Genomic DNA, 56,851 nt, shown 5'->3' with positions numbered 1-56,851 from the left:
CTGAAACGGTCCGAGGAAGCCTCGGCCAAGGATGCGGTGCGGCTTGGGGCGGAACTCGGCTCGGCGCTGCGGCGGGACAGCCCGGCGGATCTGTTCGCGTAGGGCCGGGCGGGGCTCGGCCGCATCGGCGCCGCGCGTCTCAGCCGACCTTTCGCGGTTCGCTCGACCATGCCGGGCCGTGCCGGTGAGGCCTACCGGTGGCGGCCGGGGCGCGCGCAAGCCATGAGCACGGCGGCAGCAGCGACGGTTGTCAGGCCAAAAGGGGTTCGTGCTGGATTTCAGTCGTCGTTCCCGATATGTTCTTATCGCCGGCGGCCGCACTACGCCGCGCACCCAGACGACGCCGCGGCGACTTAAAATCCTAAAATCCTAAAACCCTAAAGTAACAGCCGCCGCTCAGGCCGGCAGCGGGTACTTGTCCAGATAGGGCTGGTATTCCGGCTCCACACGGATATCGAGCGAGGCCAGCACCCGCACCACGGCGCAGTAGAAGGCGATCACCATCACCAGGTCGACCAGGCGCTCATGGTCGAAATGCGCCCGCAGCGCCTCGAAGGTCGGCTCGCTCACACCCGGCCCGGCATAGGCCTCGCGCGCCGCCAGCAACACCAGCTTCGCCACCGGCTCCAGCGCAGTGTCCAGGCCGGCGCTTTCGGCGATCAGGGCGCGGATGTCGTCGTCGGTGACGCCGAACTCCATGCCGATCTTCACGTGATGCGACCATTCATAGGCCGAGCGCGCGAGCCACCCCACCTGCAGGATCGCCATCTCGCGCAGCCGCGAATCGAGCACCGATTTGAAGCGGATGAACTGCCCGAGCCCCGAGAAGGCGCGCGCCGCATTCGGGCTGTTGGTCAGCGCGCGATGCAGCGCGATGTTGCGCTTCAACAGGTCCCGATCCGCTTCCTTCAGCGTATCGACGGTCATGTCCGGTACGCGCGCCATGGTGTTTCCCCCGGGTGTTGTCCGGGGCAGGCTACACGCGCCGCGCGCCTTGCGAAGCCCCCGCCCGCGGCAGGCTGACGCGCAGCAGCGCCGCGCGGTCCGTCACGTCGACGCGCCGCCCCTGCAGCCGCAGCAGCCCCGCCGCCTCCAGCCCATGCAGCGCGCGCGACAGGCTTTCGGGCGTCATGCCCAACCGTGCCGCGATGGCGCCGCGCGGTTCCGGGATATCGACCGCGCCGCGCTGCGCCGGCAGCCGGTGCAGCAGGAAACGCGCGGCGCGCTGCGTGGCGTCACGCGTCTTGAGGTCCACCACCTGGTCCATCATCAGCCGCCACTGCCGCGCCATCTGTTCCATCGCCGCACGCATCAGCCCGGCATCGAGGGCGGCGGCGGCGCGGAATTCCTCGGCCGACAGGGCGAGCAGCCGGCATGGCGCGAGCGCGACGGCGGACACCGCATGCGGCACCTGCAGCAGCACCGGGGCGATCGACAGCGCATCACCGGCGGCGATGATCTCGACCATCGTCGCGGTGCCGCCATCCTCGGCATTGCTCAACCCGACCGAGCCCTGCAGCAGCACCAACAGGCGGTCGGCCGGCGTATCCTGCGCCAGGATCGTGGTGCCGCGCGGCACGGTCAGCACCGAGGCATGCGCCAGCAATGCCGCGCGCGTCTCGGGGCTCGCCGCGGCCAGCAATGGGCCGGTCAGCCTCACGCCGGTGGTCGCGCGCATCGCCAACATCCTGGAGCGTCCCGCATGGCAATGATGATCGCAGCGGCGGCCGATGCCGGGATTGATTCAGATCAACGGAGCTGGAGAGACCGTCATTGCCCTCAACTGCAGGAGACTTCGTGCTGCCCTCAAACCCCAGAGCGCGGCGCATCCGTGCGGCTCGACTGCGCACGGGAATGGCGCAGCGGAGACAACGGGTGGCCGCACGCGGTTGCGCTGTGCGCTCGCGGCCCGCGCCTTGGTCCAGTCAGGCCTTCACACCGTAGCCTTCCTCTTCCACCGCCATCGAGACGATGTGGCGCGGCAGGATCGTCTCGGCCTTCACCGTGCCGTCGGCGAGATCCACCACGACCTTCGCTGTCGGGTCCTTCGCCTGGATCGCGGCGGTCACCGCCTTCACGCAATGGCCGCAGGTCATGCCCGTGACGTTCAGGGTGATGATCGGGCCTTCTGGTGTTGTCGTCATCGTCCTAATTCCTTCCGTGCGAGGTCTTCGAGTATCGGGCAATCGGGCCGGTCATCGCCGTGGCAATGATCGGCGAGGTGCCGCAGGCTGGCCGCCATGCTGCGCAGCGAGTCTGCCTTGGTCTCCAGCGCGGCGACATGCGCCAACGCAAGCTGCTTCACTTCCGCGCTGGCGCGGCCACGGTCTCGCCACAGCGCCAGCAGCCTGCGCACATCCTCGAGCGGGAAGCCGAGGTCCCGGGCATGGCGGATGAAGCGCAGCACGGCGATGTCGCGGTCGCCATAGACGCGGTAGCCATTGTTGCTGCGCGCGGCGGCGAGCAGGCCGATCGCCTCATAATGCCGCACCATCTTCGCCGACACGCCCGAGCGGGCGGAAGCCTGCCCGATATTCACGACGCATCCTCCGCGGGCCGCCACCGCGCCAGCAGCAGCGCGCTGGTCAGCACGCTGACCGAGGACGCCGCCATCGCCGCTCCCGCCACCACCGGCGACAGCATCCCGAAGGCCGCCAGCGGCAGCCCGATCAGATTGTAGCCAAAGGCCCAGATCAGGTTCTGCCGGATCTTGGCCCGCGTGCGCCGGGCAACATCGAGCGCGGCCGGCACCAGCGCCGGGTCGCCGCGCAGCAGCGTGATGCCGGCGGCGGCGATTGCCACATCCGTCCCGGTGCCCATGGCGATGCCGAGGTCGGCCTGCGCCAGCGCCGGCGCGTCATTCACGCCATCGCCGATCATGGCGACAAGCTGGCCTTCCTTCTGCCAGGCCTCGACCCGCGTCGCTTTGCCCTCCGGCAGCACGCTGGCCGCGACCTCATCGAGACCCAGCCGCCGCGCCACCGCCTCGGCGGCTTCGGGTATGTCGCCCGACAGCATCGCCGCGCGTACGCCCATCGCCCGCAGCCCGGCGATGGCGGCGGCCGCGCCGGGCTTCTCCGCATCCTCGAAGGTCAGCAGCGCCAGCGCGCGTCCGCCCTGGATCAGCCAGGCCAAGCTGCGCCCCTGCGCGGCCTCGGCCGTCGCCGTCTCGGCCAGCGCGCCGGCCTCAGCCCCACGTTCGGCCAGCAGGCGCGGGCTGCCCAGAGCGACGTGCCGCCCCTCCACCACGCCTTCGACGCCCCGGCCTGGCAGGGCGCGGAATTCGGCGGCGGCGGTGACCGGGCCGCTTGCCGCCAACACGGCGCGGGCCAGCGGATGCTCGCTGCCGGCCTGCAGGGCGGCGGCAAGACGCAGCGCATCCGCCTCCGCCACCCCCGGCGCGGCATACAGCGCGGCGAGGCGCGGCTTGCCCTCCGTCAGCGTGCCGGTCTTGTCGAAGGCGACCAGCGTGATCTCGCGTGCACGTTCGATCGCCTCGACGTCGCGCAGCAGGATGCCGGCGCGCGCCGCCGCCCCGGTGCCCGCCATGATCGCCGCCGGGGTCGCTAGCCCCAGCGCACAGGGGCAGGCGATCACCAGCACCGAGACCGCCGTGATCACCGCCGTTTCGACCCCCGCGCCCGCCAGCAGCCAGCCCAGCAGCGTCAGCGCCGCGATGCCGAGCACCACCGGCACGAAGATCGCGCTCACACGGTCCACCAGCTTCTGCACCGGCGCGCGGGAGGCCTGGGCGGCGGCGACCATCGCCGCGACACGGGCGAGCACGGTCTCGCCCCCCACGGCGCGGACCTCGACGACCAAGCGCCCGTCCAGCGCTACCGTGCCGGTCGCGACAGAGGCGCCGGGCTCCTTCTCGACCGGGCGGCTCTCGCCGGTCAGCGCGCTTTCATCGACGCCGGCGCGGCCCTCGCGCACCTCGCCATCGGCGGGGATTCGCTCGCCCGGCCGGACGACCACCTGGTCGCCGACGGCCAGCGCGGCGGCGGGGACCTCGACCTCCTGCCCATCCTCGATCCGTCGTGCCATGCGGGGGGCGAGGTTCAACAACGCGCGGATCGCCGCCCCGGTCGCGCGCCGCGCCCGGGCTTCCAGCCATTTGCCGAGCAGGATGAAGAAGACGACCACCGCAGCGGCCTCGAAATACAACACATGCGCATGGGCCGGTCCGTGGCGCAGCAGCAGGTAGGCCGACAGCGCCCAGGCCGCCCCGGTGCCCAGCGCCACCAGCTGGTCCATGTTGCCGCTGCGCGCCCGCAGCGCCGACCAGCCGGCCCGCCAGAACCGCGCGCCGAGGCCGAATGTCACCGGCGTCGCCAGGGCGAGCTGCCACCAGGCGCCCGGCATCCAGTCCCGCCCGAAGGCCATGCCGACCATGCCCAGCAGGAAAGGCGCTGTGAGCACGGCGGCGATCAGCAGGTCGCGTGCCTCGCGCGTCGCGCCGGGGTCGGCGGCCGTGGCTTCCTCGGAACCGAGCAGCCGGTAGCCGGCGCGCGCCACTGCGGCACCCAGCGCGGCCTCCTCGGTCCCCGCCACCACGCGCAGATGCGCGCGTTCGGTAGCCAGGTTTACCGAAGCTTCGAGCACCCCCGGCACGGCCGCCAGCGCGCGCTCCACCCGCCCGGCGCAGGAGGCGCAGGTCATGCCGCCGATCGACAGGTCGAACACCGTCTCCGGCACCTGGTAGCCGGCCTTGGCGACGGCGGCACTCAGCGCCGCGCGGTCGGCCGTGCCATTCACCTCTGCCTGGCCGGAGGCGGGGTTCACCTCCGCCTCGACGACGCCGGGCACGGCGAGCAGGGCGCGCCGTACCCGCCCAGCACAGGCGGCGCAGGTCATGCCCTCGACGGGCAGGAAGATGGACGACCGGGACAGTGGCGCTTCAGGCATGGTTTCACCTCACGCCAGGGAAGGTGGGCATTACCACAATGGGAAGGTCAAGCCGTGGCCGATTGAATCCCTCGCGAGGCGGCACGACATGGCTGGCCTGATGATACGTCCCGGATGTTGCCTACTCACCCTGGTTGCCCTGGCCACGCCGGCCCTGGCGCAACAGGACCCCTTCCGCGTGGTCAATGGCGCCAGGCTGCCGGCGATCGCCCTGCATGTGGTACCCAGTGGCCATGAAGGCTGGGGCCCGAACCAATTGACGCGGGGGCCATTGCAACCCGGCGCCACGCTGTCGATGCACCCGCCGGGAAGCGCCGGTTGCCGCTTCGACCTTCGGTTACAGTTGCAGGATGGGCAGGAGGCGGTTCGCCGCGACGCCGATATCTGCAAGGACCGTACCGTCGTTCTCGGCGCCATCGACGCGCCGCCGCGTCCATGAGACCGACCGGCGGCAACCCGATTTCGTGCCGGGCAGAAGCCGCGATTGACGCGGACCCACCCATCGCCGTCATCTAGGACCCGATGAAATCGTTCCGCCTTCTGCCGCTTCTCGCGGCCGCGATGCTCGCCATGGCCGCGCCGCGCGCGCAGGCGCAGAGCGAGCCCTTCCGCATCATCAACCGCACGCCCCTGGTCGCCACCTCGCTGAATGCGGTGCGCAGCGGTCGCGAGGGGTGGGGGGGCAACCTGCTCAACCGCGGGCCTCTCGGCCCTGGCGCGCAATTCTCGCTGCGCCCCGCCGAGGGGACCGGCTGCCGGTTCGACCTGCGCATGGTGCTGCAGGATGGGCAGGAGGTGGTGCGCCGCAACGCCGATATATGCGCCGAGCGCACCGTGATGATGACGCTGCCGCCGGTCGCGCTCGCGCCGCGCGGTGCGCCGGGCGCGGTGCCCGAGGGCAAGCCCGCCCCCGAAGGCGCCCCGACCCCGGCGCCGACCGGCCCCGCCACGCCGCCGGGCGCGCGGCCCAACGCGCGGGCCAGCGCTTCCTCCGGCACCGGTTTCGTCGTCGCGGTCGACCGGGTGATGACCAATCACCACGTCATCGAGGCCTGCTCGCGCATTTTCGTCCGCACCGCCGACAATCGCACCCTGCCGGTGACGCAGGCGCCGCTGGCGGACCCGCGGCGCGACCTGGCGCTGCTGCGGGTGGCGGGCAATCCCGGGCCGGTGCTTGCCTTCCGCGCCAACCCCGTGCGGCGGGGGGAAAGCGTGGTGACCTATGGATTCCCGTTGGCCGGGTTGTTGTCTTCCGGGCCGACGCTGACCACCGGGGAGGTGAGCGCGCTGGCCGGCCTGGCCGACAACCAGCGGCAATTCCAGATCAGCGCGCCGGTGCAGCAGGGCAATTCCGGCGGGCCGCTGCTCGACCGGCAGGGCAATGTGGCCGGGGTAATCGTGTCGAAACTAAACGCGGCGCGCGTCGCGCAACGCACCGGCGACATCCCGCAGAACGTGAACTTCGCGGTGAAGGGGACCGAGGCGGTCGCCTTCCTCCGCCAGCACGGCGTGACGCCGGTGATGCGCGAAAGCACGGGGGCGGAACGCAACGCGGCGGAGATCGGCGAGGAGGTGCATCCCTCGACGGTGTTCATCCGGTGCGAGCGGTAGGGAAGTGAAGGTTGGAGGGGCGTTGCTCCATAGGTGCGAAGGTTGGAACCGGAGAGGGGCTTTGCCCCCTCTCCGGACCTCACCCCACCAAAGGCTTAAGGCCTTTGGAAACCTAACACCTGGCGTTGGGCAGGGGTGGGGCTTCTCGGGGTTAGAGCGCGCGCCTTGCCCGGTACCAGGCGTATTGCCGGGTCTTGTGCCCGGGACGGCCTCTTCCTTCTTGATACGCCCGCTGGACCCGGCGCCAACTCAAGGTGTCCAGAGGCCTTTGGCGGGCTTGGCGGCACCGCCGCCAAGGTGAGGAGAGGGGCGGCGACTCTCTCCGTGCGCCTCACCCGACGGCGAGCCGTTCCGCCGCCTCCGCATGGTCGGCTAGATGCGCCTCCGCCCGGTGTTCCTCGAGATAGGTCGCGAAATCGGTGAAGGAGGCGCGCGCCTGGTCCGGCGGCAGCGCGCCCGTCGCCTGCCAGAAGCGCAGCAGCAGCAGCCAGGTCGCCGCGACATCCGTCTCGCAATATTCGGCAACTTCGGCGCCGCGCCCGGCGGCCATGGCCGGTTCCACCTCCGACCCATGCATGCCGGCCTTGGCGGTCAGGCCGAGCAGCGCGCAGGCCTCGGTCAGCGATGGCATGGGGGAGGCGCGGAAGCCCGAGAGACGATCGGCCAGGTCGATATGGTCCTTGCCGTAGCGATAGCCGTAGTCCCGCCCATTGCCGCCGTGCAGGGAGGGCATCGCCACCCCGGTCGCGATGGCGCGGTAGCGCAGCACCGGCAGGTCGAAGCCGGAGGTGTTGAAGCCGGCCAGCATCGGCGCCGGACGCTGCGCCAGGGTGCGCTCGAACAGCGCGAGGATCTCGGGCTCGCTGGTGTCGCCGAGATGGCGCGCGGCCAGGCGGCGGGTACGCCACGGGCCTTCCATGTCCTCGCGGTCGGCGACCAGCAGCGCGAGGCAGGCGATGGCGTGCAGCGGCGGCTTCAGGAAGGTGGTCGCGGGGTCCTGCCCCTCGCGTGCGTATCGGGCGCCGAGGCGCGTGCGCAGCGCGGCATCATCCAGCCCGTCGGCCTCCTCGCCAAGCATGGCGCGGCCGGCGGTCAAATCGGGGATGGTCTCGATATCGAAGACGACAACGCGCTGCATGGCGCCATGCTGCCCGCGCTATCGCGCGCGGCGCAACAGCAGCGCCGCCAGCAACACGCTGAGCACGACCATCGCTACCCAGAAGCCGGCCAGCGCGGTCGGCGCGCCCAGGGCGTCGACGGCCAGGCCGGTCAACAGCGGCGGCACGCAGAAGCCGGTATGGGCTACCAGGAAGACACCGGCGGCGGCGCGGGCGCGGTCCTCGCCCGAGGCAGCCTCGGACGCCGAGGCCAGCGCGCCGACGAACAGGAAGCCATAGGCCGCGCTGCCGACCAGCGCCCCGCCCACCAGCAGCGGCAGCAGCGCCGCGTGCAGCGTGCCGAAGATCACCAGCCCCGCCCCCGCCACGAGCACCGGCAGGCCGATCAGCGAGGCGCGCCGCGCCGGCAACTTGCCCACCGCCTGCTGCATGAGCGTGCCGACCAGGATCATGAAGCAGATGGCGAGCGGCCCCAGCCGGGGATGCCCGGATGCCGCCAGCGCCGCCGGCACCGAGCTGAGCGTCACCCCCGTCACGCTCCAGGCGGCGAACATGCCGAAGCTGGTGGTCACGGTGCCGCGCGGGAAGGCGGGCACGCGCAACCAGGCGACGCGCGCGGCCGGCGCGCGGTCCGGCAGGCGCGCGACCAGCGGGACCAGCAGTGCGATGGCGGCGAGGTGGATCCAGAAGGTGACCGGCGGTTCGCTCTCCCCCAGCAGCCACAGCGCGGTGAGCGTGGCGAGCCCGCCGGCGGCGAAGGAGCCCGCTGTGGCGAAGGCCGTCACCCGCGCCGCGACACGACCGGCATCCGGCCCGCCCGCGAGTTCCGCCGCCCAGGCGGTGGCGCCGCCGGCGACCAGGCCGATCGCCAGGCCCTGGCAGGTGCGCGCGACGGCCAGCGCCGGTAGGCCCGGGGCGATGGTCAGCGCCGTGGTGGCCAGGAACGCCAGCGCCATCGCGGCGAGCAGGCAGGGCTTGCGGCCGATGCGGTCGGACAGGCCGCCGAGCAGCGGGGCGGTGATGATCAGCGTCGTCGCATAGGCGATGAAGGCGAGCGCGAGGCCACCCGCGCCGCCACCGCTGCGCGCGGCATAGGTGGTGAAGAGCGGCATGGGCAGGGTGGTGGCGGCGCCGATGACGAAGACGGCGGCGCCGATGGTGGCAACGGGGCGGGTGATCATGGCCGGCTGGCGCGGCTCGAAGGGGCGCCGCCCCCTATGCTCGAGGACCGTGCTGTTGTTGGGTTGAACCGGAGAGGGCTTTGCCCCCTCCGGACCTCCCCCACCAAAGGCCTAAGGGCCTCTGGACACCGATACGGGGCGTTAGGCGTGGGGGCTTGTGTGCGGGAACGAAAGCCGCTTTGGGCGGGGTGCGAGACTGGGCGGCGGTCCTGGCTGTCATGCTGGGCACCAAGTAACGGATTCCAAAGGCCTCGGGCCTTTGGTGGGGTGGTCTGGAGGGGCAAAGCCCCTCCGGCCTTTCCTCCGCCCGGCGAAGCCCTCACGCCGCTGCCTTGATGAACGCCGCCGCGCGCTCGGCGACCAGCATCACCGCCGGCTGAATGTTCGGCGACGGGATCAGCGGGAAGGCCGAGGCATCCGCCACGCGCAGCCCGGCGATACCGCGCAGGCGCAATTCCGGATCGAGCACGGCCATCGGGTCGCTGCCCATCTTCGCGGTGCCACAGGGGTGGAAGACGGTCCCGGCCGTGGCGCGGATGTTCTCCAGCAGCGCCTCGTCGGTGGTCGCTCCCGGGCCGGGGCGGAGTTCCTCCTCGATCAGCGCGGCGAGCGGCGCCTGGGCGGCGACCTTGCGGCCGAGATGCGCGGCACCGAGCATCACGCGGATGTCGTTCGGATGGTCGAGGTAGTTGGCGCGGATGCCGGGCTTGTCGGCGGGGTCGGGGGATTTCAGGAAGACCTCGCCGCGGCTGTCGGGGCGGCAGACGCCGTAGTTGAACATGAAACCGGGGAAGTCGTGCAGTCCGGCCTCGTAGGAAAAGGTCGAGAAGTTCACGAAGAGGAACTGGATCTCGGCTTCCTCCGCGCCGGTCGTGACGCGGGCGAAGGCATTGGCCTCGCCGGCGCCGATCGCCAGCGGGCCGGTGCGCGAGAGCAGGTAGTCGAGCCCCATCTTCGCCTGGCGCAGCGGGGATCGCATGATCTCGTTCAGCGTGCCGCAGGGCCTGGTGCGGTAGATGAACTTCGCGACCAGATGGTCCTGCAGGTTGCGGCCGACGCCGGGGCTGTGATGCATCACCGGGATGCCCAGCGCCTGCAGCGCCGCGCCATCGCCGATGCCTGACAGCATGAGCAATTTCGGCGTTTCGACCGCACCCGCCGAGCAGACGATCTCGCGCGTGGCGCGGAAGGTGACGGGCTGGCCATTCTGCCGCGCCTCGACGGCGGTGGCGCGGCCGTTCTCGACGACGATGCGCGTCGCCAGCACGCCGGTCTCCACGCGCAGATTGCCGCGCGCCATGGCGGGGCGGAGGTATTCCTTCGCCGTCGATGACCGCCGGCCGCCATTGACGTTGAGTTGCACCGGGCCAGCGCCGTCGATCGGCTGGCCGTTGTTCCAATCGGCATTGCGCGGCAGGCCGGCGGCGATGCAGGCCTCGACGAAGGCATCGGCCCCTGGCGCCATCCGGCGCGGTTCGCGCACATGGATCGCGCCCTCGGCGCCGCGCGACGGGTCGGGCGTGCCATCCCAATGTTCGATGCGGCGGAAGACCGGTTCGACATCGCGGTACGACCAGCCGGTCGCGCCCGATTGCGCCCAGCGGTCATAGTCGTGCGGGGACCCGCGCAGGAAGACCAGGCCGTTCACGCTGCCGGAGCCACCCAGCACCTTGCCGCGCGGCCAGTGGATGCGACGATCGTTCAGGTTGGGTTCGGCTTCGGTTTCGTAACGCCAATCGTATTTGCCGCTGCCATAGAGCTTGGCATAGCCGGCCGGTAGGCTGATCAAGATGTCGCGGTCGGGCGGCCCGGCCTCGAGCAGCAGCACGCGGCAGCCGGGGTCCTCCGACAGCCGCGCGGCAATGATGCAGCCGGCGGACCCGCCGCCGACCACGATGATGTCGGCTTCAGTCGTGTCGGTCATTCTTCCAGCCGTAGGTTCGTGCGGTTGACGTATTCGCGCCAGGTCGTCTGTTCGGTGGTGAAGAAGGTGCGCGCCGCCTCGGCGGAGTTGTCGGCATCCCACGGGTCGAGCGCGGCGATCAGCATGCGCTCGCGCAGCGTCGCATTGGCGAGCGATTCGCGTATCGATTTGTTGAGCTGTTCGGTCACGGCCGCCGGCATGTTCGGCGGGCCGATGATGGCGTACCAGTTCACCAGATCGAAGCCCGGGACGCCGCTTTCGGCCAGGGTCGGAATTTCCGGGAAGGATGGCGAACGCTGCGCCGAGGTCACCGCGATGCCACGCACGCGCCCGGCACGGATCTGGGTGAAGGCGGATGCCAGCGCCGCGGTGCCCCAGGCGGTCTCGCCACGCGCGATGCTTTCGACCATCTGCCCGCCCGAGCGGTACGGCACATTGGGAAACTTGCCGCCGCGACCGAGGCCGTTGACCAGCAATTCGGCGGCAAAATGCGTGGCATTGGCGACGCCGGAGGTGGCGAAGGGCAGCGTCTCGGGGTCGCTGCTGCGCAACTGCGCCACGAGTTCCTGCGCGGTGCTCGCGGGGAAGTCGTTGCGCGTGATGACGACATAGGGTGTGGTCGCAACCATCGCCACCTGGGTGAAATCGGCCACCGGGTCATACGGCGTGCCGCGTCGCAGCGCGTGTGGCAGCAGCCCGTGCGAGGAGCTTTCGGTCAGCATCAGCGTGTAGCCATCCGCCGGCTGGCGGCGCAGCCAGTCCGAAGCGATGCGCCCCGCCGCACCCGGCCGGTTCTCCACGACGATGCGCGCATCGGGCCCGAGGAAGCCCTGCATCCGGTCGCCGACCAGCCGCGCGGCGACGTCGGTCGACCCGCCCGGCGCATAGCCGCTGACGAGATTGATGGCGCGGGAGGGGAAGGTCTCGGCGCGGACGACGATGGGCGCAGCGAGGATGGGCAGGGCCAGCAGGCTCCGGCGGTCGATCATGGCGTTTCCCTGACGGTTGTGATTATGCCGCCAGGGAAGCGCCGAACCGGGCGCAAGACAAGCCTCCCATCAGCCCGAGGCGCCGCCGGCCAACAGGTTCACCGCCAAGCCGACGATCGCCGCGTTGAAGGCGAAGGCGGCGAGGCCGTGAGCCAATACCAGCCGCCGCATGCCGGGGGAGGAGGTCGTCACATCCGAGACCTGCGCCGTCATGCCGACGGTGAAGGCGAGATAGAGGAACTCCGCCCAATCCGGCCGCTTGCTGCCGCCGGGGAAGACGATGCCGCCGGTGGTCAGCCAATAGGCGTGCGCGTAGTGCACGGCGAACAGCACATGCAGGTAGACCCAGGACACCACGATCGTGGTGATGCCGATCGGCACGGAATGCGCGGCGCGCGGCCCGCCGCCTCCGAGTTCGGAGAACACGCCGACCAGCGCGGCCAACGAGGCGGCGAGCGTCGTGCCCAGGATCACCCAGCGGCTGTCCTCGACCAGGGCGGCATGCTTGCGCAGGCTCTCCGGCGGCGTGATGACCAGGTGCCGCAGCAGCATCGTTGCATGGGTCGCCGCGCCGGCGCACCAGCCGACCAGGATGGCGGTACGCAGCGGGTATCCCGGCATCTGCGCGACCAGGCCACTGACGGCCAGCAGCACGGCCAGCGCCAGCAGCAGCGTCGGGCGCTGGCGCAGCGGCAACCGCATCAGGCGACGAGGGCGCGGGCGAAGATCGCGGGGTCGGCGTTGCCGCCGCTGATCACGACGCCGATGACGCCACCCTTCGCCGCCACCTTCCCGGCGAGCACGGCGGCTAGCGCCACCGCGCCACCGGGCTCGACCACCAGTTTCAGATGCTCGAAGGCGAAGCGCATCGCGTGGAACACCTCGGCTTCCGTCACCACCACGCCGCCGGCCAGGTGGCGATGGTTGATCGGGAAGGTCAGCGCGCCGGGTTGCTTCGACAGCAGCGCGTCGCACAACCCGCTGCCCGGCGTGGTGTTGGCGATCAGGCGGCCGGCTTCGAGCGAGCGCTTCGTGTCGTCCCAACCCTCCGGTTCGACCGCGAAGGCCTCCGCCTGCGGGGCGAGTGCCTCGAGCGACAGCACGCAGCCGGCGGTTAGCCCGCCGCCGCCGGTGCAGACCGCGAAGGCATCCAGTGCGAGGCCGAGCGCGCCCGCATCCTCGATCAGTTCGAGCGCCACGGTGCCTTGCCCGGCGATGACATGCGGATGGTCGAAGGGCGGGATGATGGTGGCGCCGCGTTCGGCGGCGAGGGCTTCGGCCAGCGCCTCGCGATCCGTGCCGTGGCGGTCATAGGGGATGATCTCCGCCCCCCAGCGGCGCGTCGCCTCCACCTTGATGGTGGGTGCGTCCGACGGCATGGCGATGGTCGCCTGCATGCCGAGCATATGCGCCGCCGCCGCGCAGCCCTGGCCGTGATTGCCGGAGGAATGCGTGACGATGCCACCGCGCCGGGCCTCGGCGGAGAGCAGCAGCGCAGCATTGGTCGCGCCGCGCAGCTTGAACGAGCCGGTGCGCTGCAGCGCCTCGGGCTTGACCAGCACGGTCGCGCCGGTGATCTCGTCGAGCAACCGGTTGCGCAGCAGCGGCGTATGGACGATGCGCCCGGCCAGCCGCGTGGCGGCGGCGCGGACATCCTCGAAAGTCGGCTGGTGTTCACTCATGCGGCGGCACTCCGGGCGAAGCGCATCGGGTCGCACAGCGGCACGGCGGCCGCAAGCGCCCCCGGGTCATTCTGCGCCACCAGCGCGGCGAGCAGCCGGCCGGCCGCCGGCGCGGTCTGCATGCCATAGCCGCCCTGGCCGACCATCCAGAAGAAGCCGGCCTCCGCACCCTGGCCGATGGCGAGGCCGCGGTCGGGTGTGAAGCTGCGCAAACCGGCCCAACGGTGTTCGATGCGCGAGACCGGGATGTCGAGCGCCTGCTGCATGCGATCGATGGCGACGGCCACGTCGTATTCGTCGGGCTGCGCGTCGCAGGGGTCGCTGTCGGTCTCGTCGGCCGGGCTGACCATCAGCTTGCGGCGCGCTTCCGGGCGGACATACCAGCCATGGCCGGCATCGCCGAGCAGTGGCCAGTCGGCGCAGTCGTGATCGCCCGGATCGATGATGCAGGCGGTGCGCCGCTTCGGCTGCAGCCCGATCGGGGCGAGCCCGGCGAGTCGGGCGACCTCGTCACCCCAGGCGCCGGCGGCGTTGACGATGGTGGGCGCGGTGAAGACGGCACCTGTCGAGGTCTCGGCATGCCATGTGCCGTTCTCGCGCCACAGCCGCCCCGCACGGCTGCGCAAGGCGAGCACGCCGCCGGCCAGGCGCGTCTGGCGCAGGAAGCCCTGATGCATGGCGGCGACGTCGATGTCGAAGCAGTCGGATTCGATCGCGGCCATGACGGCGTAGCCGGGCCGCAGCACCGGGGCCATGGCCTGGACCGCGTCGAGCGATATCTCCCGCATGTCGTCGCCCTCGGCGATCGTCGCGCGCAGATGCTCGACCTGGTCGGCCGGCGCGAGATGCACCACGGGGCGCGGACGGGCGAGCGACGCCTCGGCGAAGCCGGCGGGCGGGGCTTCGAAGAAACCGCGTGACGCGGCGGTAAGGATCCGTACATCGGCGCCGCCATAATTGCGGATCCAGATGGCGGCGGAACGCCCTGTCGCGTGATAGCCGGCACTCTCCTCCGCTTCCAGCAGCGCCACGCGATGCGTTGCGGCAAGATGCGCGGCGGCTGTCGCGCCAGCGATGCCGGCGCCGATCACGAGCACGTCGAATACATGTGTGTCCATGGCGACGGAGCCTGCGCCGGGCTCAGGATGTCGGCAAGCCGCGGGACTTACAGGTCGTAAGTGGTTGCCATGCGGCTTTTGACGCGACTAACCTTGCGTTCACCGACAAGCGGGCCCGCGCATTGAGGTCCGCCCCGGGGGAGAACGGAAGGGAAAGCATGTCCAATAACGGGATCACCCGGCGCAATGTCCTGCGCAACGGGGCTGGCGTCGTCGCCGCAGGGGCGCTCTCGGCGCCGATGGTTCACGCCCAAGGAACCGGTGGCACGTTGAAGTGCGGCTTCTGGGACCATTGGGTGCCGGCCGGCAACGGCATCATGCGCGAACTTTGCGCCGAATGGGGCCGCGCCAACCGTGTCGAGGTGAATGTCGAATTCATCACCTCCGTCGGCAACCAGAACCTGCTGACGATCAATGCGCAGGCTCAGTCGCGTAGCGGGCACGACGTGCTGTCCTTCCCGACCTGGGAGCCGGCGGCGAAGCATGAGTTGCTCGAGCCCATGGACGACGTCATGGGGCGGTTGGCCCAGAAGTATGGTGCGGTCACGCCAGCCGCCGAATATCTCGGCAAGGTTGGCGGCAAGTGGGCCGCCGTCCCGGCCGTGTCGGGGACGCAGTTGAAGCCGGCCTGCACGCGCTTCGACCTGATGAAGGAGCACGCCGGGCTCGACATGCAGGCGATGTGGCCGAACAAGGCCGAGCGCGGCCCCGGCGCCGATGGCTGGACCTGGGAAGCCTTCGCTGCCGCGGCGGAGAAGTGCAAGGCGGCCGGCGTGCCATTCGGCCTGCCGATGGGGCAGTTCACGGACGCGGTGGACTGGGTCGGCGCGCTGATGAACTCCTACGGCGCGCACATGATGGATGCGCGCGGCAACGCGACGATCCGCAACAACGCCAAGCTTCGCCAGGCCGTCGAGATGCTGGTGCGCATCTCCCGTGCGCTGCCCGACGATGTGTGGGCGTGGGACGATGCGTCGAACAATCGTGCCCTGATCTCGGGCCGTTCGGCGCTGATCTTCAACCCGCCGTCCGCCTGGGCTGTGGCCAAGCGCGACCAGCCGCAGGTCGCCGAAAAATGCTGGTACGCGCCGGCGCCGGCGGGCCCCGAGGGTCGCATGGTCGGCTACCTGCCGTATTTCTGGGGTGTCTGGTCGTTCAGCCGGATGAAACCGGCGGCGAAGGGGCTGATCGAGTTCCTGTCGGAGCGCCCGCAGGCGGAACGGCAGACCAACACCAGCAGCGGGTATGACATCCCGCCGTTCCTCTCGATGTCCGACTTCAAGATCTGGGAGACGGAAGGCCCGCCCACCGGCTTCGCCTACAACTATCCGGTGAAGCCGCACCAGAACCAGACCACGTCGGTCGCCTTCGCGCCGGCGCCGGCGGAGTTCGCCGTGCAGGCCTACAACAACGGCCTGAACACCAAGCTCATCGCGCGCATCGTCCAGGGTGGTGAGACCGTCGACCAGGCGATGGGCTGGGTGGAGCGCGAGCTGACCACGATCCGCCGCGGCGGCTGAACCGGGCACGGATAAACGGTGCGGGCGGGCGGCCATCGGCTGCCCGCCCGGCCCACTGAATCAGGGAGGTTTCAATGGCAGCCGACGGAACGCTAGCCGTACCCACCGCGGCCGGGGCAGGGTCCGGTCGTGCCAATACTCTGCAACGCTTCGCTCGGCGGCGGTCGACGATCGCCTTCCTGATGACGCTGCCATTGCTGGTTGTCGTGGTCGGTCTGGTGGGTTACCCGGCGGCCTATGGCATCTACCTGTCGACACTGAACCGCCGCATGACGGGGTTCATGGAGGGTGACTGGCTGCCCACAGGCCTCGGCAATTTCGAGATCCTGTTCGACTCCGACACCTTCTGGATGGTGGTCTGGCAGTCCTGCATCTTCGCCATCACTGCGGTGTTGCTGAAGGCGCTGATCGGCTTCTGGCTGGCGCATATGCTGCACCACATTCCGACCAAGGGGCAGCGCAAGTGGCGCGGAATGCTGCTGGTGCCCTGGGTGATTCCGCCGGCGCTGTCGACGCTCGGCTGGTGGTGGATGTTCGACCCGTCCTATTCCTCGATCAACTGGATCCTGAACATCTTCGCGGTACCCGCAGTGCCCTGGCTGGGTGAACCATGGTGGGCGCGTGCCTCGGTCATCATCGTGAATGTCTGGTACGGCGCGCCGTTCTTCATGATCATGTACCTCGCGGCGCTGAAGTCGGTGCCCGAGCAGCTCTACGAGGCCGCGGCGATCGACGGCGCCACCAGTTGGCAACGGTTGCGCTACGTCACGCTGCCGATGATGGCGAACATCATCTCCATCACCGTGCTGTTCAGCCTGATCGTGACCTTCGCCAACTACGACATCGTCCGCGTGCTGACCAATGGCGGACCGCGCGACCTGACGCATGTCTTCGCGTCCTACGCGTTCCAGGTCGGCATCCTGTCGAGCAACATCCCGCGCGGTGCCGCGGTCTCGCTGTTCATGTTCCCGATCCTGGCGGTGTGCGCCTTCTTCGTCCTGCGCGGCGTGACGCGCCGCAACAAGGAGCAGATGTAAATGTCGGCGACCGCAGCCAACCGGGGTATCCCCGGGATCTACCACAAGGCGGGCAGCCTGCGTGCCGAGCGGCGCTGGGCGTTGTGGACGGCCTATATCTCGCTGATCATCGCCTGCATCATCTTTCTCGCGCCGCCGGTCTACATGCTGCTGACCAGCCTGAAGTCGAATGCGGAGATTTCCGACCTCACGCTCAATCCGTGGCTGATCCGCTCGCCGACTCTCGAGAACTACGAGGCGATCCTCGGCAACCCGATCTTCATTCGCTTCTTCATTAACAGCGCGATCGTGACGACCTGCGTGGTCGTGCTGACGATGGTGATCTCGGTGCTCGCCGCCTTCGCGCTGGCGCGGATGCGCTTCTGGGGCAGCCAGGTGCTGGCGACCGGCGTGTTCCTCACCTACCTGGTGCCGGACACACTGCTGTTCATTCCGCTGTACCAGATCGTCGGCGGGCTCGGGCTGCTGAACTCGGTGTGGGGGCTGATCCTGGTCTACCCGACGCTGACGGTGCCGTTCTGTACCTGGATCATGATCGGCTACTTCGCCTCCATCCCGAAGGAATTGGACGAGGCGGCGCTGATCGACGGTGCCAGCTGGTCGCAGATGCTGCTGAAGATCTTCGTGCCGGTGGCGATGCCCGGGATCATCGCGGCGACGATCTTCGCCTTCACCGTCTCCTGGGCGGCCTTCGTCTATCCGACGGCCTTCGTGACCACGGCGGAATCGATGCCGCTGACCATCGGCGTCGTCTCGCAGCTGGTGCGCGGCGACACCTTCGCCTGGGGGCAGATCATGGCCGGTGCGCTCAGTGCCGCGCTGCCGCCGGTGATCATCTACGCCTTCCTGATGGACTACTACATCGCCGGGCTGACCGCCGGCGCCACCAAGGGTTAGCCGCCCGATCGCCGGAGCCCCCCGGGGCGCAGAGGCGTGATTCGGTTGGCATCAGCAATAAGGACCAAGCATGGCCCAGGTTTCGCTTCGCAAGATCATCAAGGCCTATGAAGGCGGCGTGCAGGCGGTCAAGGGGATCGACCTCGACATCGAGGACCATGAATTCGTGGTGCTCGTCGGTCCCTCCGGCTGCGGAAAGTCGACGACGCTGCGCATGATCGCCGGTCTCGAGGAGATCACCTCCGGCGACATCGCCATCGGCGGCACCGTGGTGAACGACATCCCGCCGCGCGACCGTGACATCGCCATGGTGTTCCAGAACTACGCGCTGTATCCGCACATGTCGGTCTACGACAACATGGCCTTCGGCCTGACGCTGCGGAAGTTCCCCAAGGCCGAGATCGACAGGCGGGTGAAGGAAGCCGGGCGGATCCTCGACATCACGCCGCTGCTCGACCGCAAGCCGAAGGCGCTCTCGGGCGGCCAACGGCAGCGCGTGGCGATGGGCCGCGCCATCGTGCGCGACCCCAAGGTGTTCCTGTTCGACGAGCCGCTGTCGAACCTCGATGCCAAGCTGCGCGTGCAGATGCGCACCGAGATCAAGAAAGTCCACCAGACCGTCAAGACCACCACTATCTACGTCACCCACGACCAGGTGGAGGCGATGACGCTCGCCGACCGCGTGGTGGTGATGAACCATGGCGTGATCGAGCAGGTCGGCCCGCCGCAGGAGCTGTACCACCATCCGGCGACGCGCTTCGTCGCGGGCTTCATCGGCAGCCCGGCGATGAACTTCATCCCTGCCAGGCTCGAGGAAATGTCCGGCGCGCTGCGCCTGACGCTGTCCAACGGCCAGACGCTGGAGGTGCCGGATGCCCGTACCGCGCGCTATCGCGCTCACGCCGGCAAGCCGGTGCTGTTCGGCATCCGCCCCGAGCACCTGACCGATGACAAGCCCACCGACAAGACCAACCCGGCGCCGGTGACGCTGACGCCGGAAGTCATCGAGCCGATGGGCATGGAGACGCTCGCGCATTTCAAGCTCGACGGGGCGGAGATCTCCGCGCGGCTTGATCCGGCGACGCCGGCGGCCGTGGGCGAGCCCTTGCGCCTGATCGCGCATATGGATCAGATGCACCTCATCGATCCATCCAACGACAAGGTGCTCTGAGCATGCAGCGTCTCGCGGGGAAGTCTGCCTGGGTGACCGGGGCGGGCAGCGGAATCGGCCGCGCCATCGCCATCGCCTTCGCCGCGGAAGGGGCCAAGGTCGCGCTCACCGGCCGGCGCACCGCGCCGCTCGAGGAGACGGCGGCGATGATCGGCGGCGGTGCCGTCATTGTCCCGGCGGACCTGACCGACGACAAGCAGGTCGCCGCGGCGCTGGCCAAGGTGGAGGCGACGATCGGCGGTCCCGACATCCTGGTGAACAATGCCGGGGTGAACCTGCCGAAGCGCTACATGCACCAGTTGACGCCGGAGGCGATCCGCACGCTGGTGGATGGCAACCTGACCGCGCCATTCATGACCTCGGTCGCCGTGCTTCCGGGCATGCGCGCGCGCGGTGGCGGGCACCTGATCCAGATCGCGTCCATGGCCGGGAAGGGCATCTCCTTCCTATCCGGGCCTGGCTATACGGCGGCGAAGCACGGCTTCGTCGCGCTGTCGCAGTCGATCAACCAGGAGAACGGGATTCACAACATCCGCTCCTGCTGCATCTGCCCCGGGGAGGTCGCCACCGACATCCTGAAGAACCGGCCCGAGCCGGTGCCGGCCGAGGATATCGAGCGGCTGCTGCAGCCGGAGGACATCGCCGCCATGGCGCTGTTCGTCGCCACTATGCCGCCGCGCGCCAACATCACCGAGATGCTGGTGACGCCAACCTATATGCGGCTGCTGGCGCCGCAGGCGCGCAAGGTCGCGGCGATGTAGACGAAGGCCGGGGGAGGGGAACCTCCCCCGAACCCCCACCCTTTTTCTGTGTGTTGGGGATCAGCTCATCGTCGCGAGCATGCCTGTGTCGAAATGCTCGATCTCGACGCCCAGCAGCGATGTGCCGACGACGCGGCATTCGCGCACAATGGCTTGCCCGCGATAAAGCACCAGGCGGAGGCAGTCGCCAGGACGCAGCCCGACGACGCCACCGATCACCGCATGCGTCGTGGTGAGCTGACGCAGAACGGCGTCGCGCCGTGTCCAGCCAGTCAATACCGAGCAGGTCTCGTTCAGGGTGAAGTCCCAATGCCCGCGCGGTGGCGAGGCATCGGCGTATGTTGGGCGCAGATCATGCCGCCCGGGCATCGTGGTCATTGGGGCCTCCTGCCGCCAGATGCGCTACGGAACGTGCGCCGGCCCAGGCTGAGGCAAAGAGTTTAACGAATGGCTTTCAAGCCGCGATGCTGACAGCGGGCGATCGCCGCATGGATATGCACCATGGCGTTGATGACGGCACGCTTCCTGTCAGAGCACGCCCCCGCCTTCGCAAAGCAACGAATTGGGGAGAGAATACGCAACCGACTTCTTCCAGGACGCTCCCATGGATATGCACCACATCCCCGTCCCCGCGCTGACCGCCCTGGTAAGCGATGTCTTCCTCGCGGCGGGTTGCGACTCTGCCGAGGCCGGCCGCATTGCGACGCATCTCGTGGGTGCGAACCTCGCCGGCCATGACAGTCACGGCGTGGTGCGCGTGCCACGCTATGTTGAATGGCTCGAAGCCGGCTTCATCGTGAAGGGCCAGGATGCCGAGGTCGTCACCGATGGCGGATCCTTCGCCGTGCTCGACGGCAAATGGGGTTTCGGCCAGACGGTCGCGCCACAGGCCGTGGCGCTCGGCATTACACGCGCGCAGGAACAGGGCGTTTGCATTACCGCCCTACGCAATGCGGGCCATATCGGGCGCGTCGGCGACTATGCGGAACAGGCGATCGCGGCGGGGCTGATCTCCATCCACTTTGTCAACGTCGCCGGCAGCGTGCTGGTGGCGCCCTTCGGTGGCGTGGAGCGGCGCTTCTCGACCAACCCGGTCGCGATCGGGGTGCCGCTGCCGGGCCGCCCGCTGGTGCTCGACTTCGCGACTGCGCTGGTCGCCGAGGGCAAGGTGCTGGTGGCATCGAGCGGGGGCAAGAAACTGCCCGAAGGATCGCTGATCGAGCCCGATGGCAGGCTCTCCACCGACCCGCATACGCTGTACGGACCCTATGACGCGGTTGGGCCGCGCAACCCGTCGAATGGCGCGGGTGCGATTCGTGCCTTTGGTGAACACAAAGGTTCGGGCCTCGCCTTCATGTGCGAGATGCTGGCGGGCTGCCTGACCGCCGGCGGCACGTCGGGGCCGATCGACGAACGCGGTCGCATCGCCAACGGCATGCTGTCGATCTTTATCTCGCCCAAGCATTTCGGGACGCAGGAAGAATTCGAACGCATGGGCCTGGTCTATGCCGACTGGATTTCCGCCTGCCGTCCGGCCGATGCCGCTGCGCCGGTGTTGTTGCCAGGTGAGCCCGAGGCGCAGCGGCGCACGGATCGCAACGCCAATGGCGTGCCGCTGCCAGCGGATACCTGGTCGAACATTCTCGCCACGGCGACGCGGCTTGGAGTGCAGCGCCCGGTTTGACCCGGGGGAAGCTAAGGTCGAGGGGCACCGCCCCTCGAGCACCCCGCCAGGAAACTCATGCCGATGCAGCGAATGCGGCCCCTCGGCAGTCCGGCGTCAGGCCGGAGGCGTGCCTGCGGCACGACGCCAGGCAATCCGTAGGATTGCGCCCGGCGTCTGAGGGCTAGTCGAGGCGGATACCAGCGGTCGAAGCATTCGGCCGTGGCATCGGTTTCCTGGACCTGCGGGTGATTCCCGCGAAATCGGCAGGGGGTCAACGGTCCGCGAGGAATTTCCGCAGCCCTGCAATCTCCGCGTCGCTCGCCGGGTCGGCAAGGCGCGCATAGAGCGTCGCGGCACCGCGATACATGACGCTGGCGCTCTCATCGTCGCCAACAAAATCGGCGATTTCTTCCATTTCGCCCGACCAGCGGTAAGCCTTGGCATACATGCCGGGCACCATGCGCGCGAACCAGGCCGACAGCGCAGGCTGGCTCGCCGCGAGTTCGGCGCGCAACGCATCGGCGGCACCCGCGCGCGTTGCCGCCAGCATCATCGCCGAACCGATCGCGACCAGGCCCTTGGTGATCCCGGCATAGGACATCTTCAACGCCGAGGCCGCGCCGATCGGCCCTTCCATTACACGCAGATCGAGGCCACGACCGGACAGCAGCGTGGCGAGCCCTGATGCCTCGGCACCAGACGCGTAGATGACCGGGCCCGCATAGCCCTCGCGTGGCGGGCCACCGATGATGCCGGCATCGGCGACGCGCAGGCCATGGCTGCCGAGCAGAGTCGCGAGGCGCCGCATCGTCTCGGGACTGATGGCATTGCAGTCGACATAGAGTGGTGGCGCTGGCGCCGTCGCGAACAACGGCGCGAGGCGTTCGGCCGTGGCCACAGCCTGGGCCGGCGGCAGGATGGACAGGAAGGCGTCGGCATCGGCGAAGGCGGCTTCCGGCACCGCCTCCATGCCCGCCGCGGCGGCACGGTCGGCGCTGGCCGGGCTGCGGCCTTCGACGCAGGTCAGCACGCGAACGCCATGGGCGGAAAGCCGCGCCGCGACGCCAGCCCCCATGGCCCCCTGCGCGAGAATGGCAATCACCGGGTTCCGCATCGCCTTTTCCTCCAGACCGACCGCCATCCAGCCTGGACGTACCGGGCGTTGATGCCAATCCCGCGTAACGATTTGCCGGCATCGTGAGGCGGGGGTAGCGTTGTGCATCGGCGCCTCGATGCGCCGGAGGGAAGGAATTGTCCGCGACCATGACGTGCCCGCCATTTGGCGGTGCCCGGAAGGCAGGCTGTCCTTTCCACCGCGGCAGGAAAGGAAATCACCGGCATGCCCACCATCCGACCCAATGACGGCGCACTCGGCGCCAGCGTCACCGACATCGACCTGTCACGCCCGATGAGTGCCGCGGATTTCGCAACCATCCTGCGCGCGCTGGGACGGCACGGCGTGTTGTGTTTCCCGAACCAGTTGCTGGAGCCGGCGGCGCTGCGGGACTTCTCGCTGCGCTTCGGCAGCATCCAGACCTCGCTGACCGGCAAGTTCCAGGACCCGAACATCCCCGAGGTCGGCATCCTGTCGAACATCGTCGAGAACGGGGAGCCGATCGGCCTCGGCGATGCAGGCCAGGACTGGCACACCGACATGTCCTATCGCGACACGATGGGCTTCGTGAATGTGCTCAACGCGCACAAGGTGCCGCGACGCGACGGTCGCGTGCTGGGCAACACCATCTTCGCCAATATGCATGCGGCCTATGACGAGCTCGACCCGGGGCTGAAGGCGCGGCTCGCCAACGCCACCGCGACGCATGACTTCAACAAGTTCTGGGACATGATGGTAAAGCGCGGCAATGGTCGTGCGCCACTGACGCCGGAACAGCGCGCCAAGCGCCCGCCTTCTGTCCACCCGGTCTTCCTGACGCACCCGATCACCGGCAGGAAGGTGCTCTACTGCAATCCCGGCTATGCAGTGCGCATCAACGAACTCGATGAAGCCGAGAGCGACCGTGTGCTCGCGGCGCTGTTCGAGCACCAGTTGCAGCCGCGTTTCCTGCACACCCATGTCTGGACCGAGGGCGACCTGCTGATCTGGGACAACATCGGCACGCTGCACAACGCCATCCCCGATTACGGACCGAACGAGCATCGCCTGATGAAGCGCTGCCAGGTGATGGCCGACAAGGTGTTCCAGACGGATTTCATCCAGCAGGCATTGGCCGCCTGATGCGCTGGATCCGCTTCACGGCCGACGGCCGCACTGCTTACGGTATCCTCGAAGGTGACCGCATCGCCGAGGTCGCTGGCGATCCGTTCCGCGGCTACGACGCCACGCCGCGTCGTCACGACCTCGGCTCGGTGAAGATCGAGGTCCCCGTCATCCCGCCGACTTTCTATGCGGCCGGCCTCAACTACGTGGAGCATGTCAAGGAAGGCGCGGCGCGCCGCGGAGAGACACCGAACATCCCCGCCAAGCCGGATATGGGATACCGTGCCGCCAACGCGCTGATCGCCCATGGCGAGACGGTGATCATCCCCGCCGACGCCACCGAGAAGGTGCATTACGAAGGCGAGATCGTCGCTGTCGTCGGCAAGAAGGCCAAGCACCTGACGGAGGAGAACGCGCTCTCCTGCCTGCTTGGCTGGACCATCGGCAATGACGTCAGCGAACGCACCTGGCAGAAGGCCGACCGCACCTTCTGGCGCGCCAAGAACTCCGACACCTTCAAGCCGATGGGACCGTGGATCGAGACCGACCTCGACCTCGACGCCGCGGAGACCATCGTGCGGCTGAATGGCGAAATCCGCACGCGGTTCCACACAAACCACATGCTGTTCGGCGTGGCGAAGTTCATCGCCACCATGACGCGCAACATCACCCTGCATCCGGGCGACGTCATCTGGATGGGCACGGATGGCGTCTCGCCCGACCTCGTCTCCGGCGACGTGGTCGATATTGAGATCACCGGCATCGGCCACCTGACCAATACCTTCAAGCGTGAGGAAGCCTGATCCCGTGAATGTTCCGCATGAACGCGTGCGCGCGCAGATCGAGGTCATCCTGCAATCCTGGGGCATGGCGCCGGACCTGCTCGCCACCACGGTCGAGGCGATGGTCGAGACCGACCTGCTCGGCGTCGACAGCCACGGCATCTCGATGCTGATGACCTATGAGAAGCGCTGGCACGAAGGCACGCTGAAGTTGCAGGTGCATCCGCGCATCGAAAAGCAGACTGCCTGCACCGCGCTGGTCGATGGCGGGGCGGGTCTCGGCCACCCGGTCTCGGCCTTCGGCATGAACCTCGCCGTGGACATGGCGAAGGCGGCCGGCGTCGGCATCGTCGGCGTGCGCAACTCGCATCATTTCGGCGCTGCCGGCGTTTATGCGCGTATTGCCGCACGGCGGGGGGCGATCGGCATGGTTACTTCCGCGACGCGCGGCGTGACCATGGTGCCGACGCGCGGTGCCGCGCCCGTGCTCGGCACCAATCCGCTCGCTTTCGCCGCGCCGGCGAAGCGCCACCCGCCCTTCGTGCTCGACATGGCGACAACGACCACGGCGGCGGGCAAGGTGAAGGTCTATGACCTGAACAACCGGCAATTGCCCTCGGGCTGGGTGCTGGATGCGAAGGGGCAACCGGTCACCGACCCGAAGCAGGGCTTCGACATCGTGTTCAATCAGCCCGAGGGCGGGTTGTCGCCGCTTGGCGGGTCGCCGGAGATGGCGAGCGCGAAGGGCTACGGGTTGGCGATGATGGTGCACATCCTTGGCGGGACGCTGGTCGGTTCCTCTTTCTCGCCGATCCGGAACCGCACGCAGAAGCCGGGCGACCCGGATGACATCGGCCATTTCTTCATGGCGATCGACCCCGCCGCCTTCCGCGCCCCGGGCGAATTCGAGAACGATCTCGACGACGTCATCGACGTGATGCACGCGACACCGGCGGCTGATCCGTCAAAGCCGGTGCTGGTCGCCGGCGACCCCGAGGAGGCCGAGCGCCAGCGCCGCCTGCGCGACGGCATCCCGATTCCGGCCAGCCTCGACACGCTGATCCGGGGCATCTGCGAAAGGTCCGGCGCCGCCTATCTGTTGAGCTGACAACAACGAACGGGAGGAGCGAACAATGAAAAAGGCTCTGATGGCCGCTACCGCGGGGCTCGCCGTCGCGGTGGGCGCGGCGGAAGCGCAGACGCTCCGCATGGGCGTGGGGGCGCAGGTCACCTCGACCGACCCGCATTTCCACAACATCTCCCCCAACAATGCCTTCGCCTCGATGGTCTTCGACAATCTAATCGAGACCGATGACCGCGCGCGGGTGCGGCCTGGCCTCGCGGAGTCCTGGCGGCCGGTCGGCGAGGATGTCTGGGAATTCCGCCTCCGCCGCGGCGTGAAGTTCCACAACGGATCGGACTTCACGGCCGAGGATGTCGCCTTCACCCTCGAACGCATCCCGACCGTGGTGAACAGCCCCGGTTCCTTCCGCACCTATACCCAGGCGATCACGGGGGTGGAGATCGTCGACGACTACACCATCCGCTTCCGCACCAACGGCCCCGCGCCGGTGCTGCCGAACGACATTGCCATGGTGCCGATGCTCGACCGCCAGACGCACCAGGGGGCGACGACCGAGGACTTCAATGCCGGCCGCGCGACCATCGGCACCGGCCCGTACCGGATGACGATGCATCGCGCCGGCGAGCGGATCGAGTTGCAGCGCAACGACGCCTATTGGGCCGGCCGCCCGCAATGGCAGACCATCGACTACCGGATGATCACCAACGACGCATCGCGCACCGCGGCGATCCTCGCCGGTGATGTCGACTTCATCGACCAGGTGCCCACCACCGATGTCGAGCGTCTGCGCCACACCCCACGCGTGTCGTTGAGCGAGATCGACAGCATGCGCTTCATCTATTTCGCGATGGACCACATGCGCGACGGCCCGTCGCCCTTCATCACTGACAATGACGGCAGGCCGCTCGACCGCAATCCGCTGAAGGATGTGCGGGTGCGCCGCGCCTTGTCGCTCGCCATCGACCGCGCGGCGATCGTCTCGCGCATCATGGAAGGCGCGGCGGCCGCGACGGTTCAGGTGATGCCGGAAGGCGCCTTCGGCTACGCGCCAGACCTTACCGTGCCGGCGGCGGATGCCGAGGCGGCGCGCCGCCTGCTCGCCGAGGCGGGGTACCCGAACGGGTTCCGCATCACGCTGCATGGGCCGAACGATCGCTACCCGAATGACGGCCGCATCGCCCAGGCGGTCGGGCAGATGTGGACGCGCATCGGCATCCGCACCCAGGTCGAGGTTGCGCCCTTCGCGAGCTTCGTCGCCCGCGCCTCGCGGCAGGAATTCTCGACCTTCCTTGTCTCTTGGGGCAGTTCGACCGGGGAGCCGCTCGCGGCGCTGCGGTCGGTTGCCGCGACCTATGATCGGCAGCGCGGGACGGGGTCGGTCAACCGGGGGCGCTATTCGAACCCGGAATTCGACACGGCATTGCAGGCGGCCAGCCGGGAGCTGAACGACCCGCGGCGCGATGTGATGCTGCAGGAGGCGACCCGCATCCTGGTGCGCGACCAGGGCATCATCCCGACCCATCTGCAGAAGAACATCTGGGCCATGCGCCAGGGCTTCGCGCATACCCCAAGGGTTGATGAGCGCACCCGCGCCCAGGATGTGCGCGCCGTCACGCCATGACGGATTCGCGCTCGGCATGAATGGCTGACTTGGGCGGCGGGCCGGGCTATGAGTCCGCCCCCTACCCCCGGGGCTGTGATGCGGCGACCCTTCATCCATCACGGTCCGGGCCCATATTCGATGGCGTGAACCGGTTTTCCGGGCGTCCCTACGTCCGGAATCGGCATGCCCAGGCCAGGAGATCGGACAGGATGAGCGAAACCGCCGTCACCGTGCAGCCCATGCGCTACCTCGACAAGGCCATGGGCGCATTGCGCGACCTCGGCCTGCCGCTGCCGGCCGCCTCGGCCGAGGAAAGCCCGATCACCGGTCTGCTGTCGAAGATCATGGAGGTCGACACCGACCGCGTCACCCTGATCGCCCGGGTGCTGAACCAGGCCACCACCTTCAACGAGGTGGTTCGCGAGCAGATCAAGGCGATGGAGGTCGGCGAGCGCTACCAGACCATCACCACCGCCTTCAATTCCATCCGCGACGATGCGCGCGGCATGGTCGCGCAGATGGAAGACGGCAGGATCTCCACCATGGAGCGGCTGTCGAACGTCTGGCAGAAGGCCACGCGTGGCGACATCGCCTCGCGCTTCGACAAGATCCGCGACACCTATCTGGAAGTGTCGAAGGACACCAAGGAGAACATCGACCGCGAGCATGCGATCCTCGAGGCCTATCGCGACTTCCGCGGCGCGCTGAAGCAGGCCGAGGTGTTGGCGCTTGAAGTGCTCAAGACCGCCGAGGGACGCCTGAATGTCGCGAAGGCCGATACCGACGCGGCCGTGAAGGCGGCTGAGGCGGCGGTGGCGATGGAACCGGCCGAACGGGCGCGGCTGGAACTCTCGCGCGACGAGGCGCTGCGCGTGCTGCAGGCCGAGGACGGCAAGTACCAGATCGCCAAGGACCTCGCGGACAACCTGACCGTTTCCTACAACACCTCCGAGGTCATCATGGCCCGTCTGGTGCAGACCACGACGGCGAAGGAACGCGTCTACCAGCAATCGGTCTCCTTCTTCTCGACCAACGAGGCGGTGCTGACGGCGCTGACCGCCTCCTTCACCGGCATGCACGGCCTGCACGAGAGCACCCGCGCGCTGGAGAGCATGAAGTCCGGCGTGAACCAGTCGCTGGAAGTGCTCGCCGAGATCGGCGGCAAGGTGCAGGAGGCCGCGCTGCGCGCCGGCTACGGCCCGACCATCCAGGCCGACGCGGTCAAGAAGCTGGTCGAATCCGTGGTGAACTACCAGGAACGCTCGCTCGAGATCATCGACGAGATGCGCACTGCTGCGACGCAGAACAGTGACGAGATCCGCCGTTCGGTCGAAGATGCGAAGCAGCGCATGGCGAAGCTGACGCAGCGTGCCTCGGCGGTCGTCCAGGCGAATGCCTGACCCGGTCGCAGGCAACACCAAGGTCGTGGCCGTGCCGGCGCTCGACGAGACGATGATGGCGATGGATGTGGTGGACACGATCCGCCACGCCGATCGCCTGGTCGAACGCGAGCTGGGCGGCGCGGAACGCCAGCAGCGCCTGCGCGAACGTCTGCGCGAAATCTACAAATCGCAGGGCATCGAGGTCTCGGACAGCGTTCTCGACCAGGGCATCACGGCCCTGGAAGAAAAGCGCTTCGCCTATACGCCGAAGGGCGAGGGGTGGAAGCGCAGCCTCGCCACCGCCTGGGCGACGCGTAGCCGCTGGGGACGCTTCGCCCTGGCGGGGCTGGGTGTCCTCCTGGTCGGCTGGGGAGTGTTTCACTTCACCGTCGTCGCGCCGCGCCAACGCGAAGCGGCGGCCGTTGCGCGCGAACTGAACACCGAACTGCCACGCACCCTGCGCGCCGAATACGACCGCGTGCTGGCCGGCACGCAGGACGCGCAGCCGCGCGCTGATGCGGCGCGGCTGCTGGCCGAAGGCGAGGCCGCGGCGCGCGCCGGCAACCTGACGGAGGCGCGCGCGCGGCGCACCGCGCTCAACGATCTCGCCGCACGGCTGGCGGCCGCCTACAGCGTGCGCATCGTCAACCGGCCGGGCGAACCATCGGCCATCTGGCGCGTCCCGGCCTCCAATCCGCGCGCCCGCAACTACTACCTGATCGTCGAGGCTGTGGACCGTGACGGCCGCCCGGTCGAGGTGCAGGTCACCAGTGAGGAAGATGGCATCACCGCCCGCGTTTCGCGCTGGGGCCTGCATGTGCCCGAGGCGGAGTTCGAGCGCGTGCGGCGTGACAAGCTCGCCAACGGCATCATCGAGCAGCCCGTGATCGGCGAGAAGCCCGCCGGCAGCCTGGCGACACGCTGGACCGTGCAGACGACCGGGGGGGCGATCCTGTCATGGTGAATGGCGTCAACGTGCTGCAGGAAGTCGATGCGCGGCTGTCGGATGCGCAGCGCGAAGCCTCCGCCGCGCAGACGGAAGCCGACCGCCTCGCCGCCCAACGCGAGGGGCTGCGCACCGAGGAAGCGGAGGCGTTGCGTGAACTAGCGCGACTGCGCCTGATGGAACTGGCCGATGGCCGCCAGGCCGTCGATGCGCTGGATGCCGCCGGTGCGCAGGTACGCGAGAGCCTGGCGCGCCGCGCGAGCGAGCTCGAGGCCGTGCAGCGCGGCGTGCTCGACGCGCGCGACGCGCTGGTCGCGGCCGAAGCCAGGCGCGATGCCGAGGTGGCGCGGCATCGCGCCGTGCAGGAAGCCGAAGCCACCGCCCTGAAGGCGGCCGATGCCAAGGCGGCGGAGGACCTCGAATTCCAGCGCCTGTCGAAGCTGGCGGAGGAAGCCGAGCGTGTCGCGCAGCATGCCGAACAGAAATCCGGCTTCGCCGAACGCGACTTCGAGGAGAAGGGCCGGCCCTACCGCGCCGATCCGCTGTTCGCCTATCTGTGGGACCGTGGCTGGGGCACCGGGCGGTATCGCGCCTTTCCCCTGGTCCGCATGATCGATGGCTGGGTCGCGAAGCTGATCGAATTCGAACCGGCGCGCCGATCCTACGCGTTGCTGTCGGAACTGCCGGGCAGCATGACATCCCATGCCGGTCGCATGCGGGCCGAGGCGGATGCCGCCGTGCGCGCCATGGTCGAACGCCGCCGCGCCCTCGCCGGGCTGCCGGAAGGCGGTGGCCGGATCGACCCCGCCAGCCTGGAAGCCGCCGAGGATGCGGTGGAAGCCGCCCGCGCCGCCCTGACCGAGGCCGAGGCGAAGCGCAGCGCCCTGGCCTCCGGTGAGGACCCGGCCTCGCAGCAGGCGATCCGCGCGCTGGAGGCAGCGATCGGCGCGAGGTCGCTGCGCACGCTGCGCGAAGAGGCCTCCCGCACGCCGACGCGCGAGGATGACGCCATCGTCGCCCGGCTTGAGATCACCGCCGCCGAGCGCGCGCGGCTCGAAAATGCACTGGCCGATGCCCAGGCGCAGGCCGATGGCGCGCGGCGGCGCCTGACGGAACTGCAGACACTGCGTCACGACATGCGAACCCGCGGCGTCGAGCGCAGCGACTGGGGTTTCGCCAGCGGTGCGCTTGTCGGCGCGCTGGTCGGCGAATTGTTGCGCGGCGCGCTGTCGCGTGACGGCTTCTGGGACCGCATGGAACGCCAGCGCATGCCGGACCAGATGCCCGGCACCAGCCAGCCCGGGCCCTGGGGCAAGCCGCTGCCAGGCCCCTGGGGCCGGCCGGCGCCGGGCCCCTGGTCAAGCGGTAGTGCGGCGCCGCCGAATGGCGGTTGGTGGGACGAAGACAAGTCCGCCTATTGGGGCAAGGGCAAGCCGCAGGGTGGCGGCGGCAAGGGCGGCGGCTGGAGAAGCGGTGGTGGCGATGCCGGCGGCGGTTTCTCCACTGGCGGCAGCAGCGATTCGGGCGGCGGGTTCCGCACCGGCGGGTCCGTCTGAAGGACCGTTCCGGGCGGCCCTGTCGACAGTCGATGGCGGGATCCTGACCGGGCGCGGCTGCGCCGTCAGAACAGCGAATAGCCGCCGTCGAGCACCAGGCAATCGCCGGTGTGGTAGGCGGCGGCGTCGCTTGCCAGATAGACCGCGACGCCGCCGAAATCCGCACCCGTGCCCCAGCGCCGCGCGGGGATTCGCGGCAGCACGGCGGCGCTGAATTTCTCGTCGCCGACGCTGCGCGCGGTCATCGGCGTCTCGATCCAGCCGGGCAGCACCGCGTTGGCGCGGATGCCGTGGCGGGCGAGTTCCACCGCCAGTGCGCGGATCACCGCCACCATCGCGCCCTTGGTCGCGGCATATTGCGCGTTGCGCGCCGCGCCCTCGATGGCGGCGAGCGACGCGGTGCCGACCAGCGAGCCGCCGCTGCCGCGTTCGACCATGTGCCGCGCCGCGGTGCGCAGAGTGTAGAAGGCGCCGTCCAGATTGACCCGCGTCACGCGGTGCCATTCCTCGCTGTCGAGCTCGGTGAACTTCATCTTGCGGCCATAGGTGCCGGCATTGGCGAAGCAAGCATCGACACGGCCCAGCGCCGCCAGGGTGCTGGCGAAGGCGGCTTCGACCGCGGCCTCGTCGCCGACATCGCAGGTCTCGGCATGGGTGCGCACGCCGGTCGCCGCGAGCATCGCCCGGGCCTCGGCATTTTTGGTCGTGTTGGTGCCCCAAATCGCGACATCCGCGCCGGCCTCGGCCAGGGCACGGGCCATGCCGAGGCCGATGCCCGAATTGCCGCCAGTGACGAGGGCGACCTTCCCGGTCAGGTCGAAGGGCTGGTAGGGCATGGCGGGTCCTTCGTGTTGAATGGGGTACTTTAAAATTTTAGCATTTTATTCCGCGAGGACTACCCGATTTCGGACAAAGGCCAGGATTGCGCAAGGCGATTGACGGGTCGTTCGCTGGCCGGGAGCGGGGGCATGCGTGACGTCCTTCTGCTTGTGATTCTCGGCGGTTCAATGCCACAGCCCGACGGGCGGATATGAAGGGACTCTGCCCCATGCGCGCGACGATAGTGCTGTCGCGCGGTGGAACCGGAGCGGGCTTTGCCCCCTCCGGACCTCCCCCACCAAAGGCCTAAGGGCCTTTGGAAACCGTCACTTGGTGGCGGGCGCGACAAATTGTCGCCAGGAACGAACGTCGCGCTGGGCAAGAGAACGAATCTTGGCACCGATCCCCCCATGATGCCCGGTATCGGCTTCCAAAGGCCCGCTGGCCCTTGAGGGGTGGTTTGGCGGAGCAGGGCCCCTCCAATGTTCGCGCCTTCGGGGTTGCGTCCGCCATATCACTCCACCAGATGACAGTGCCATTTGGAAGGCCATCTCTTGGCGCCGGGCAGTGCAGACATGCTGCTTCGGCAATGCGCGCGCGGCGCTCATTCTGCTCGGGGCGCCCGGCATTGGATCAAGGTGTCCAGAGGCCCTTAGGCCTTTGGCGGGGTGGCTTGGAGGGGCAGAGCCCCTCCAACCGGACGCAGCATTGAACCTTGATTATATTCCTATATCAGCCCGCCACGCTGGGCGCCAGCGAAATCAGCCTCTCAATACCCCGCCGCCCGGTCCACCAGTTGAGTCAGCGGCGCGCCTTCGGTGAATCGGCGAAGGTTCTCCACCAGCAGCGCGGCGACCATCGAATCGCGTTCCGGGTGCAGCCCGCCGATATGCGGCAGCACCATGATCTTCTCCTCGCCCCAGAAGGGGTGCTCGGCGGGCAGCGGCTCGGTGCGGAACACGTCGAGCACCGCGCCGGCGATCGTCCCCGCCCGCGCCGCGGCGACCAGATCGTCATCCTTGATCAGCGCGCCGCGGCCGAAATTCAGCAGCCAGGCGGAGGGCTTCATCTGAGCGAGACGCGTCGCGTCGATGAAGTTCTCGGTCTCGGGTGTGGCGGGCAGCAGCAGGACGACGAAATCGCTCGCCGCCAGCACCTGGTCCGTCTCCTCGGGGCGATAGACGCGGTCGACATGCGGCAATTCACCGCTGCTGCGACGGGTGCCGATGACGTGCATCTCCAGCGCCTCGGCCTTGCGCGCGAGTTCCACGCCGATCGCGCCGAGGCCGAGGATGCCGAGCGTCTTGCCCGCCAGGGTGGACGAGACGCGGCGCGTCCATTGCTTCGCGGCGTTGTCGGCGACGATCGCGGCGTAGGGCTTGGTGATGTGGAACAGCGCGCCGAGGATGTTCTCGGGCATCTGCACGCGATGCGTACCGCGCGCGCAGGACAGGGCGAGTGTCGGCGGCAGGTCGGGGCGCGACAGCCAGTGTTCGACGCCGGCGGTCAGCGCCTGCACGAAACGCAGCTTCGGCATGCGCGTCAGCATCCCGGGCGGCGGGCCCCAGGAGAGCAGCGCCTCGGCTTCGGCCAGTTGTTCGTCGGCGGGGGTGGCGGCGCGGGCCACCGTCTCCACGCGCAGCCGCCCGGCCAGGCCCGCGGCCTCGATGGCGGCGGCGTAGGGTCCAGCCCCGTCGGTCCACAGCAGCAATAGTGGCTTGGTCATCTCACGCCCTCCATCATGCCGTGAGCGTGCGGCAGTGGCGGCGGCGCGTCCAGATCAGCGGGGGTGGCTTATGCCGGAACGAGAGGGGCTTTGCCCCTCTCGAACTCTCTCCACCAGAGGCCTTAGAGGCCGTTTGAAAATGCGCCAGGGGGCGCATTTTGAGGGCCGGTGCCGGACTCTTCACACGGTCTCTAAGGGCCTTTGGAAACCTCGATTTGGTACCGTGCAGCACGGCCAGGAAGAGCAGCGAAGTCCGCCTCGGTGCATGACGGGCGCGGCGCGCCCGGTGCCGAACCTGGAAACAAGCGCGCAGGCGTTGCTTCCGGACGGACTTTTCAGGCGGCGGGCGCGCGCAGTTCGGCGCTGACCGCCTGCTGCATCTCGGCCACACGCAGGATGCGGATGACGCGGCGGTCGCGCGCCAGCCAGCCTTCCCGCGTCATGTCCGACAATTCGCGCGAGACGACCTCGCGCCGCGCGCCGATTCGGGCGGCGAGTTCGTGGTGCGGCGGCGGCGGCGAGACGACGCGCTCGCCCACCACGCCGTTGCGCGGCCGCGACAGGCGCAGCAGTTCCGAGAACAGCCGCAGGCGCACCGGCAGGGCTTCGCGTTCCAGCGTGCGCTCGGTCTGCAGCCGCAGCTTGGCCGTCAGCGTGCGCAGCAGGCCGTGGCAGGCGACCGGGTTGGCGAAGATGAAGTCGAGGAAGGTCTGGGCCGGGATGATGCACAGGCGTGACCGCGCGATGGCGGTGACATTGGCGGCGCGCGGCGCGCCGTCGATGGCGGAGAGCTCGCCGAAGAATTCGCCGGTGCCGAACTCGTTCAGCAGCACCTCGCGCCCCGAGGCGGCGCGCAGCTGCACGCGCACCGAGCCGGCGGCGACGAAGAAGATGTCGGTCGAAGGCTCGTCGTCATCGACCACGACCTGGCCGGGTTCGACGGTGCGCCACCGCACGGTGGCGGCAACCTTGGCCAGCGTCGCCGGGTCGGCGCCGCGAAAGAAGGGGAGGTCCGCCAGGGAGGGGGCGCGCACCGGTTCAGCCATGGCGGGGCGCAGCCAGACAAGGTGCGGGAAAGTGGCGTCCTGCATTGGGCGCATCGTCGGTCTCCGGGCCGGCGCAACCGTCGCGCAGGCGGGGGGAGAGTGCTGCGTAATCTTTGATGGCGGGAGTGATACGGGTCACGCGTCGTCCTCGCGCCGTTGCCGCACGATCGAGCCGGTCCCTCGCCATCATGCTGTCACCCCCTGGTCGTCATGATGCCGTATCTTTGCATTGCTGTCGCAAATCGTGAAATCAACGTCAAGCCATTGCGGCGGCGAACGAAACATAAGTGTGCCGTCCGGCCTGCCGGTGCCGATCGGTCGGCAGGCGCCGCGGGTGGCGGCCTCGGCATGCGCCCCTGGGCCGTGCCGAGGCACCGGGGTCAGGCTTTGACGATCAAGGCATCCACCGCCATCGCCTCCGTGCCGGCGACGATGATCGGGTTGACGTCGAGTTCGGCGATGCGGTCGCGCTGGTCGGCGACGAATTCCGACAGGCGGGTGACGATATCCGCCAGCCGGTCGAGATCGGCCGCCGGCGCGCCGCGGAAGCCATCCAGCGCCGCACGGCCGCGCAGGGATTCGAACATCGCGCGCGCCTCGGTATGGGTGACCGGTGCGAGGGCAAGGGACGAATCGCGCATCAGCTCGACCAACACGCCGCCGAGGCCGGCGACGATCAGCGGCCCCATCAGCGGGTCGACGCGGCCGCCGACCATGAGCTCGACGCCCGGCTTGGCCATGGGCTGCACCAGCACGCCGTTGATACGGGCGTTGGGGGCGTGATGGTGCGCGTTCGCCATGACGGCGCGGTAGGCGTCGCGGACCTCGGCGGCGTCCTTGAGTCTGAGGCGAATGACACCGGCCTCGGTCTTGTGCGGCAGGTCGGGGCTTTCGACCTTCATCGCCACCGGGAAGCCAAGCGCCTCGGCGGCGGCGACGGCGGCGTCTTCGCTCTCGGTCAGGCGTTCGGGGACCACCGGCACGCCATAGGCGGCGAGCACCGCCTTGGCCTCACGTTCCGTCAGGGTGCGGTCCTGCGAGGCGGCGATCATGGCGGCGGCTTCGGCTGCCGCTTCGGGGCGGGACAGGCGGGTCAGCAGGCGCGGGCCACGGGCTCGGCGGGCTTCCCGCTCATGCCAATGCGCAAGGGTGGCGAAACAGCGGTCCATCGAGCGGAACAGGCCGATGCGCGGGTTCTGCTCGGCCTCGCGCGAGCCGGTGCCTTCCAGCCATTCGGTGGTCCAGACCACGCAGATCGGCTTGTCGTGCTCCTCGGCGATGGCGGCGAGTTCGCCGGGGCGCTTGGCGGAGAGCTCCGTCGAGTAGATCTGCGCGTAGATCAGCGCGCCGTAATGGCCCTCGCCGAGCATGGCGGAGGCGCAGGCGGTGAGGCTTTCCGGGTCGTTGGCGACCTGGGCGGTGACGTCGCAGGGGTTCCGCGCCGAGCCGAAATCCGGGATGCGCGATTCGAGGATGGTGCGTACCGGCGGCGTCGGCTGCGGCAACGGCACGTTGCGCGCTTCCGCCTTGTCGGCCGACATGATGGCGGCACCGCCGGAGACGGCGACGACCGCCACGCCACGTGCGCGCGGCGGCGGGGCCTTGGCGAGGAAGGCGGTGGTTTCGACCAGCGCCTCGAAATCCTGCACGACGACGGCACCGGCTCGTTCGAAGGCCGCGAGGTAAGCCGCGTTCTCCCCGGCGAGCGAGCCGGTGTGGGACATCGCCGCCGCCGCGCCGGCCTCCCCGGTGCCGAGCTTGAAGACCACCAGCGGCTTGTTGGCGGCGTCGGCGATTGCCGCCGCCTGGATGAAGCGCATCGGGTCGGGCATGCCTTCGAAGACGCAGGCGATGGCGCGGCAGGCGGGGTCGTCGGCGAGGAAGGAGACGCAGTCGGCGACGTCGATGTCGGAGGAATTGCCGGTGGTCAGCAGGTGGCTGACCGAGACGCCACGCATCACCGATTGCGCCAGCGAGAAGCCGAGCGCGCCGGATTGGCTGATCAGGCCGATGGCGTGCGGCAGCGGCGCTTCCATCGGCGGCGGGATCATGAAGGTGACGCCGGCCTTGGATTTGAAGTTCAGCATGCCGATGCAGTTCGGCCCGACGATGCGCATGCCGGCGTCGCGGCCGATCTGCGCGAGGCGGAGCTGGGCTTCGATATCGGCGTCACGCCCGGTTTCGGAGAAGCCCGAGGCGTAGAGCATGATGCCGCCGACGCCGGCTTTCGCGCAGTCGGTGGCGATCTCCTCGACCGCGTCCTTGGCGGCGACGACGATGCAGCAGTCTGGTGCTTCCGGCAGGGCGCCGACGGAGGGGAAGCAGGGGCGCTCGCCGATCGTCTCGTAGCGGGAATTCACCAGGTAGAGCCGGCCAGTGTAGTCCTTCAATGCCTGGATGGTGCGGTCGGCGAAGGAGCCCGCGCGGGGGCTGGCGCCGATCACAGCGATGGACGCTGGGTCGAACAGGCGCCCCATCTCCCCGTGGCGGTAGACGGCGCGGCTCGTGGCAGTCATGTGGTCGCTTCCCCTGGCTCTCTGGACACCGGCACATTGAGGCCGGTGCGCGAAGCCTAGGCGGCGATGCGCGACCCGTCACCCCCGCGGCGGCGCCTCCGCGGAGGCCAACACGGCATTGGCATAACGGGTGTCGCCGGTGATCTCGCGGCCGGCCCAGGGCGGCACGCCGACCGAATGGTCGGGAGCAGGCAATTCGACCTCTGCGATGATCAACCCGGCGAGGGGGCCTTCGAAGACATCCACCTCCCACAGCAGGCCGTCATGCGGGACGTCGTGGCGTGTCTTGGCGATGCGGCGGCCGGCGCAGAGCGTGTCGAGCATCGCCAGCGCGTCCGCCGGCGGGACGGCGTACTCGAATTCGGGGCGGATCAGGCCGCCGGGGCCCTTGATAGTAAGCCAGGCCTGGTCGTCGACGAGGCGCAGGCGGACGGCGACGCCGTCCTCGCGTGCCACGTAGCCCTGGACCAGGCGGCGCGTGCGGGTTGTCGCGTCGCGCCAAGCCGGGGTGGTGACGAGGAAGCGGCGTTCGATTTCGGTGGCCATGGCTGCGTCACTTCATGTGGATGTAGCTGCCGGGGGCGGCGTCGAGCGGCGGCAGGCCGCGGTCGGGCGCGCCGATCGGCGGCGGCGGCACCATGCCGACGCTGTCGATGCCGGCAAGCCAGGCCGCCCAGGCGGGCCACCAGGACCCGTCCTGGCGCGGCGCGATCGTCGCCCAGGAGGTGGGGTCGAGGTAGCGCTCGCCATGGTGGCGCGTCATGATCTGGAAGTGGCGGCCGGCATGGCCGGGCTCGCTGACGATGCCGGCATTGTGGCCGCCGGAGGTCAGCACGAAGGTCACGTCCGTGTCGCTGAACAGGGCGATTTTGTAGACCGAATGCCAGGGCGCGATGTGGTCCTTCAATGTGCCGACGGCGAAGATCGGCGGGTTGATGTCCGACAGCGCGATGACGCGGCCCTCCACGGCGAAGCGGCCGGCGGTCAGGCGGTTTTCCAGAAAGAGGCCGCGCAGATATTCGCCATGCATGCGCGCGGGCATGCGCGTCTGGTCGCTGTTCCAGGCCATCAGGTCTGTCATGGCGGCGCGTTCGCCGAGCACGTAGTCGCGGATCAGCCGCGACCAGACCAAGTCGTTCGAGCGCAGCAGCTGGAAGGCCCCGGACATCTGGTTGGTGTCGAGGTAGCCGCGGTCCCACATCATGTCCTCGAGGAAGGCGATCTGGCTTTCATCGACGAAGAGCATCAGCTCGCCGGCCTCGGCGAAGTCGGTCTGCGCGGCGAGCAGCGACATCGAGGCGAGGCGGTCATCGCCGTCGCGCGCCATGGTCGCCGCGGCGATCGAGAGGATGGTGCCGCCGAGGCAGTAGCCGCAGGCATGGATGCGCCGGTCCGGCAGGATGGCGGAGACGGCGTTGAGCGCCGCCATCACGCCGTCGCGCCGGTAGTCGTCGAGCGCGGTGTCGCGGTCCTTCGCGTCGGGGTTCTTCCACGACACCATGAAGACGGTGAAGCCCTGCGCCACCAGCCAGCGGACCAGCGAGTTCTCCGGGCTGAGGTCGAGGATGTAGTATTTCATGATCCAGGCCGGGACGATCAGCACCGGTTCGGCATGGACCTTCTCGGTCGTCGGCTCGTACTGGATCAGCTCCATCAGGTTGTTGCGGAAGACGACGCGGCCGGGGGTGACGGCGACCTCATGGCCCGGGCGGAAGGCCTCGGCGCCGGGCGGGGGCGCGCCGGAGACCGTGCGTTCCATGTCGTCAAGCCAGTTCGCCGCGCCGCGCAGCAGGTTGGTGCCGGCCTCGGCGATGGTGTGCTCGGCGATCGCCGGATTGGTCCAGGGCAGGTTCGAGGGTGCCAGCACATCGACCATCTGGCGCAGCATGAAGGCGACGCGGTCGGCATGGGCATGGCCGAGGCCAGGCACGCCGCGGGTCGCTTCGGTCCACCAGGCCTCGGTCAGCAGATGGGCCTGGGCCATGGCGTTGAAGGGGAAGGCCTGCCAGGCCGGGTCCGTGAAGCGGGTGTCGCCGTTGGTGGGCCGGATCAGCGGCGCAGCGTCCTGCTGGGTGGCGGCATGGCGCAGCCAGAACAGCCAGCGCAGGGCCTGGGTCCAGGCATGGGTGGCGAGTTCCAGCCGCTTGCCCGGCGCGCGGGCGAGATGCACGGCCCAGTCGGACCAGGCGCCGCTGACGGCGGTGGGGGAAATGCCCTGGGTGATGCGCGCCTCGGCGGCGCGCAGGGTGCGGTCGATGGTGTGGAAGTCTGGGCCGGGCGGGGGCGCGGACGGTGCCGTCACCGCGTGGGGCGCCGTGGCGGTGGCGGGGGCGGGCGGCGCGGCGGACGCCGTCGCGCTGGGCGCGCGGGGGCGCCGGGGTGGGCGGGGTTGGGACATGGCACCTTCTAACGCGGGCGCGGTCGCTTGTGGTTTGCGGCCGCGCAAGTCGGTGCCGGGATCACCGAATCGTCACGCAGCGCGCGCCTGGTCCGCCAGGTAATCGATGGCCGCATTCACGCCACCCGGCGTGTGCGGGACACCGGCAACGCGCATCGAGGCCTCGACGGTCGCGAGGGTGCCGAGGATCATCGGCTCGTTCAGGTCGCCCAGATGGCCGATGCGGAACACCTTGCCGCCGAGCCGCCCGAGGCCGCCGCCGAGCGAGACGTTGAAGGTGCCGAGCGCGATCCTGCGGATGTCCTCGGCGTTGTGGCCTTCGGGCATCTGCACGGCGGTGACGGAGTTGGAGAAGCGGTCGGGCGCCAGGCAGAACAACTGCGGGCCGTTGTTGCCGGACCAGTGGCGCACGCAGCGGCGCACGGCTTCGGCGAGGCGGGCATGGCGGGCGAAGACCTGGTCGAGGCCTTCTTCCTCCAGCAGGCGGATCGATTCCTGCAGGCCGTAGAAGAGCGAGGTCGGCACCGTCCCGATGAAGGATTTGTGCCGGCGCGTCAGCATGTTGGTCCAGTTGAGGTAGGATTTCGGCAGCCGGGAGGTCTTGTGCGCGGCCATCGCCTTGGGCGAGACGCCGGTGAAGGACAGGCCGGTGGGCAGCATCAGCCCCTTCTGGCTGCCGCCGACGGCGACATCGACGCCCCAGTCATCCATGCGGAAGTCGAGCGAGCCGAGCGAGGAGATGGTGTCCACCAGCAGCATCGCCGGATGGCCGGTGGCGTCGAGTGCTGCGCGGATCTCGGCGATGGAGAGTTCCATGCCGGTCGCCGTTTCGTTCTGCACGGCGCAGATGGCCTTGATGGCGTGGGCAGAGTCGGCGGCGAGCATGGCGCGCAGCGCGGCGAAGTCGGCGCCGCGGCGCCAGTCGGCGGCCAGCGTGCGGATCTCCAGGCCGAAATCCTGCGCCATCTTGCCCCAGGATTCGGAGAAGTGGCCGGTCTCGATCACCAGCAGCGCGTCGCCCGCGGAGAACAGGTTGACCAGCGCGGCTTCCCAGGCGGCGTGGCCGGAGCCGGTGTAGAGGAAGATCTCGTGCTGCGTCTTGAGGATGCGCTTGAGGCCGGCGACGACGCCGTCATAGACGGTCAGGAAGGCCGGGTCGTTGAAGTCGATGCTGACATGCGCGACGGCCTTCAGGATCGAATCCGGGATGTTGGTCGGGCCGGGATTGGCGAAGAACTGGCGGCCGCGCGGGGTGCGGGCGGTAGTGGTGGACATTCTGTTCGTTTCCTCATGTGTGGCGCGTCTCAGCGCGCCAATTCGCGCGCCATCGATTCGAGCCCCGCGAGGGTCAGCGGGTGCATGCGGTTTTCCATCAGGCGCTGCATGATCGAGATGGATTGCGTGTAGCGCCAATGGTCCTTGTCGATCGGGTTGAGCCAGGCGGCCTTGCGGAAATGCCGCGTCAGGCGGTTCATCCAGACCTCGCCGGATTCCTCGTTCCAGTGTTCGACGGAACCGCCGGGCTGGATGATCTCGTAGGGTCCCATGGTGGCATCGCCGACGAAGACGAGGCGCCAATCCGGGCCATAGGTGCGCATCAGCTCCATCATCGGGCGCTCGGTTTCCGAGCGGCGCCGGTTGGTGCGCCAGACGCGTTCGTAGGGGCAGTTGTGGAAGTACCAGAATTCCAGGTGCTTGAATTCCGAGCGCGCCGCCGTGAACAGCTCCTGGCAGATGCGGATGTGGTCGTCCATCGAGCCGCCGATGTCCATCAGCAGCAGAACCTTCACGGCGTTGTGGCGTTCGGGGACCATGTGCAGGTCGAGTGAGCCGCCATTGCGCGCCGTCGCACCGATGGTGCCGGGGATGTCGAGTTCCGTCGCGGCACCAGTGCGCGCGAAGCGGCGCAGGCGGCGCAGCGCGACCTTCATGTTGCGCGAGGACAGCGCCTCGTCTTCATCGAGGTCGCGGAAGGTGCGTTGGTCCCACACTTTGGTCGCGCGGCGGTGGCGGGATTCCTCCTGGCCGATGCGCACGCCTTCGGGGTTGTAGCCATAGGCGCCGAAGGGCGAGGTGCCGGCGGTGCCGATCCATTTCGAACCGCCTTGGTGGCGGCCCTTCTGTTCCTCGAGCCGCTTCTTCAGCGCCTCCATCAGTGCGTCGAAGCCGCCGAGGGCTTCGATCTGCGCCATCTCCTCGGGTGTGAGGGTCTTCTCGGCGATCTTGCGAAGCCATTCGGCGGGCAATTCGCGCGGGGCTTCGCCCGTCGGCGATTCCAGGCCCTTGAAGATCTCGCCGAAGACGCGGTCGAAGCGGTCGAGGTGGCGTTCGTCCTTCACCAGCGCGGCGCGGGAGAGGTGGTAGAAATCATCGACGCTGAAGCCGGCCACGCCCTCCTTCATCGCGCGCAGCAGCGCCAGGTACTCCGTGATGGAGGCCGGTACGCCGGCGGCACGCAGCGCGAGGATGAAGGGAGCGAACACCGCCTCAGCCCCCGCGGCGGCGCGCCAGGAAGGCCAGGCGCTCGAACAGATGCACATCCTGCTCGTTCTTCAGCAGCGCGCCGTAGAGGGGCGGGATGGCGGTCTTGGCATCGGAGGACCGCAACGCCTCGGGTGGCATGTCCTCGATGGTCAGCAGCTTGAGCCAGTCGAGCAATTCGGATGTTGCCGGCTTCTTCTTGAGTTCGTTCACCTGGCGGATGTCGAAGAAGACGTTCAGCGCTTCCCGCAGCAGGTCCTGGCGGATCTCGGGGTAATGCGCCTTGACGATCATCTCCATCGTCTCGCGGTCGGGGAAGCGTATGTAGTGGAAGAAGCAGCGGCGCAGGAAGGCGTCCGGCAGTTCCTTCTCGTTGTTCGAGGTGATGATGACGACCGGGCGATGCTTCGCCGCGATGGTCTTGCGCGTCTCGTAGACGAAGAACTGCATGCGATCGAGTTCTAGCAGCAGGTCGTTGGGGAATTCGATGTCGGCCTTGTCGATCTCGTCGATCAGCAGCACCACCGGGGCATCGGCCTCGAAGGCATCCCAAAGCTTGCCGCGCACGATGTAGTTGGCGATGTCATGCACCCGCGGGTCGCCGAGCTGACCATCGCGAAGCCGGCTCACCGCGTCGTATTCGTACAGGCCCTGCTGCGCCTTGGTGGTGGATTTCACGTGCCATTCGATCAGCGGGTAGCCGAGCGCGGCCGCGATCTCATGCGCCAGCACGGTCTTGCCGGTGCCGGGTTCGCCCTTGACCAGCAGCGGGCGCTGCAAGGCCACCGCGGCATTGACCGCGACTTCCAGTTCGCGCGACGCGACGTACGTATCCGTGCCCTTGAACTGCGCCACGGTTCATCCCCTGCCTGTGAGGCGCTTAGGGTCGGGCCGAGACGCGGATCGCGCAAGGGGCGCATTGGAGAGGGGCTCTGCCCCTCTCCAATGCGCGCCCTACTCCAGCATTTCCGCCGCCAGATGAAACAGCGCCGACGCGAAGGCCCGCATATTCGCCTCCCGCCCTGCCATCCCGGTCTCCAGCGTGATCACGCGTTCCACCGGCCCGGACACCGCCAGGCACGAATGCCCCGCCGCGTCGCCGTACCGGTTGCCTGAAGGCCCTGCCGCGCCAGTCTCGGCGAAGCCCCAATCGGCGCCGAGCTTTACCCGCACCGTGCGCGCCAGCAGCAGCGCATAAGGTTCGGAGGAGGAGCGCAGCCCTTCCATCTCCGCATCGGTAATGCCGAGCAGGGCGCCGCGGGCGGCCTTGGTGTAGACCACCGCGCCGCCGAGGAAATAGGCCGAGGCGCCGGGGACGGCGAGCAGCGCGGCCGAGATCAGCCCGGCGGCGGAACTCTCCGCCACCGCGACCGTTTCGCCGCGCGCCTTCAGGCGTTCGGCGATCATGCGGGAAGCGGGCAGAAGGCTGTCCATCGCGGTCGTCTCCGGGGTTATTGGATAGGGTTCCACCAACGGCGGGTGAGCGCCAGGGCCACCAGGCCGGACAGCCCCATGGCCGCGGTGGCGACGGGGGCGCCGAAGGCCTCGGCTAGGCCGCCCAGGACGAGGAAGCCGATCGGGCCCAGCCCGATGCACACGGAGAGCAGGCCGAGCACGCGGCTGCGCATCTCGACCGGGGTGGCGAGGAAGATGAGGGTCGGCTGCATGATGGCGAAACCGGCGCCGCCGATGCCGGCGAGCAGCAGCGCGGTGCCGGAGAGGATGGGCTCCGGTGCCCAAGCGAAGACCGGCAGCATGGCGAAGTACAGGGTGATGCCGCCGAGATAGATCGCCTTGTACTGCGCGGGCTTGGCCAGCACCGCGACGACCACGGCGCCGAGGAAGGCGCCGACGCCGTCCATGCCCGCCAGCAGACCGATGCCGCTGGGGCCGAGGGCGAGGCGGTCCTGGCCGATCACCGGGATCATCGAGGTGGCCGGCCAGCCGAACAGGTTGAACAGCAGGGTGATCAGCAGCGCGCCGATCAGGCGCGGCTCACGCCGGACCATGGCGAGGCCTTCGGCGATGGAGGCGAGCACCTTCGTGGCGGCGGCGCCTGCAGCGGGCGGGGTGGGCGTCAGCCTCAGCACGGCGAGCACGGCGGGCAGGTAGAGCAGCACGCTCAGCAGGAAGGCGCCGTCGAGGCCGACCAGGGCGAGCACCACCCCGCCCAGGGTCGGGCCGAGCACGCGGCTGCCATTGCTGGTGGCGACGTCGATCGACATGGCCGCGCTCATGCGCGGCGGGCCGGCGACCTGGCCGATCATGGCGCGGCGCACCGGATTGTCGGCCGCCCAGCCGATGCCGTTCATGAAGGAGGCGACGGCGAGGTGCCAGACCTCCACCGCGTCGAACAGCGCGAGGGTGGCGATGGCGGCGGAGGTGGCGATCTGCGACAGCAGCACGACCAGCAGCGCCTGGCGGCGGTCCATCCGTTCCGCCATGGCGCCGAGGAAGGCGCCGAACAGCCCCATCGGCAGCAGGCGCAGCATGGTGAGCATGGCGACGATGAAGGCGGAATGGGTGGCGGTATAGGCGAAGACGCCGACCGCCAGAGTCTCCAGCCAGCGCACGACGAACACCGCGAGGCCCGCCAGCCAGAGGCGCAGGAAATCGCGGTCGCGGAATAGGCTGCGCCAGGCCGGCTCCGGCATTCTTTCTTGTCCGGTGCGAGGGTTCACCCTCGCACCGTTTCCTCCGAGGGAATGGGGGGCGTTGCCGCCCCCCGTCCCGTTACAGGCCCGCCTGCGAGACGAACTTCGTGTTCAGATAGGCTTCGATCGCTTCCGAGCCGCCCTCGGAGCCGTAGCCGCTGTCCTTCATGCCGCCGAAGGGCACTTCCGGCAAAGCGAGGCCGAGATGGTTGATGGTCATCATGCCGCTCTCGACGCGGGAGGCGACGGCATTGGCGGTCTTGGCCGAGCGCGTGAAGGCATAGGCGGCAAGGCCGTAGGGCAGGCGGTTGGCCTCGGTCACCACTTCGTCGAGGTCCTTGAAGCGGGAGATCATGGCCATCGGGCCGAAGGGCTCCTCGTTCATGGCGCGGGCGTTCAAGGGCACGTCGGTCATGACCGTCGGCTCGTAGAAATAGCCCTTGTTGCCGATGCGCGAGCCGCCGGTGTGCAGCTTGGCGCCCTTGGACTGGGCGTCCTGCACCAGCGTCTCGATCCAGGGCACGCGGCGGTCATGGGCGAGCGGGCCCATGGTGGTGCCCTCGGCCATGCCGTCGCCGACCTTCAGCGTCTTCACATGCGCGACGAACTTCTCGACGAAGCCATCATACAGCTTTTCCTGCACCAGGAAGCGCGTGGGCGAGACGCAGACCTGGCCGGCATTGCGGAACTTGGCGCCGGCCAGCGTTTTCGCCGCGACGTCCAGATCCGCGTCGTCGAACACGATCGCCGGCGCGTGGCCGCCGAGTTCCATGGTGACGCGCTTCATGTGCTGGCCGGCGAGGCCCGCCAGCAGCTTGCCCACCGGGGTCGAGCCGGTGAAGGTCACCTTGCGGATGACCGGATGGGCGATGAGGTATTCGCTGATCTCGGCGGGCACGCCATAGACCAGGTTCACCACGCCCGGCGGCAGGCCGGCATCGACGAAGGCGCGGATGAGCTCGGCCGGGGAGGCCGGGGTTTCCTCGGGCGCCTTGACGATAATCGAGCAGCCGGTGGTCACCGCGCCGCACAGCTTGCGGACCACCTGGTTGATCGGGAAGTTCCACGGCGTGAAGGCGGCGACCGGGCCGACCGGCTCCTTCACGACGAGCTGGTAGACACCCTCGGCACGGGCGGGGATGACGCGGCCATAGGCGCGGCGACCTTCCTCGGCGAACCAGTCGATGATGTCGGCGGCGGCCATCACCTCCATCTTGGCTTCCGGCAGCGGCTTGCCCTGTTCGAGGGTCATCAGCCGGGCGGTCTCGTCGGCGCGGGTGCGGAAGATGTCGGCGGCCTTGCGCATCAGTTTGTAGCGATCGAAGGCGGAGACCTTCTTCCACACCGCGAAACCCTTGTCGGCGGCGGCCAGTGCCTCGTCGAGGTCGGCCTTCTCGGCATGGGCGACGGTACCGATCACTTCCTCGGTGGCCGGGTTGATAACGTCGAGCGTCTTGCCGGAGCGCGCCGCGCGCCACTCCCCGTTCACATGCAGCAGGGTGTTCGGATAGGCCATGGCTTGCATTCCTCCGGTAGGGGTAGCGGTAGAGCGTGTCGGCCGCGGGTGCGAACGCACCGAAGGCCTGAATCACGAGACCAGACAATAAGTTGGAGCGTGATGCGCGAACGAATGTGAACGCATCATGCTCCAGGCGGCGGAGACTACGCGCGGTGGCGCGCCGGGGCCAGACCGGGGGGCGCGCGGCTTGCCGCAGGGCAGGTCAATGATAGGGTCATGGCTACAAAGGGTCCGCGCGAGGCCCGCGAGGAAGGCCCGTTCATGTCCGATACCCGCCCCAATGTGCTGCTCATTACCGTGGACCAGTGGCCGGGGCACATGCTCAGCTGCGCGGGGCACCCGACGGTGCTGACGCCGACGCTCGACCAATTGGCGCGCAATGGCATCCGCTACACCAATGCCTATGCCGAGACGCCCATCTGCATCCCGGCGCGGCGGACGCTGATGACCGGCACGACGACGAGGACCCATGGCGATCGGGTCTTCGGCACCACCAACACCATGCCGAAGCACCTGCCGACTATCGCCGATGCGTTTCGCGGGGCGGGGTACCAGACGCTGTGCGTTGGCAAGCTGCATGTCTATCCGCCGCGCGACCGCATCGGCTTCGACAATGTGCTGTTGAGCGAGGAGGGGCGGCCGCATCTGGGCGGACCGGACGACCACGACATCTACCTCGCCGACCAGGGGCACCCGGGCAAGCAGTTCCTGCATGGGATGAACAACAACAACTATATGCACCGCGCCTGGCATCTGCCGGAGGATTGCCACGTCACCAACTGGGCGTCCTTCACGATGGCGCGGGAGATGCGCCGGCGCGACCCGACGCGGCCGGCCTTCTGGTGCCTGTCCTACACCGCGCCGCACCCGCCGCTGGTGCCGTTGCAGACCTATATGGACCTGTATCGGCAGTTCATCCCGCCGGCGCCGCTCGCCGCGCCGTGGTCGGCGGCGGATGCGGAACTGCCCTTCGCGCTGAAGATGGTGCGCAACTACTGGCCGGCCCTGCCGCCCCATGTGCTGGAGGAGGTCCGGCGCGCCTTCTACGCCATGGCGACGCATATCGACCACCAACTGCGCGTGGTGATCGGCACGCTGCGCGAGGAAGGGCTGCTGGACGACACCGTCATCCTGATCACCGCCGATCATGGCGACATGCTGGGCGACCACGGGCTGTATGCGAAACGGACCTATTACCAGGGGTCGAGCAACATCCCCTGCATCCTGGTTGGCCGCGCGGCGGATACGCGGATCGGCACCGACCGCGTGGATCACCGCCTGGTCGGATTGCAGGATGTGATGCCGACGCTGCTCGACCTCGCCGGCATCCCGGTGCCGGCGACGGTGGAGGGGCAGTCGATGCTGGCGCCGACGCCACGCGCGGTGCTGACCGGCGACACGCTGGAGAACAACGGCGCGACGCGCATGGCCCATGACGGACGGCACAAGCTGATCTGGTACCCGGCGGGCAATGCCTTCCAGCTGTTCGACCTGGAGCGCGACCCGACCGAGGTCGAGAACCGCGCCGCCGACCCGGATTACGGCGCGATCCGTGCCCGGCTCGCGGCGGCGCTGGCCGAAGCGGCCTGGGGCAGCGACCTTGATGCCGGCTGGGTGCGCGATGGGGTGCTGCATGGTTTCGACCCCGGGCCGTATCCGGGCAGGCCGGATCGCAGCCTGTCGGGCCAGCGCGGCCTGCACTACCCGCAGCCGCCGGCCTTCGCCCCCGATAAAATGGTGGGATTCCCGACCTGAAGGGGCTGTTCGGGAAGGCTTCACACGACACATGGTGACATTCCGGCATCGGCCCGGTGCCGGACGACGCATACCGGCCGCGGTGGGCCGGCAAACCCCGCCTTGCTTGGCGATCCGCCGTGGTGCGGCGCAGCGTGGGCCGCTAGGATGACTGAATGATGTTCCCGGTCCGCTCATCCCGCACCCTCCTCCTCGCGGCGGCATTGCTGTCGGCCTGCGCCGCCGGGGAGGGCGACGGCAGCTCACCGGGCAGCTTCTCTCCCAGTGCCAGCAACGCCTTCGGCGCCTATCTGGCCGGGCGTTTCGCCACCTCCGAATCCGATACGCGGATCGCGGCGGACAGCCTGCTGGCGGTGCTGGAGGCGGACCCCAACCAGCCCGAGGTGGTGGAGCGCGCCTTCATCGCCACCCTGCTCGACGGCCGGCCCGAGGCGGTGCGGCTGGCGCGGCGGCTGCCCGACAATGCGCTCGCCGCCCTGTTGCTGGCGGGCACCGATGCGCAGGCGGGCCGTTGGGACCGCACCGAGCAACGCATCCGCGCGCTGCCGCGCCAGGGGGTCTCGCAACTGTTGCAGCCGATGCTGCTGGCCTGGACGCTGCAGGGCAAGGGGGAGACCGAGGCGGCGCTCGCCCTGCTGCGGCCGCTGGCGGAATCCGGCCGGCTGCGCACGCTGTATGCGATGCATGCCGCGCTGATCTGCGACCTCGCCAACCGCCCGCGCGAGGCGGAACGCTTCGTGCGCATCGCCATCGGCGACCCGCAGCCGATGACGCTGCGCCTGGTGCAGATTGCCGGCGGCATCCTCGCCCGCGGCGGCAAGGAAGCCGATGCCGAGCGGCTGCTCGACGCCTATGCGCGCAGCCAGGAGGACCTGGTGCTGTCCGGTTCGCCGGCGGCGCAGCGGACGCTGTTCGGCACCCGCGCCGTCGCCTCGCCGGTCGAGGGGTTCGCCGAGGCCTATCTGGCGTTGTCCGGCTCGCTGCGCGGGCAGGGGGCGGCGGAATTCTCGCTGGCACTGACGCGCCTCGCGCTGAGGCTGCGGCCCGGTTTCGCGCCGGCGCTGCTGATGGCCTCCGACGCGCTGGGCGATGAGCGGCAATATGCCGCGGCCTTGGCCATGCTCGACCAGGTGCCGTCCGACGACCTGTTGGCCGGGCTGGTCGGGTTGCGGCGCGCGGCGGTGCTGGAGCGGATGGATCGCACCGATGAGGCGGTGGCGCAGCTGCGCGCCATTGCCGCCGCCTTCCCGACCGCCTCGCAGCCTTATGCTCGGTTGGGCGACCTGTTCCGCAGCAAGCAGCGCTGGGCGGAAGCGGCCACGGCCTATTCCGAGGCGATCGCCCGTGTCTCGGCGCCCACGCCGGCGCATTGGCCGCTGTTCTACAGCCGCGGCGTGGCGTTGGAGCGCGCCGGGGACTGGCCGGCCGCCGAAGCGGATTTCCGCCATGCGCTGGAACTCAGCCCCGAGCAGCCCTTCGTGCTGAATTATCTCGGCTATACCTGGGTAGAGCGTGGCGAGCACCTGGCCGAGGCGCGGCGGATGATCGAACGCGCTGCCGCGCTGCGCCCGCAGGATGGCAACATCGCCGACAGCCTCGGCTGGGCGCTGTACAAGCTGAATGACCTGCCGGGGGCGATCCGCTGGCTCGAACGCGCGGTGGAACTCGAGTCGCGCAGCAGCGTCATCAACGACCATCTGGGCGACGCCTATTGGGCGGCCGGGCGCCAGCGCGAGGCGCGCTTCCAGTGGCGCCGCGCCCTGCTGCTCGGGCCCGAGGGCGATGACGGGCCGCGGATCGAGGCGAAGATCGCCAACGGCCTGCCGGCCAACCCCGTGGCGGAGAACCGGCGCTGAGCCAGGCCGCCCCGGCGAAGGTCAATCTGCACCTGCATGTGACCGGCCGGCGGGCCGATGGGTATCACCTGCTGGACAGCCTCGTCGTCTTCGCCGGCGTCGCGGATGCGGTGGGGGCGGCGCCGGCGGCGGCGTTGACGCTGGCGTTGGAGGGGCCGGAGAGCGCGGCGCTGCGGGCCGAGCCGGACAACCTGGTGCTGCGGTCGGCGCGCGCCCTGGCCGAGGCGGCCGGCGTGCCGGCGCGGGCGGCGTTGACGTTGACCAAGCGGTTGCCGGTGGCGTCGGGCATCGGTGGCGGCAGCGCGGATGCCGCGGCGGCGTTGCGCGTGCTCGATGACCTGTGGAGGCTGCGCTGGGGGGAGGAGCGGCTGGCGGCGCTGGCCGTTCGGCTGGGGGCCGATATCCCGGCCTGCCTGGCGTCGCGGCCATGCCGCATGGGCGGGGTCGGCGAGGTGTTGTCGCCGGCGCCGCGCTTGCCCGTTTGTGGGCTGGTGTTGGCGAATCCGCGTCTCGCGCTGCCGACGCCGGCGGTGTTCAAGGCCCGGCAGGGTGGGTTTTCCGAGGCAGCGCGGCTGCCGGCGGGCTGGCCGCATGCGGTGGCCATGGCGGGCGACCTTGCCAGGCTGCGCAACGATCTGGAGCCGGCGGCGATTGCGCTGTGTCCCGCGATTGCAGAAGTGCTGGCGGCGCTGCGGGGGCTGCCGGGGTGCCTGTTGGCGCGGATGAGCGGGTCGGGGGCGACCTGCTTCGGGGTGTTCGCTGACCCGGTCACTGCGGCCGGCGCCGCCGATTTGTTGCCCGATGCTTGGTGGCGGTGGGGTGGGGGGCTTCACGGGGTGGGCGAGTGAAGGGTATGAGGCGGGGCGGATGGGGCGTCGCCAAGTGGTAAGGCAGCGGTTTTTGGTACCGCCATTCGGAGGTTCGAATCCTCCCGCCCCAGCCACGTTAAGTCATTGATATTGAACAATTTTTACTTCCAGGAGGGTCCACGCGGACACGCCCGGAAAACCGCGGGCTTGCGCCGATGCGGTTTTTGCGCGGCGGCCAAGAGACGCATTTGGTCCCGGATTCGCGGCGCAATCCCTGCCCGTGTCTCTCCTGCCCCTTTTGGCAGTACGAGTTTTTCGATGGCCCTCGCTGCGGCACAGGAGGCGGAAAGCCAGACCACGCCGGATCGGCGCCGATGCGTGCCTCTACATCCCAGGTGACGTTGGGGTGTTTTTGCGGATCAGCGGAAGCCAAGGGTCTCGCGCTGGTGCTGCCAGTCGAGCGGAAGGCCACGTCGGCATTCTTGGAGCAGGCCGGCCGCAGAGAGTTCTGCCGGCTGCCGGCCATTCATCACCGCGCTGAGAACATCCGGCGCGAGGAACGCCAGCCGGATGAGGCGTGAAGCATAGGAGCCGCTGACACCTTCCTGTGTCGCGAGTTCTCCAAGCCCTGCCACCTCGCCCCGCTGCACCTTTTCCCACATTGCCCGGGCGCGCAGGATCAGCCGCATCATGGCAGGATCGGCAGTCGGCGCGGCAGCCGGATCTGCTCCGAGTACCATCGCGATCTCCTTTCCTGCACGCCTCAGCGATGCCTGCACGGACAGGACTAGCGACGAGGTTTCCACCTTCCTGGTCGTGGCCTCGAGCGACACGGCGCCAGGTCCACCGATCAGTAGCTGCGGCAAGCGATCGGGCTGCACATGCAAATCGATCCGATCGGCGTGAAGACTGACGCGCGATAGCATCCCGAGCAGAATCTGTCGGACCTCGGTCGCGCTCAGCTTGGGCCAGTCTTGTGCCAGGCGGGACGCCCGATCCAGCAACCTGCGGCGCCCCGCCGCGTCCGGCACGAACGGCCGCAGCGCCGCATGCAGAGCCGCTTCATCGGCGAGGAACCGCCGGATGCGGCCGATTACCAACTGCTCGAGGTCACTGGCAGGGACGCGACGGCCGCCCGGCGATGAAGACCGCGGCGCGGCGATCAGCGTCTGCGAGACATAGTACCGATATCGCTTCCCAGCCTTGACCGCATGGGTCGGCGTCAGGCGTGTATGGCCATCGCCATCGAAGGCCAGCCCCGCCAGCAGGCTCGGATGGTCAGCATTGCTGCCAGAGGCGCGCTGCACGCGGTTCTCGGCGAGCTGTGTCTGAACGGCATCCCACAACGGGAGGTCGATGATCGCCTCGTGCTCGCCGGGATAGACGTTGCCCTTGTGGGGAACCTCGCCGCGATAGACTCGGTTCTGCAGCATGTGAAACAAGGCGCCGTGCACGAGCCGCTGTCCCGACTTGCTCGTAATTCCTTCCGCCGCCAGACGCGTTTGCAGCAGCCGGACCGAGCCGAGTTCGTGATAGGTGCGGAATACCTGCCGCACCCTTTCTGCCTCCGCGTCGTCGACGACCAGCTTACGATCACGGACTACATACCCGAGGGGCACAGATCCCCCCATCCACATGCCCTTGCGCTTTGACGCGGCGATCTTGTCGCGAATTCGCTCCCCGGCGACCTCGCGCTCGAACTGCGCGAAGGAGAGCAGCATGTTGAGCGTCAGGCGACCCATGCTGGTTGCCGTATTGAAGTGCTGGGTGACCGAGACGAAGGAGGCGCCGTGCTCATCCATGACGTCGACGATGCGGGCGAAATCGGACAGCGAACGGGTCAGCCGATCGACCTTATAGACCAGCACCAGGTCGACCTTGCCGGCACGGATGTCGGTCAGCAGGCGCTGCAGGCTGGGCCGCTCAATATTGCCGCCGGACAGGCCGCCATCGTCATATCGGGTTGGCAGTAGCACCCAACCCTCATGGCGTTGGCTGCTGGCATAGGCTTCGCAGGCCTCGCGCTGCGCATCGAGGCTATTGAAGACCTGATCGAGGCCTTCCTCAGAAGACTTGCGGGTGTAGATCGCACAGCGCCGGCTAACGCCGCGTGGTGACGATGATGGCGATTTCCGTCGTTGCTCATTCACCGTCGGCTGCTCCCTGCCTGGTGCGCCTCGGTGCTCGGTGCAGGCCGAAGAAGCGCGGCCCGGACCAGTGCGCACCGGTGATGAGGTGGGCGATCTGAGTCAGGGAAGCGTAGTGCTTTCCCTCGTGCGCGAATCCCTTCTCCTGGACGATGACGGTGTGCGACCGTCCGTGCCATTCGCGAACGAGGGTCGTGCCCGGCTTGAGCTTGGCGGCGGATGCGACTGGCGGCTGCTTGCCGTTTGACGCCAAGGTGCGTGCCAAGGCCGTGAGTTGGCGTTGGGCAGCGGTTGACAGGCTACCCAGCGCCTCCTCCTGCATACGATGTGCAATGCTCCGCTGCAGGAGATCACGGCTGAGACGCAGCGGCGGCGCGGTGCGGTACAGCTTCCGCCACTCGATACGGAGGTCCTCCAGTCCGAGGCTTGCCAGCGCTGCAACGCGCCCGGTCACCTCGTCCGGGGAGGCAACGATGGGGAGCGTGGGCACCGTTCCCCCGGGCTGCGGCGACGGCAGGGAGACTGTGAGAGGTGTGTCAGCAGTTGGCGGCATCGGGGCCGTCCTCAGCCCATTGTCGTCAGGCGGTAGGCCTTACGGCCGCTCTGCTGGATGAGTGCCACATCAAAACCCCGCTTGCGCAGGCCGGTGACGGCAGCGCGCACCGTGTGCGGAAGCCAGCCGGTCAGCGTCGTGATTTCGACGAGCGTTGCACCCGCCTCGGCGGAGATAGCCTGCAACACCTCACCCAGCTTGCCGGTCGGACGCCGAGGTGGAGCGTCCCGCGAACCACGCTCAGCAGAAGGCTCTTCGACCGCGGCGGCGTCGCTGCCCGCGGAAACCGAGAGCTCCGCCTCGGAGGTGTCGGCGCCGGCATCTGCCGTCTCCACCGTTGCATCGCCATGGACGCCTGCGGCGGTGAGACCGGCTGCGGTGATGCGGAGGCCGTGGCGCAGACCGGCCTGGTCGGTTCGCCAGGCGATGCTCGCGTCATCGACCGGCACCTCCGCGACGAGGTTCATCTTGAGCAGAGGGCTGAGCAGGTTGCGCTGTGCGCCACCACGAGCGCGGATCGTCGGCGGCAGGGGGAGGACCATGTGGTCTGGCCGCTGTGCGGCAGTGGCGAGGATGAGAATCTGGGCGACGGTGAGGGTCTTGGTGTTGGACATCGGGATGGTTCCTTTTGTGGGAGATCGCACCATGCGACGCTCCCACCATCCGAAGCCCGGGACCTGCCGGGTTTGCTCTCGCGGGCTCCCTCACCCGCGGCACGTCATCACCAATGCTTCCTGTCGCAAGGAAGTCGAGCTGAATCAGCGCGTCACTTGGACGGTGTCCGACCTGAACGTGGTTGCTGCAGGGATGGGCGCTGGGCGGGCGTTGTCGCCCCGCCTTCCGTCAGCCATTGCCAAATCTACAGGTGCTCGCCGCGCCCCCGTCCCTCGTCACCGTGAATACGATGTCGCGGGGCATGACCTGAGCCGTGCCTGCGCGGCGCGGCGGGCGCCAAGTCTCCCAGTAGCCAGGGATGCGGTGGTCCTCCAGTCTACGGCACTGCGCCAAACATCGCCTGGGCGGGTGCTGAATGCAGCTTGGGCCTCCCATCTTCAGTTCGCGGAGACGGCTTTGAAGACATTGCTCGACATCCAAATCTCCCGCGCGGTTGATCAGCTGCTGGCCGACCCGCCCGGGCGGTGCTTCGAGGCCTGGGTGTTCGAAGACGAGCCGACCCGGCGATCAATCGAAGCAGCGCTGCGCGCCGCGGGTGTCAGTGCGCGCCTGCGAAGTGCTTACAAGCCGCTGCTTCATTTCTTTCTCGAAGAAGTGCAGCTAACGGGGCTGACGGCGGTAACGATCCGGACGCCATCCCATCGGCTGGCATCTGAACGCCGCTTCGAGCTTGAGGTCTATCCGCTTGCAGGATTGCTTGCGAGCGTAGAACTCCGGTTCGAGGCTGGCGACGACCCACTACATTACGGTGTCCTCCTGGAGTACGAGACGCGTCGCAACGAGCATCGCGTGTTCGCGCCGAATGTGGAGCGACGTGATCCCCTCGGCGATGCGGTGCTGGCTCCCTGCGGCTGGGTGCAACTCGATCCGAGTGTACCTGGCGCGCCGCTCCAGACGGAGTACGAGACAGCCTTCGCAGCGGTGTTCGAGGCGTTGGTTGCGGAGCCTTGGCCGGAGGTCGCACCGTTCTTTGATACGCTCTCTGTCGCCGTCGAGACCGGTGGCATTGAACGTCGCCTAAGCTATGGCGATGAATGTATCAGCACGCGCGAAGCGCTTCACGAGGATCTCTACTTTTCCATTCGCGAGTTTTTCCAGCTGCGTGCGCTCTTGCCGCCGGGCGACCGTACGCTCCGGCTCGGCCAGGTCGTGCCGGATATTCGGTGTAGTGACGGTGCCACCCGGCTACGCGTGACGGTTGGACCCCCCGCCACCGAGGAGCCTTGCGCCGATGGAGAGCAGGTTCTTCCCCAAGCAACCCGGCCTCTGGATCCAGATCAAATCGCGACTGAGTTGGACGCTTTGGGAGGAGAGCGCTTCGACACGGTCTCCTATCGCGGCCGACGGGTCATGGCCGCCGAGTTCTCCGGGCGGAACATCGGCTTGGTCGTCACGGCGGGGCAGCACGCGAACGAGACGTCTGGCCTGGTTGGCGCCCTTCGTGCCGCAGCGGAATTGAAGAAGCGTGGCCTTGGCTTCGCGCTGGTCCCGTTGGAGAACCCGGATGGCTATGCTCTTCATCGCGAACTCCGCGTCGCCAATCCACGTCACATCAATCATGCCGCTCGCTTCAGCGCGGCGGGCGACGACTTGTCGAGCAGGACCGACCCGCCCTTCGGGGAACTCAAGGCCCGCAGAGAGGCTTATGCGCGAACCAATGCCGTGCTGCACGTCAACATGCACGGATACCCTGCGCACGAATTCACGCGGCCGAACACGGGATACGTCCCTCGCGATTCACTGGAGTGGGCCATCCCAAGGGGATTCTTCCTCATCATGCACTTCAGGCCGGGACTGCGTGATCCGGCGACGAAATTTCTCCATGAGCTTTCGGCCAGGTTGGCGGAACTCCCGGGGCTACGGGCGTTCAACCAAGCGCAGATCCGCGTGTTCGAAGCACATCTGGGCGTGCTGCCCGCCCCCGTGCTGAATGGGATTGTGTGCACGCTCAAGGAAAATCCCGATCTGATTCCGCCCTTTGCTCTAACCACGGAGTTCCCGGACGAGACCATCTATGATGATGCGTTTCAGTTCGCGCACACCGTTCAAATGACGACCGTCCTTGAAGCCGCGAGGCTTCTTGAGGCAGGAACCCTGGCAACCTGCACTCGACCGTCGACGTACCCTGAAGCGTAGCAATCATGATACAACGCGCGCTCACAGCGACCGACGTAGGCGGCCGACCTCGCCGAGGCGCTAACCGCCGGCTGCGCGCCCGTGTCTCCCACCGCCCGGCACAACGGAGGAGAAGGTCCCCGTACGGCCATACATGGCTCTTGCGCCGGATCGACGGATCGGGGCGAAACGGCTCGGCTAAGAATTGGCCGGAGGCGGACTGGCGGGTTCTCAGAGATCCACTAGGTAAAGCCGACGCTTGCCGCGAGTTTCGCTCTCGCCTGNCGGACCGGCGTGGGCTGCGCTATCCGTCGGACCTGACGGATGCCGAATGGGCGCTGGTGATGCCACTGATACGCCCGGCGAAGCGTGGCGGCAGGCGGCGCACGGTGGATGTGCGCGAGGTGCTGAACGCGGTGTTCTACGTGCTCTCCACCGGCTGTCAGTGGCAGGCGCTGCCCAAGGACCTGCCGCCGAAGAGCACAGTGTGGGATTACTTCTCCCGATGGGAATGGGAGGGGACCATCGAGCGCATCCATCATGTGCTCTACGTCGCGGTGCGCGAGCAGGCCGGGCGCGAAGCCAGCCCGACCACTGCGATCATCGACAGCCAGACGGCGAAGGGCGC

At 68.7% G+C, this 56,851-nt stretch carries 50 protein-coding genes and 1 tRNA gene (1 of these 51 cut by a window edge); 22 read left to right on the top strand and 29 right to left on the bottom strand.

The annotated features are described in order from the left end of the window. Positions 1 to 102: the end of a hydroxymethylbilane synthase gene (hemC, locus tag IEY36_RS23495; RefSeq protein ID WP_188971465.1), read on the top strand. Its footprint begins 885 nt before the window's first position; 102 of the gene's 987 nt are visible here — the last part of the coding sequence; the start codon falls outside the window, past its left edge; the stop codon is at positions 100 to 102. Positions 103 to 396: 294 nt separating this feature from the next. Here hemC and IEY36_RS23490 read toward each other — a convergent pair whose 3' ends face one another. The 5 genes from IEY36_RS23490 to IEY36_RS23470 form a co-directional block, all read right to left on the bottom strand. Further along, positions 397 to 945, bottom strand: coding sequence for a carboxymuconolactone decarboxylase family protein (locus tag IEY36_RS23490; protein ID WP_188971464.1), 549 nt, complete (start codon positions 943 to 945; stop codon positions 397 to 399). Between the two features lie 31 nt (positions 946 to 976). After that, complete coding sequence (locus tag IEY36_RS23485) at positions 977 to 1,678, bottom strand: Crp/Fnr family transcriptional regulator (RefSeq protein ID WP_188971462.1); 702 nt, start codon at positions 1,676 to 1,678, stop codon at positions 977 to 979. Between the two features lie 247 nt (positions 1,679 to 1,925). Next, complete coding sequence (locus IEY36_RS23480) at positions 1,926 to 2,144, bottom strand: cation transporter (RefSeq protein ID WP_229681529.1); 219 nt, start codon at positions 2,142 to 2,144, stop codon at positions 1,926 to 1,928. Then, on the bottom strand, positions 2,141 to 2,539 hold the full coding sequence (gene cueR / locus IEY36_RS23475; RefSeq protein WP_188971460.1) for a Cu(I)-responsive transcriptional regulator: 399 nt from the start codon (positions 2,537 to 2,539) through the stop codon (positions 2,141 to 2,143). Before cueR ends, IEY36_RS23480 begins: the two co-directional genes overlap by 4 nt. After that, entirely contained in the window at positions 2,536 to 4,908 is a 2,373-nt protein-coding gene (locus tag IEY36_RS23470; RefSeq protein WP_194491548.1) for a heavy metal translocating P-type ATPase, read from the bottom strand. Before IEY36_RS23470 ends, cueR begins: the two co-directional genes overlap by 4 nt. 88 nt (positions 4,909 to 4,996) lie before the next feature. Here IEY36_RS23470 and IEY36_RS23465 point away from each other — a divergent pair, with 88 nt between their 5' ends. Together IEY36_RS23465 and IEY36_RS23460 are read left to right on the top strand one after the other, a co-directional pair. Then, positions 4,997 to 5,347 carry a hypothetical protein gene (locus tag IEY36_RS23465; RefSeq protein ID WP_188971458.1) on the top strand — a complete coding sequence of 117 codons (351 nt, stop codon included), beginning with the start codon at positions 4,997 to 4,999 and terminating at the stop codon, positions 5,345 to 5,347. Between the two features lie 83 nt (positions 5,348 to 5,430). Further along, positions 5,431 to 6,519, top strand: coding sequence for a S1C family serine protease (locus IEY36_RS23460; protein WP_188971456.1), 1,089 nt, complete (start codon positions 5,431 to 5,433; stop codon positions 6,517 to 6,519). A gap of 331 nt (positions 6,520 to 6,850) precedes the next feature. Here IEY36_RS23460 and IEY36_RS23455 read toward each other — a convergent pair whose 3' ends face one another. The 7 genes from IEY36_RS23455 to IEY36_RS23425 form a co-directional block, all read right to left on the bottom strand. Then, positions 6,851 to 7,657, bottom strand: coding sequence for a 3'-5' exonuclease (locus tag IEY36_RS23455; RefSeq protein ID WP_188971454.1), 807 nt, complete (start codon positions 7,655 to 7,657; stop codon positions 6,851 to 6,853). 18 nt (positions 7,658 to 7,675) lie between these two features. After that, positions 7,676 to 8,818: an MFS transporter gene (locus IEY36_RS23450; RefSeq protein WP_188971452.1), complete on the bottom strand. Its 1,143-nt coding sequence runs from the start codon at positions 8,816 to 8,818 to the stop codon at positions 7,676 to 7,678. A gap of 319 nt (positions 8,819 to 9,137) precedes the next feature. Continuing rightward, on the bottom strand, positions 9,138 to 10,742 hold the full coding sequence (locus IEY36_RS23445) for a GMC family oxidoreductase (protein ID WP_188971450.1): 1,605 nt from the start codon (positions 10,740 to 10,742) through the stop codon (positions 9,138 to 9,140). Continuing rightward, positions 10,739 to 11,731, bottom strand: coding sequence for a Bug family tripartite tricarboxylate transporter substrate binding protein (locus IEY36_RS23440; RefSeq protein ID WP_188971448.1), 993 nt, complete (start codon positions 11,729 to 11,731; stop codon positions 10,739 to 10,741). The genes IEY36_RS23445 and IEY36_RS23440 overlap by 4 nt, the downstream gene beginning before the upstream one ends. Before the next feature lie 69 nt (positions 11,732 to 11,800). Then, positions 11,801 to 12,433, bottom strand: coding sequence for a DUF1345 domain-containing protein (locus tag IEY36_RS23435; RefSeq protein ID WP_188971447.1), 633 nt, complete (start codon positions 12,431 to 12,433; stop codon positions 11,801 to 11,803). Continuing rightward, entirely contained in the window at positions 12,433 to 13,413 is a 981-nt protein-coding gene (locus IEY36_RS23430; protein WP_188971445.1) for a threonine ammonia-lyase, read from the bottom strand. The genes IEY36_RS23435 and IEY36_RS23430 overlap by 1 nt, the downstream gene beginning before the upstream one ends. After that, entirely contained in the window at positions 13,410 to 14,531 is a 1,122-nt protein-coding gene (locus IEY36_RS23425; protein ID WP_188971443.1) for an NAD(P)/FAD-dependent oxidoreductase, read from the bottom strand. The genes IEY36_RS23430 and IEY36_RS23425 overlap by 4 nt, the downstream gene beginning before the upstream one ends. 158 nt (positions 14,532 to 14,689) lie before the next feature. Here IEY36_RS23425 and IEY36_RS23420 point away from each other — a divergent pair, with 158 nt between their 5' ends. The 5 genes from IEY36_RS23420 (at position 14,690) to IEY36_RS23400 (ending at position 19,917) form a co-directional block, all read left to right on the top strand. Then, positions 14,690 to 16,051 (top strand): ABC transporter substrate-binding protein, encoded by a 1,362-nt coding sequence (locus IEY36_RS23420; protein ID WP_188971441.1) that lies wholly within the window; start codon positions 14,690 to 14,692, stop codon positions 16,049 to 16,051. Between the two features lie 74 nt (positions 16,052 to 16,125). Next, entirely contained in the window at positions 16,126 to 17,088 is a 963-nt protein-coding gene (locus tag IEY36_RS23415) for a carbohydrate ABC transporter permease (RefSeq protein ID WP_188971439.1), read from the top strand. Then, the gene (locus IEY36_RS23410) at positions 17,089 to 17,985 is read left to right on the top strand and encodes a carbohydrate ABC transporter permease (RefSeq protein WP_188971437.1); all 897 of its coding nucleotides are present in this window, start codon (positions 17,089 to 17,091) and stop codon (positions 17,983 to 17,985) included. Between the two features lie 70 nt (positions 17,986 to 18,055). Further along, positions 18,056 to 19,156, top strand: a complete 1,101-nt coding sequence (locus IEY36_RS23405) for an ABC transporter ATP-binding protein (protein WP_188971435.1) — start codon at positions 18,056 to 18,058, stop codon at positions 19,154 to 19,156. A gap of 2 nt (positions 19,157 to 19,158) precedes the next feature. Further along, on the top strand, positions 19,159 to 19,917 hold the full coding sequence (locus tag IEY36_RS23400; RefSeq protein WP_188971433.1) for an SDR family oxidoreductase: 759 nt from the start codon (positions 19,159 to 19,161) through the stop codon (positions 19,915 to 19,917). Positions 19,918 to 19,977: 60 nt separating this feature from the next. Here the strand turns inward: IEY36_RS23400 and IEY36_RS23395 are convergent, their stop codons facing one another. After that, positions 19,978 to 20,295 (bottom strand): hypothetical protein, encoded by a 318-nt coding sequence (locus IEY36_RS23395; protein WP_188971431.1) that lies wholly within the window; start codon positions 20,293 to 20,295, stop codon positions 19,978 to 19,980. Positions 20,296 to 20,521: 226 nt separating this feature from the next. Here IEY36_RS23395 and IEY36_RS23390 point away from each other — a divergent pair, with 226 nt between their 5' ends. Further along, positions 20,522 to 21,601, top strand: a complete 1,080-nt coding sequence (locus IEY36_RS23390; protein ID WP_229681528.1) for a malate/lactate/ureidoglycolate dehydrogenase — start codon at positions 20,522 to 20,524, stop codon at positions 21,599 to 21,601. Positions 21,602 to 21,854: 253 nt separating this feature from the next. Here the strand turns inward: IEY36_RS23390 and IEY36_RS23385 are convergent, their stop codons facing one another. Then, entirely contained in the window at positions 21,855 to 22,697 is an 843-nt protein-coding gene (locus IEY36_RS23385; protein ID WP_188971429.1) for an NAD(P)-dependent oxidoreductase, read from the bottom strand. Between the two features lie 225 nt (positions 22,698 to 22,922). Between IEY36_RS23385 and IEY36_RS23380 the strand changes: the two genes are divergently transcribed. From IEY36_RS23380 to IEY36_RS23350, 7 genes are all read left to right on the top strand, one after another. Continuing rightward, positions 22,923 to 23,819: a TauD/TfdA dioxygenase family protein gene (locus tag IEY36_RS23380; RefSeq protein ID WP_188971427.1), complete on the top strand. Its 897-nt coding sequence runs from the start codon at positions 22,923 to 22,925 to the stop codon at positions 23,817 to 23,819. Further along, positions 23,819 to 24,604: a fumarylacetoacetate hydrolase family protein gene (locus tag IEY36_RS23375; RefSeq protein ID WP_188971425.1), complete on the top strand. Its 786-nt coding sequence runs from the start codon at positions 23,819 to 23,821 to the stop codon at positions 24,602 to 24,604. The genes IEY36_RS23380 and IEY36_RS23375 overlap by 1 nt, the downstream gene beginning before the upstream one ends. Positions 24,605 to 24,608: 4 nt before the next feature. Next, positions 24,609 to 25,691: an Ldh family oxidoreductase gene (locus tag IEY36_RS23370; protein ID WP_229681527.1), complete on the top strand. Its 1,083-nt coding sequence runs from the start codon at positions 24,609 to 24,611 to the stop codon at positions 25,689 to 25,691. 25 nt (positions 25,692 to 25,716) lie between these two features. Beyond that, positions 25,717 to 27,288, top strand: coding sequence for an ABC transporter substrate-binding protein (locus tag IEY36_RS23365; RefSeq protein ID WP_188971423.1), 1,572 nt, complete (start codon positions 25,717 to 25,719; stop codon positions 27,286 to 27,288). A 191-nt stretch (positions 27,289 to 27,479) separates the two neighbouring features. Next, on the top strand, positions 27,480 to 28,670 hold the full coding sequence (locus tag IEY36_RS23360; protein WP_188971421.1) for a cell surface protein: 1,191 nt from the start codon (positions 27,480 to 27,482) through the stop codon (positions 28,668 to 28,670). Further along, positions 28,663 to 29,616 (top strand): DUF6384 family protein, encoded by a 954-nt coding sequence (locus tag IEY36_RS23355; RefSeq protein ID WP_188971419.1) that lies wholly within the window; start codon positions 28,663 to 28,665, stop codon positions 29,614 to 29,616. The genes IEY36_RS23360 and IEY36_RS23355 overlap by 8 nt, the downstream gene beginning before the upstream one ends. Further along, positions 29,610 to 31,154: a coiled-coil domain-containing protein gene (locus tag IEY36_RS23350; RefSeq protein ID WP_188971417.1), complete on the top strand. Its 1,545-nt coding sequence runs from the start codon at positions 29,610 to 29,612 to the stop codon at positions 31,152 to 31,154. The genes IEY36_RS23355 and IEY36_RS23350 overlap by 7 nt, the downstream gene beginning before the upstream one ends. Before the next feature lie 65 nt (positions 31,155 to 31,219). Here IEY36_RS23350 and IEY36_RS23345 read toward each other — a convergent pair whose 3' ends face one another. From IEY36_RS23345 to IEY36_RS23290, 12 genes are all read right to left on the bottom strand, one after another. Beyond that, positions 31,220 to 31,990 (bottom strand): SDR family NAD(P)-dependent oxidoreductase, encoded by a 771-nt coding sequence (locus IEY36_RS23345; protein ID WP_188971414.1) that lies wholly within the window; start codon positions 31,988 to 31,990, stop codon positions 31,220 to 31,222. Between the two features lie 752 nt (positions 31,991 to 32,742). After that, positions 32,743 to 33,699 carry a D-2-hydroxyacid dehydrogenase gene (locus IEY36_RS23340; RefSeq protein ID WP_188971412.1) on the bottom strand — a complete coding sequence of 319 codons (957 nt, stop codon included), beginning with the start codon at positions 33,697 to 33,699 and terminating at the stop codon, positions 32,743 to 32,745. Positions 33,700 to 34,034: 335 nt separating this feature from the next. Next, entirely contained in the window at positions 34,035 to 34,790 is a 756-nt protein-coding gene (locus IEY36_RS23335) for a Crp/Fnr family transcriptional regulator (RefSeq protein ID WP_188971410.1), read from the bottom strand. Positions 34,791 to 35,125: 335 nt separating this feature from the next. Continuing rightward, positions 35,126 to 37,261 (bottom strand): acetate--CoA ligase family protein, encoded by a 2,136-nt coding sequence (locus IEY36_RS23330; protein ID WP_188971408.1) that lies wholly within the window; start codon positions 37,259 to 37,261, stop codon positions 35,126 to 35,128. A 78-nt stretch (positions 37,262 to 37,339) separates the two neighbouring features. Continuing rightward, the gene (locus IEY36_RS23325; protein ID WP_188971406.1) at positions 37,340 to 37,807 is read right to left on the bottom strand and encodes a CYTH domain-containing protein; all 468 of its coding nucleotides are present in this window, start codon (positions 37,805 to 37,807) and stop codon (positions 37,340 to 37,342) included. A gap of 7 nt (positions 37,808 to 37,814) precedes the next feature. After that, positions 37,815 to 39,563 (bottom strand): PHA/PHB synthase family protein, encoded by a 1,749-nt coding sequence (locus tag IEY36_RS23320; protein WP_229681526.1) that lies wholly within the window; start codon positions 39,561 to 39,563, stop codon positions 37,815 to 37,817. A 168-nt stretch (positions 39,564 to 39,731) separates the two neighbouring features. Beyond that, the gene (locus IEY36_RS23315; protein ID WP_188971402.1) at positions 39,732 to 40,934 is read right to left on the bottom strand and encodes a pyridoxal-phosphate-dependent aminotransferase family protein; all 1,203 of its coding nucleotides are present in this window, start codon (positions 40,932 to 40,934) and stop codon (positions 39,732 to 39,734) included. Between the two features lie 29 nt (positions 40,935 to 40,963). Further along, positions 40,964 to 42,199 carry a vWA domain-containing protein gene (locus IEY36_RS23310; protein ID WP_188971400.1) on the bottom strand — a complete coding sequence of 412 codons (1,236 nt, stop codon included), beginning with the start codon at positions 42,197 to 42,199 and terminating at the stop codon, positions 40,964 to 40,966. Next, complete coding sequence (locus IEY36_RS23305; RefSeq protein ID WP_188971398.1) at positions 42,147 to 42,995, bottom strand: AAA family ATPase; 849 nt, start codon at positions 42,993 to 42,995, stop codon at positions 42,147 to 42,149. The genes IEY36_RS23310 and IEY36_RS23305 overlap by 53 nt, the downstream gene beginning before the upstream one ends. Positions 42,996 to 43,094: 99 nt before the next feature. Continuing rightward, a complete protein-coding gene (locus IEY36_RS23300; protein WP_188971396.1) occupies positions 43,095 to 43,574 on the bottom strand; it encodes a CinA family protein in 480 nt (159 codons plus the stop codon). Between the two features lie 17 nt (positions 43,575 to 43,591). After that, positions 43,592 to 44,794, bottom strand: coding sequence for an MFS transporter (locus IEY36_RS23295; RefSeq protein WP_188971394.1), 1,203 nt, complete (start codon positions 44,792 to 44,794; stop codon positions 43,592 to 43,594). 79 nt (positions 44,795 to 44,873) lie between these two features. Continuing rightward, a complete protein-coding gene (locus tag IEY36_RS23290; protein WP_188971392.1) occupies positions 44,874 to 46,310 on the bottom strand; it encodes an NAD-dependent succinate-semialdehyde dehydrogenase in 1,437 nt (478 codons plus the stop codon). Between the two features lie 264 nt (positions 46,311 to 46,574). On the opposite strand from IEY36_RS23290, the gene IEY36_RS23285 reads away from it, so the two are divergent. The 4 genes from IEY36_RS23285 (at position 46,575) to IEY36_RS23270 (ending at position 50,867) form a co-directional block, all read left to right on the top strand. Next, positions 46,575 to 48,068: a sulfatase-like hydrolase/transferase gene (locus IEY36_RS23285; RefSeq protein WP_188971390.1), complete on the top strand. Its 1,494-nt coding sequence runs from the start codon at positions 46,575 to 46,577 to the stop codon at positions 48,066 to 48,068. Positions 48,069 to 48,223: 155 nt separating this feature from the next. After that, complete coding sequence (locus IEY36_RS23280; protein WP_188971388.1) at positions 48,224 to 49,924, top strand: tetratricopeptide repeat protein; 1,701 nt, start codon at positions 48,224 to 48,226, stop codon at positions 49,922 to 49,924. Continuing rightward, positions 49,921 to 50,772: a 4-(cytidine 5'-diphospho)-2-C-methyl-D-erythritol kinase gene (locus tag IEY36_RS23275; RefSeq protein ID WP_188971675.1), complete on the top strand. Its 852-nt coding sequence runs from the start codon at positions 49,921 to 49,923 to the stop codon at positions 50,770 to 50,772. Before IEY36_RS23280 ends, IEY36_RS23275 begins: the two co-directional genes overlap by 4 nt. 20 nt (positions 50,773 to 50,792) lie before the next feature. Next, positions 50,793 to 50,867 (top strand) — tRNA-Gln (locus tag IEY36_RS23270). Positions 50,868 to 51,152: 285 nt separating this feature from the next. On the opposite strand, the gene IEY36_RS23265 is transcribed toward IEY36_RS23270, so the two are convergent. The 3 genes from IEY36_RS23265 to IEY36_RS23255 form a co-directional block, all read right to left on the bottom strand. Beyond that, positions 51,153 to 52,883 (bottom strand): recombinase family protein, encoded by a 1,731-nt coding sequence (locus IEY36_RS23265; protein ID WP_188971386.1) that lies wholly within the window; start codon positions 52,881 to 52,883, stop codon positions 51,153 to 51,155. Further along, positions 52,876 to 53,370, bottom strand: coding sequence for a DUF2924 domain-containing protein (locus IEY36_RS23260; RefSeq protein ID WP_229681525.1), 495 nt, complete (start codon positions 53,368 to 53,370; stop codon positions 52,876 to 52,878). The genes IEY36_RS23265 and IEY36_RS23260 overlap by 8 nt, the downstream gene beginning before the upstream one ends. Before the next feature lie 74 nt (positions 53,371 to 53,444). Further along, on the bottom strand, positions 53,445 to 54,047 hold the full coding sequence (locus IEY36_RS23255; RefSeq protein ID WP_188971382.1) for a DUF3489 domain-containing protein: 603 nt from the start codon (positions 54,045 to 54,047) through the stop codon (positions 53,445 to 53,447). Positions 54,048 to 54,504: 457 nt separating this feature from the next. Here IEY36_RS23255 and IEY36_RS23250 point away from each other — a divergent pair, with 457 nt between their 5' ends. Together IEY36_RS23250 and IEY36_RS23245 are read left to right on the top strand one after the other, a co-directional pair. Beyond that, complete coding sequence (locus IEY36_RS23250; RefSeq protein ID WP_188971381.1) at positions 54,505 to 56,244, top strand: M14 family metallopeptidase; 1,740 nt, start codon at positions 54,505 to 54,507, stop codon at positions 56,242 to 56,244. Between the two features lie 260 nt (positions 56,245 to 56,504). After that, on the top strand, positions 56,505 to 56,851 hold a 347-nt coding region (locus IEY36_RS23245), incomplete at its 3' end, for an IS5 family transposase (protein ID WP_188971673.1).

This window comes from Neoroseomonas lacus, from assembly GCF_014644535.1.
GTDB classification, from domain to species: domain Bacteria; phylum Pseudomonadota; class Alphaproteobacteria; order Acetobacterales; family Acetobacteraceae; genus Neoroseomonas; species Neoroseomonas lacus.
The sequence above is the reverse complement of the archived record's forward strand: the minus strand, read 5'-3'. Positions and strand labels throughout refer to the sequence as shown.

Excerpts from the sequence above, each read along its gene's own strand:
- IEY36_RS23330 (WP_188971408.1), bottom strand. The coding sequence starts at position 37,261 with ATGACTGCCACGAGCCGCGCCGTCTACCGCCACGGGGAGATGGGGCGC.
- IEY36_RS23450 (WP_188971452.1), bottom strand. The coding sequence starts at position 8,818 with ATGATCACCCGCCCCGTTGCCACCATCGGCGCCGCCGTCTTCGTCATC.
- IEY36_RS23410 (WP_188971437.1), top strand. The coding sequence starts at position 17,089 with ATGTCGGCGACCGCAGCCAACCGGGGTATCCCCGGGATCTACCACAAG.
- IEY36_RS23325 (WP_188971406.1), bottom strand. The coding sequence starts at position 37,807 with ATGGCCACCGAAATCGAACGCCGCTTCCTCGTCACCACCCCGGCTTGG.
- IEY36_RS23455 (WP_188971454.1), bottom strand. The coding sequence starts at position 7,657 with ATGCAGCGCGTTGTCGTCTTCGATATCGAGACCATCCCCGATTTGACC.
- IEY36_RS23300 (WP_188971396.1), bottom strand. The coding sequence starts at position 43,574 with ATGGACAGCCTTCTGCCCGCTTCCCGCATGATCGCCGAACGCCTGAAG.
- IEY36_RS23290 (WP_188971392.1), bottom strand. The coding sequence starts at position 46,310 with ATGGCCTATCCGAACACCCTGCTGCATGTGAACGGGGAGTGGCGCGCG.
- IEY36_RS23285 (WP_188971390.1), top strand. The coding sequence starts at position 46,575 with ATGTCCGATACCCGCCCCAATGTGCTGCTCATTACCGTGGACCAGTGG.
- IEY36_RS23350 (WP_188971417.1), top strand. The coding sequence starts at position 29,610 with ATGGTGAATGGCGTCAACGTGCTGCAGGAAGTCGATGCGCGGCTGTCG.
- IEY36_RS23280 (WP_188971388.1), top strand. The coding sequence starts at position 48,224 with ATGATGTTCCCGGTCCGCTCATCCCGCACCCTCCTCCTCGCGGCGGCA.
- IEY36_RS23395 (WP_188971431.1), bottom strand. The coding sequence starts at position 20,295 with ATGACCACGATGCCCGGGCGGCATGATCTGCGCCCAACATACGCCGAT.
- IEY36_RS23315 (WP_188971402.1), bottom strand. The coding sequence starts at position 40,934 with ATGTCCACCACTACCGCCCGCACCCCGCGCGGCCGCCAGTTCTTCGCC.
- IEY36_RS23345 (WP_188971414.1), bottom strand. The coding sequence starts at position 31,990 with ATGCCCTACCAGCCCTTCGACCTGACCGGGAAGGTCGCCCTCGTCACT.
- IEY36_RS23490 (WP_188971464.1), bottom strand. The coding sequence starts at position 945 with ATGGCGCGCGTACCGGACATGACCGTCGATACGCTGAAGGAAGCGGAT.
- IEY36_RS23360 (WP_188971421.1), top strand. The coding sequence starts at position 27,480 with ATGAGCGAAACCGCCGTCACCGTGCAGCCCATGCGCTACCTCGACAAG.
- IEY36_RS23430 (WP_188971445.1), bottom strand. The coding sequence starts at position 13,413 with ATGAGTGAACACCAGCCGACTTTCGAGGATGTCCGCGCCGCCGCCACG.
- IEY36_RS23295 (WP_188971394.1), bottom strand. The coding sequence starts at position 44,794 with ATGCCGGAGCCGGCCTGGCGCAGCCTATTCCGCGACCGCGATTTCCTG.
- IEY36_RS23460 (WP_188971456.1), top strand. The coding sequence starts at position 5,431 with ATGAAATCGTTCCGCCTTCTGCCGCTTCTCGCGGCCGCGATGCTCGCC.
- IEY36_RS23385 (WP_188971429.1), bottom strand. The coding sequence starts at position 22,697 with ATGCGGAACCCGGTGATTGCCATTCTCGCGCAGGGGGCCATGGGGGCT.
- IEY36_RS23420 (WP_188971441.1), top strand. The coding sequence starts at position 14,690 with ATGTCCAATAACGGGATCACCCGGCGCAATGTCCTGCGCAACGGGGCT.
- IEY36_RS23365 (WP_188971423.1), top strand. The coding sequence starts at position 25,717 with ATGAAAAAGGCTCTGATGGCCGCTACCGCGGGGCTCGCCGTCGCGGTG.
- IEY36_RS23340 (WP_188971412.1), bottom strand. The coding sequence starts at position 33,699 with ATGACCAAGCCACTATTGCTGCTGTGGACCGACGGGGCTGGACCCTAC.
- IEY36_RS23380 (WP_188971427.1), top strand. The coding sequence starts at position 22,923 with ATGCCCACCATCCGACCCAATGACGGCGCACTCGGCGCCAGCGTCACC.
- IEY36_RS23355 (WP_188971419.1), top strand. The coding sequence starts at position 28,663 with ATGCCTGACCCGGTCGCAGGCAACACCAAGGTCGTGGCCGTGCCGGCG.
- IEY36_RS23405 (WP_188971435.1), top strand. The coding sequence starts at position 18,056 with ATGGCCCAGGTTTCGCTTCGCAAGATCATCAAGGCCTATGAAGGCGGC.
- IEY36_RS23390 (WP_229681528.1), top strand. The coding sequence starts at position 20,522 with ATGGATATGCACCACATCCCCGTCCCCGCGCTGACCGCCCTGGTAAGC.
- IEY36_RS23310 (WP_188971400.1), bottom strand. The coding sequence starts at position 42,199 with ATGTGCATCTGTTCGAGCGCCTGGCCTTCCTGGCGCGCCGCCGCGGGG.
- IEY36_RS23470 (WP_194491548.1), bottom strand. The coding sequence starts at position 4,908 with ATGCCTGAAGCGCCACTGTCCCGGTCGTCCATCTTCCTGCCCGTCGAG.
- IEY36_RS23465 (WP_188971458.1), top strand. The coding sequence starts at position 4,997 with ATGGCTGGCCTGATGATACGTCCCGGATGTTGCCTACTCACCCTGGTT.
- IEY36_RS23400 (WP_188971433.1), top strand. The coding sequence starts at position 19,159 with ATGCAGCGTCTCGCGGGGAAGTCTGCCTGGGTGACCGGGGCGGGCAGC.
- IEY36_RS23255 (WP_188971382.1), bottom strand. The coding sequence starts at position 54,047 with ATGTCCAACACCAAGACCCTCACCGTCGCCCAGATTCTCATCCTCGCC.
- IEY36_RS23480 (WP_229681529.1), bottom strand. The coding sequence starts at position 2,144 with ATGACGACAACACCAGAAGGCCCGATCATCACCCTGAACGTCACGGGC.
- IEY36_RS23435 (WP_188971447.1), bottom strand. The coding sequence starts at position 12,433 with ATGCGGTTGCCGCTGCGCCAGCGCCCGACGCTGCTGCTGGCGCTGGCC.
- IEY36_RS23335 (WP_188971410.1), bottom strand. The coding sequence starts at position 34,790 with ATGCAGGACGCCACTTTCCCGCACCTTGTCTGGCTGCGCCCCGCCATG.
- IEY36_RS23425 (WP_188971443.1), bottom strand. The coding sequence starts at position 14,531 with ATGGACACACATGTATTCGACGTGCTCGTGATCGGCGCCGGCATCGCT.
- IEY36_RS23440 (WP_188971448.1), bottom strand. The coding sequence starts at position 11,731 with ATGATCGACCGCCGGAGCCTGCTGGCCCTGCCCATCCTCGCTGCGCCC.
- IEY36_RS23415 (WP_188971439.1), top strand. The coding sequence starts at position 16,126 with ATGGCAGCCGACGGAACGCTAGCCGTACCCACCGCGGCCGGGGCAGGG.
- IEY36_RS23485 (WP_188971462.1), bottom strand. The coding sequence starts at position 1,678 with ATGCGCGCGACCACCGGCGTGAGGCTGACCGGCCCATTGCTGGCCGCG.
- IEY36_RS23445 (WP_188971450.1), bottom strand. The coding sequence starts at position 10,742 with ATGACCGACACGACTGAAGCCGACATCATCGTGGTCGGCGGCGGGTCC.
- IEY36_RS23375 (WP_188971425.1), top strand. The coding sequence starts at position 23,819 with ATGCGCTGGATCCGCTTCACGGCCGACGGCCGCACTGCTTACGGTATC.